Source organism: Janthinobacterium goodfellowi (assembly GCF_051380695.1).
In the GTDB taxonomy this organism is placed as follows: Bacteria; Pseudomonadota; Gammaproteobacteria; order Burkholderiales; family Burkholderiaceae_D; genus Janthinobacterium.
Genome location: NZ_JBNYXN010000002.1, coordinates 668112 through 724130, shown reverse-complemented (window position 1 = coordinate 724130; position 56019 = coordinate 668112). Strand labels below are relative to the sequence as shown.

48 protein-coding genes and 4 pseudogenes (1 of these 52 cut by a window edge) are annotated in these 56019 nt (G+C 61.8%); 19 read left to right on the top strand and 33 right to left on the bottom strand.

The annotated features are described in order from the left end of the window. Positions 1-278: 278 nt before the first annotated feature. From ACQ4WQ_RS11260 to ACQ4WQ_RS11250, 3 genes are read left to right on the top strand one after another with little or no spacing between them, the layout of a single operon-like run. The gene (locus tag ACQ4WQ_RS11260; RefSeq protein ID WP_436497045.1) at positions 279-2303 is read left to right on the top strand and encodes a ferritin-like domain-containing protein; all 2025 of its coding nucleotides are present in this window, start codon (positions 279-281) and stop codon (positions 2301-2303) included. Then, a complete protein-coding gene (gene bufB / locus ACQ4WQ_RS11255) occupies positions 2303-3244 on the top strand; it encodes an MNIO family bufferin maturase (RefSeq protein ID WP_436497043.1) in 942 nt (313 codons plus the stop codon). The genes ACQ4WQ_RS11260 and bufB overlap by 1 nt, the downstream gene beginning before the upstream one ends. Then, complete coding sequence (locus ACQ4WQ_RS11250; RefSeq protein ID WP_436497041.1) at positions 3234-4106, top strand: HvfC/BufC family peptide modification chaperone; 873 nt, start codon at positions 3234-3236, stop codon at positions 4104-4106. Before bufB ends, ACQ4WQ_RS11250 begins: the two co-directional genes overlap by 11 nt. A 63-nt stretch (positions 4107-4169) precedes the next feature. Here the strand turns inward: ACQ4WQ_RS11250 and ACQ4WQ_RS11245 are convergent, their stop codons facing one another. The 11 genes from ACQ4WQ_RS11245 to ACQ4WQ_RS11195 form a co-directional block, all read right to left on the bottom strand. Then, positions 4170-4418 (bottom strand): DUF3297 family protein, encoded by a 249-nt coding sequence (locus tag ACQ4WQ_RS11245; protein ID WP_436497039.1) that lies wholly within the window; start codon positions 4416-4418, stop codon positions 4170-4172. 180 nt (positions 4419-4598) lie between these two features. After that, a complete protein-coding gene (locus ACQ4WQ_RS11240) occupies positions 4599-4943 on the bottom strand; it encodes a hypothetical protein (protein WP_436497037.1) in 345 nt (114 codons plus the stop codon). Between the two features lie 197 nt (positions 4944-5140). Beyond that, entirely contained in the window at positions 5141-5542 is a 402-nt protein-coding gene (locus tag ACQ4WQ_RS11235) for a GFA family protein (RefSeq protein ID WP_436497035.1), read from the bottom strand. A gap of 10 nt (positions 5543-5552) precedes the next feature. Beyond that, the gene (locus ACQ4WQ_RS11230; RefSeq protein ID WP_436497033.1) at positions 5553-7325 is read right to left on the bottom strand and encodes an ABC transporter ATP-binding protein; all 1773 of its coding nucleotides are present in this window, start codon (positions 7323-7325) and stop codon (positions 5553-5555) included. After that, entirely contained in the window at positions 7322-7876 is a 555-nt protein-coding gene (locus tag ACQ4WQ_RS11225; RefSeq protein ID WP_326457373.1) for a thioredoxin domain-containing protein, read from the bottom strand. Before ACQ4WQ_RS11225 ends, ACQ4WQ_RS11230 begins: the two co-directional genes overlap by 4 nt. After that, positions 7876-8385, bottom strand: a complete 510-nt coding sequence (locus ACQ4WQ_RS11220; protein ID WP_436497031.1) for a MauE/DoxX family redox-associated membrane protein — start codon at positions 8383-8385, stop codon at positions 7876-7878. The genes ACQ4WQ_RS11225 and ACQ4WQ_RS11220 overlap by 1 nt, the downstream gene beginning before the upstream one ends. After that, positions 8379-9257, bottom strand: a complete 879-nt coding sequence (locus tag ACQ4WQ_RS11215) for an SDH family Clp fold serine proteinase (RefSeq protein WP_436497029.1) — start codon at positions 9255-9257, stop codon at positions 8379-8381. Before ACQ4WQ_RS11215 ends, ACQ4WQ_RS11220 begins: the two co-directional genes overlap by 7 nt. Beyond that, the gene (locus tag ACQ4WQ_RS11210; protein WP_436497027.1) at positions 9239-10252 is read right to left on the bottom strand and encodes an ATP-grasp domain-containing protein; all 1014 of its coding nucleotides are present in this window, start codon (positions 10250-10252) and stop codon (positions 9239-9241) included. The genes ACQ4WQ_RS11215 and ACQ4WQ_RS11210 overlap by 19 nt, the downstream gene beginning before the upstream one ends. A 67-nt stretch (positions 10253-10319) precedes the next feature. Next, a complete protein-coding gene (locus tag ACQ4WQ_RS11205; protein WP_326457369.1) occupies positions 10320-10511 on the bottom strand; it encodes a hypothetical protein in 192 nt (63 codons plus the stop codon). Between the two features lie 140 nt (positions 10512-10651). Then, a complete protein-coding gene (locus ACQ4WQ_RS11200) occupies positions 10652-10840 on the bottom strand; it encodes a hypothetical protein (RefSeq protein WP_326457368.1) in 189 nt (62 codons plus the stop codon). Positions 10841-11169: 329 nt separating this feature from the next. After that, complete coding sequence (locus tag ACQ4WQ_RS11195) at positions 11170-11364, bottom strand: hypothetical protein (protein ID WP_326457367.1); 195 nt, start codon at positions 11362-11364, stop codon at positions 11170-11172. Positions 11365-11688: 324 nt separating this feature from the next. On the opposite strand from ACQ4WQ_RS11195, the gene ACQ4WQ_RS11190 reads away from it, so the two are divergent. Then, a complete protein-coding gene (locus ACQ4WQ_RS11190; RefSeq protein ID WP_436497024.1) occupies positions 11689-12069 on the top strand; it encodes a hypothetical protein in 381 nt (126 codons plus the stop codon). Between the two features lie 7 nt (positions 12070-12076). Next, complete coding sequence (locus ACQ4WQ_RS11185; protein WP_326457365.1) at positions 12077-12418, top strand: immunity protein Imm33 domain-containing protein; 342 nt, start codon at positions 12077-12079, stop codon at positions 12416-12418. Positions 12419-12442: 24 nt separating this feature from the next. Here the strand turns inward: ACQ4WQ_RS11185 and ACQ4WQ_RS11180 are convergent, their stop codons facing one another. Beyond that, positions 12443-13624 (bottom strand): metallophosphoesterase family protein, encoded by a 1182-nt coding sequence (locus ACQ4WQ_RS11180; protein WP_436497022.1) that lies wholly within the window; start codon positions 13622-13624, stop codon positions 12443-12445. Positions 13625-13826: 202 nt separating this feature from the next. Here ACQ4WQ_RS11180 and ACQ4WQ_RS11175 point away from each other — a divergent pair, with 202 nt between their 5' ends. After that, positions 13827-15305, top strand: a complete 1479-nt coding sequence (locus ACQ4WQ_RS11175) for a serine hydrolase domain-containing protein (RefSeq protein ID WP_436497020.1) — start codon at positions 13827-13829, stop codon at positions 15303-15305. Here the strand turns inward: ACQ4WQ_RS11175 and ACQ4WQ_RS11170 are convergent. Then, positions 15302-15883, bottom strand: a complete 582-nt coding sequence (locus ACQ4WQ_RS11170; RefSeq protein ID WP_436497018.1) for a type 1 glutamine amidotransferase family protein — start codon at positions 15881-15883, stop codon at positions 15302-15304. The two genes, ACQ4WQ_RS11175 and ACQ4WQ_RS11170, sit on opposite strands and share 4 nt — an antisense overlap. 199 nt (positions 15884-16082) lie before the next feature. Here ACQ4WQ_RS11170 and ACQ4WQ_RS11165 point away from each other — a divergent pair, with 199 nt between their 5' ends. Then, the gene (locus tag ACQ4WQ_RS11165; protein ID WP_436497016.1) at positions 16083-17729 is read left to right on the top strand and encodes a phosphoethanolamine transferase; all 1647 of its coding nucleotides are present in this window, start codon (positions 16083-16085) and stop codon (positions 17727-17729) included. A 79-nt stretch (positions 17730-17808) separates the two neighbouring features. Here ACQ4WQ_RS11165 and ACQ4WQ_RS11160 read toward each other — a convergent pair whose 3' ends face one another. From ACQ4WQ_RS11160 to ACQ4WQ_RS11145, 4 genes and pseudogenes are all read right to left on the bottom strand, one after another. Further along, complete coding sequence (locus tag ACQ4WQ_RS11160) at positions 17809-18582, bottom strand: ferredoxin--NADP reductase (protein WP_436497014.1); 774 nt, start codon at positions 18580-18582, stop codon at positions 17809-17811. A gap of 245 nt (positions 18583-18827) precedes the next feature. Next, entirely contained in the window at positions 18828-19931 is a 1104-nt protein-coding gene (locus tag ACQ4WQ_RS11155; protein WP_436497012.1) for a tryptophan 7-halogenase, read from the bottom strand. An 8-nt stretch (positions 19932-19939) separates the two neighbouring features. Further along, positions 19940-21103 (bottom strand): LodA/GoxA family CTQ-dependent oxidase, encoded by a 1164-nt coding sequence (locus ACQ4WQ_RS11150; RefSeq protein WP_436497409.1) that lies wholly within the window; start codon positions 21101-21103, stop codon positions 19940-19942. 237 nt (positions 21104-21340) lie between these two features. Beyond that, positions 21341-22150 (bottom strand): annotated as a pseudogene (locus ACQ4WQ_RS11145) (LodA/GoxA family CTQ-dependent oxidase); the annotation flags it as partial. A gap of 288 nt (positions 22151-22438) precedes the next feature. On the opposite strand from ACQ4WQ_RS11145, the gene ACQ4WQ_RS11140 reads away from it, so the two are divergent. After that, complete coding sequence (locus tag ACQ4WQ_RS11140) at positions 22439-23944, top strand: anion permease (protein ID WP_436497010.1); 1506 nt, start codon at positions 22439-22441, stop codon at positions 23942-23944. 6 nt (positions 23945-23950) lie between these two features. Here ACQ4WQ_RS11140 and ACQ4WQ_RS11135 read toward each other — a convergent pair whose 3' ends face one another. The 8 genes from ACQ4WQ_RS11135 to ACQ4WQ_RS11100 all read right to left on the bottom strand — a co-directional run bounded on the left by ACQ4WQ_RS11135 (position 23951) and on the right by ACQ4WQ_RS11100 (position 34715). Then, positions 23951-24598 carry a hypothetical protein gene (locus tag ACQ4WQ_RS11135; RefSeq protein WP_436497008.1) on the bottom strand — a complete coding sequence of 216 codons (648 nt, stop codon included), beginning with the start codon at positions 24596-24598 and terminating at the stop codon, positions 23951-23953. A gap of 63 nt (positions 24599-24661) precedes the next feature. Beyond that, entirely contained in the window at positions 24662-25036 is a 375-nt protein-coding gene (locus ACQ4WQ_RS11130; RefSeq protein WP_326457356.1) for a hypothetical protein, read from the bottom strand. A 19-nt stretch (positions 25037-25055) separates the two neighbouring features. After that, complete coding sequence (locus tag ACQ4WQ_RS11125; RefSeq protein WP_436497006.1) at positions 25056-27596, bottom strand: EAL domain-containing protein; 2541 nt, start codon at positions 27594-27596, stop codon at positions 25056-25058. Continuing rightward, the gene (locus ACQ4WQ_RS11120; protein ID WP_436497004.1) at positions 27593-30823 is read right to left on the bottom strand and encodes an ATP-binding protein; all 3231 of its coding nucleotides are present in this window, start codon (positions 30821-30823) and stop codon (positions 27593-27595) included. The genes ACQ4WQ_RS11125 and ACQ4WQ_RS11120 overlap by 4 nt, the downstream gene beginning before the upstream one ends. Positions 30824-30860: 37 nt before the next feature. Further along, a complete protein-coding gene (locus tag ACQ4WQ_RS11115; protein WP_436497002.1) occupies positions 30861-32018 on the bottom strand; it encodes an ABC transporter substrate-binding protein in 1158 nt (385 codons plus the stop codon). A gap of 124 nt (positions 32019-32142) precedes the next feature. Further along, on the bottom strand, positions 32143-33150 hold the full coding sequence (locus ACQ4WQ_RS11110) for an NADP-dependent oxidoreductase (protein ID WP_436497000.1): 1008 nt from the start codon (positions 33148-33150) through the stop codon (positions 32143-32145). A gap of 38 nt (positions 33151-33188) precedes the next feature. Then, positions 33189-33998 (bottom strand): oxidoreductase, encoded by an 810-nt coding sequence (locus ACQ4WQ_RS11105; protein ID WP_436496998.1) that lies wholly within the window; start codon positions 33996-33998, stop codon positions 33189-33191. A 90-nt stretch (positions 33999-34088) separates the two neighbouring features. Then, on the bottom strand, positions 34089-34715 hold the full coding sequence (locus tag ACQ4WQ_RS11100; RefSeq protein WP_436496996.1) for a TetR/AcrR family transcriptional regulator: 627 nt from the start codon (positions 34713-34715) through the stop codon (positions 34089-34091). A gap of 84 nt (positions 34716-34799) precedes the next feature. On the opposite strand from ACQ4WQ_RS11100, the gene ACQ4WQ_RS11095 reads away from it, so the two are divergent. Next, entirely contained in the window at positions 34800-35168 is a 369-nt protein-coding gene (locus ACQ4WQ_RS11095; RefSeq protein ID WP_436496994.1) for a gamma-glutamylcyclotransferase family protein, read from the top strand. Positions 35169-35247: 79 nt separating this feature from the next. On the opposite strand, the gene ACQ4WQ_RS11090 is transcribed toward ACQ4WQ_RS11095, so the two are convergent. The 3 genes from ACQ4WQ_RS11090 to ACQ4WQ_RS11080 form a co-directional block, all read right to left on the bottom strand. Then, on the bottom strand, positions 35248-37191 hold the full coding sequence (locus tag ACQ4WQ_RS11090) for an FTR1 family protein (RefSeq protein ID WP_436496992.1): 1944 nt from the start codon (positions 37189-37191) through the stop codon (positions 35248-35250). 160 nt (positions 37192-37351) lie between these two features. Then, positions 37352-38056, bottom strand: a complete 705-nt coding sequence (locus ACQ4WQ_RS11085; protein WP_436496990.1) for a hypothetical protein — start codon at positions 38054-38056, stop codon at positions 37352-37354. A 101-nt stretch (positions 38057-38157) separates the two neighbouring features. Beyond that, positions 38158-39195, bottom strand: coding sequence for a zinc-dependent alcohol dehydrogenase (locus tag ACQ4WQ_RS11080; protein WP_436496988.1), 1038 nt, complete (start codon positions 39193-39195; stop codon positions 38158-38160). A 221-nt stretch (positions 39196-39416) separates the two neighbouring features. Here ACQ4WQ_RS11080 and arsH point away from each other — a divergent pair. Further along, positions 39417-40137: pseudogene (arsH, locus tag ACQ4WQ_RS11075) on the top strand (arsenical resistance protein ArsH). A 72-nt stretch (positions 40138-40209) separates the two neighbouring features. On the opposite strand, the pseudogene ACQ4WQ_RS11070 reads toward arsH, so the two are convergent. After that, positions 40210-40791, bottom strand: a pseudogene (locus ACQ4WQ_RS11070) (oxidoreductase); the annotation flags it as partial. Between ACQ4WQ_RS11070 and ACQ4WQ_RS11065 the strand changes: the two are divergent. Further along, complete coding sequence (locus ACQ4WQ_RS11065) at positions 40729-41280, top strand: MerR family transcriptional regulator (protein WP_436496986.1); 552 nt, start codon at positions 40729-40731, stop codon at positions 41278-41280. The pseudogene ACQ4WQ_RS11070 and the gene ACQ4WQ_RS11065 overlap by 63 nt on opposite strands. A gap of 19 nt (positions 41281-41299) precedes the next feature. Here the strand turns inward: ACQ4WQ_RS11065 and ACQ4WQ_RS11060 are convergent, their stop codons facing one another. Both ACQ4WQ_RS11060 and ACQ4WQ_RS11055 read right to left on the bottom strand, forming a co-directional pair. Next, entirely contained in the window at positions 41300-41794 is a 495-nt protein-coding gene (locus ACQ4WQ_RS11060) for a MarR family winged helix-turn-helix transcriptional regulator (protein ID WP_436496984.1), read from the bottom strand. Continuing rightward, positions 41787-43118 (bottom strand): S41 family peptidase, encoded by a 1332-nt coding sequence (locus ACQ4WQ_RS11055; protein ID WP_436496982.1) that lies wholly within the window; start codon positions 43116-43118, stop codon positions 41787-41789. Before ACQ4WQ_RS11055 ends, ACQ4WQ_RS11060 begins: the two co-directional genes overlap by 8 nt. Positions 43119-43320: 202 nt before the next feature. On the opposite strand from ACQ4WQ_RS11055, the gene ACQ4WQ_RS11050 reads away from it, so the two are divergent. From ACQ4WQ_RS11050 to ACQ4WQ_RS11020, 7 genes are all read left to right on the top strand, one after another. Continuing rightward, positions 43321-43593 carry a hypothetical protein gene (locus ACQ4WQ_RS11050; protein ID WP_436496980.1) on the top strand — a complete coding sequence of 91 codons (273 nt, stop codon included), beginning with the start codon at positions 43321-43323 and terminating at the stop codon, positions 43591-43593. Positions 43594-43633: 40 nt separating this feature from the next. Further along, positions 43634-43915 carry a hypothetical protein gene (locus ACQ4WQ_RS11045; protein ID WP_436496978.1) on the top strand — a complete coding sequence of 94 codons (282 nt, stop codon included), beginning with the start codon at positions 43634-43636 and terminating at the stop codon, positions 43913-43915. Between the two features lie 63 nt (positions 43916-43978). Beyond that, positions 43979-45286, top strand: coding sequence for a hypothetical protein (locus tag ACQ4WQ_RS11040; RefSeq protein ID WP_436496976.1), 1308 nt, complete (start codon positions 43979-43981; stop codon positions 45284-45286). Between the two features lie 507 nt (positions 45287-45793). Then, a complete protein-coding gene (locus ACQ4WQ_RS11035) occupies positions 45794-46330 on the top strand; it encodes a hypothetical protein (protein ID WP_436496974.1) in 537 nt (178 codons plus the stop codon). Then, positions 46327-48300, top strand: a complete 1974-nt coding sequence (locus tag ACQ4WQ_RS11030) for a hypothetical protein (RefSeq protein WP_436496972.1) — start codon at positions 46327-46329, stop codon at positions 48298-48300. The genes ACQ4WQ_RS11035 and ACQ4WQ_RS11030 overlap by 4 nt, the downstream gene beginning before the upstream one ends. Positions 48301-48315: 15 nt before the next feature. After that, complete coding sequence (locus tag ACQ4WQ_RS11025; protein ID WP_436496970.1) at positions 48316-49308, top strand: ATP-binding protein; 993 nt, start codon at positions 48316-48318, stop codon at positions 49306-49308. 3 nt (positions 49309-49311) lie between these two features. Next, positions 49312-52068 (top strand): TniQ family protein, encoded by a 2757-nt coding sequence (locus ACQ4WQ_RS11020; protein ID WP_436496968.1) that lies wholly within the window; start codon positions 49312-49314, stop codon positions 52066-52068. A 532-nt stretch (positions 52069-52600) separates the two neighbouring features. Here the strand turns inward: ACQ4WQ_RS11020 and chrA are convergent. After that, positions 52601-53479 (bottom strand): annotated as a pseudogene (chrA, locus tag ACQ4WQ_RS11015) (chromate efflux transporter); the annotation flags it as partial. Between the two features lie 31 nt (positions 53480-53510). Between chrA and ACQ4WQ_RS11010 the strand changes: the two are divergent. Beyond that, complete coding sequence (locus tag ACQ4WQ_RS11010; protein ID WP_436496966.1) at positions 53511-54599, top strand: DMT family transporter; 1089 nt, start codon at positions 53511-53513, stop codon at positions 54597-54599. A 249-nt stretch (positions 54600-54848) separates the two neighbouring features. Here ACQ4WQ_RS11010 and ACQ4WQ_RS11005 read toward each other — a convergent pair whose 3' ends face one another. After that, on the bottom strand, positions 54849-56019 hold the 3' portion of the coding sequence (locus tag ACQ4WQ_RS11005) for a hypothetical protein (RefSeq protein ID WP_436496964.1). The gene runs 953 nt beyond the window's last position; only the last 1171 of its 2124 coding nucleotides appear in the window; the start codon falls outside the window, past its right edge; it ends in the stop codon at positions 54849-54851.

Here is a 56019-nt window from a genome sequence, read left to right as displayed (position 1 = left end):
TCACCATGCAAGCGACGCGCCGGCGTTGGACGGTGCGGCGCTTATACACGCGCGCGTTTTGCCGATTCTATTCAATTGTCATCGAATGACGGCGTAAAACGCTGATTTGTACGGTGAAAGCCCAGCTGAATTGACGCAGATCAATACCTGGGCCAGCGCACAAATCTTGCCGCAAAAATATCTTTCTTAGGCGTATGATTTCCGTGCCGTGAGCAGCGCACGCAGATGGCGCGGCCCGGCCCGATATCCGAAACGCATCCTTCCTGTGGAGAGACAGAATGAAAATGCCCGTTTTAGGAAGCACCCAGGCCGCCATCACCAACCGTTCGCTCGACATGCTGGCCACCGATACGGCCGCCGTGCGCGCCATCGCCCAGGCGGCCGTCAGCGTGGAACTGTTCACCATTCCCCTGTACATGGCCACCATGTATTCGATCCAGGGCACGCACCAGATCAACTCGAAAGGCATCACCTACTACGAAGGCCGCCAGTGGCCGGGCATGGGTACCACGGCGCGGCCCGAACTGAAGGAGCAGAAGGCTTTCAATATCATCTTCAGCGTCTTCATCCAGGAAATGCTGCACTTGCAGATGGCGGCTAACCTGGCCACGGCCATCGGCACGGCGCCATGCTTTACGGGGTCGGAGCTGCAGTCGCAAGACCACGGCTGGACCTGCTACGGCAAGGATTGCACGGTGATCCCGCACATCGTCGACTTGCAGGACACGGCCGGCTACCGCCATGTGCGCGTCAACCTGGAAGAGCTGAACGACAACCAGTGCGACCTGTTCCTCGCCATCGAGCAGCCGGAACAGCAGGCGCGCGCCCAGCTGGCCGAGTTCGACAAGCACAACCACACCAAATATTTCCCCGAGGTGCCGTTCGTGGGCTGGACGCCGGGCAAGCACGTGCATGATCTGCCCCTGTTCGGCACCATCGGCTATATGTATGAATGCTATGCGCGCTACATCAGCATCGCATACACGGATGGCCAGACCTTGTGGCAAAAACTGTTCGTCAACGGCTCGGTGCAGCAGGACATGTTCAACAGCCAGGTCCCGGGCCACGCCAAGGCGGAGTTTCCCAAGTTCGACACCTGTTTCGGCCCGCAGGACCAGGATGGCGGCCAGACGGGCTCGTTCAACAAGGCCATCGACATGATGGCGGCCATCACGGACCAGGGCGAGGGCAGCGACACGGCCATCCAGCGCTACCGCCGCGACGCGGCGCAGCGCCTGATGGCCGTGCAGCCCGACTACCGCGAAGACCTGGCCGCCCTGAAGTGTGATTACCCGTCGTACGCGAACAATGGCAAGGACGCCGAATCGCGCGATGCGGCGGCGCGCCACGACAGCGCCCCGTTCGACCACTATGAGCGCTTCGGCCAGGTCAAGGCCATGCTGCCCGTCAAGACCTGGGCCGGCTGGCACAAGGAAGGCGGGCGCTGGAGCGAAGCCATGCTGACCAATGAGCGCTACAACCCGGCCACCGCGCCGAAGAACATCCCCGCGCCGGCGGCCGTGGCGGGTGCCCTGAACCGGTTGAAGGACGCCAGCGGCACCCTGCAAATGCTCAGCACGGTGGCTACGGGCGCCATCTATGGCATCACTTCCGTGCTGGACAAGTACTGGCTGAACCAGCAACTGGAATTCCCGTATCCGTCGATGGTGGGCGCGGGCGACCGCATGGCCATTTGCTGGGCCGTGCTGGGCCAGGCGCCGAACCTGGCGACGGGCGTGCCGCTGGCCGAGAAAAGCGTGCTGTACCACGCCTGCCAGGGCATGCACCTGGAGGGCGAGGCCTCGTCCACCTGCGCCGCGCTGGCCGTCTACCATACCTGCCGCGGCTCCAACGGCTGCCACGCCCAGGGCGGCTGCGGCTTCGCCCAGGCCGACACGGGCGGCTCGTCCTGCGGCCACTCGGTCAAGGCTGCCGCGGCGCCTGGCAGCGAGTGCTACGTGCCGCCACCGCCGCCGCAGGACGATAAAGTCTACAGCGCGCCCAGCGACAACAAATGCGCGGGATTCGGCGGCTGCGCCGTGCCGATTTCGGCCTCGCAGCTGTATCCGAACACCACGAAGAAGGACCCGCCCGAACCCGCCACCATGACCCTGTACGATTTCGGTCCCGCACCCGCGCACCGCAGCATTCCGCTGGGCCAGAGCATGAGTTTTGCGCTCGGCGACAATGTCTACGACAAGGCCTGGGAAGCCTACGGCAAGGTAATGGCCGCGCGCGGCACGCCGGTGGGCGCGCCGCCGGCGCCCACCGACCTGCGCCTGGCCTTGCCGCCGTCGACCTGATGCGAGCAATCAAGCCAGCGGTGCTTCCGCGCCTGGGCCTGCCGAATCTGGGCCTGGGCGTGGGGCTGCGTCCGCCCCATTACGCGCACATCCTGGAACACGGTCCGCAGGTGGACTGGTTCGAGATCATCAGCGAGAATTTCATCGACAACCACGGCTATGCGCGCCATGTGCTCGAGCAGGTGGCGGCGCAGGTGCCCATCGTCATGCATGGCGTATCGCTGTCGATCGGCAGCAGCGATCCCCTGAGCCTGGCCTACCTGCGCAAGCTGCGCCAGCTGGCCGCCGAGATCCGCCCCGCGTGGATTTCCGACCATGTGTGCTGGACGGGCGCCGCCTCGCTCAACAGCCACGATTTGCTGCCCTTGCCGCTGGACGAGGCCAGCCTGCGCCACGTGGCGGGCAGAGTGCGGCAAGTGCAGGAATTCCTGGGCCGTCCCCTGGTCCTGGAAAACCCCAGCAGCTACGTGGAGTTTGCCCAGTCCAGCATGCCGGAATGGGAATTCCTGGGCCGCCTGGCCGAGGACACGGGCTGCGGACTCTTGCTCGACGTTAATAATGTCCACGTCAGTGCGCATAACCACGGTTATGACGCGGCCGCCTACATCCGCCAGTTGCCGCACGCGCACATCGTGCAGATCCACCTGGCCGGGCCCACCGTCTGCGGCGCGATGCTGATCGACACGCACGACGCCCCCGTGCCGGCGGCCGTCTGGCGCCTGTACGCGCTGGCGCAGCAGCTGACGGGCGGCGTGTCGGCCCTGCTGGAATGGGATGCGGACATTCCGGCTTACCCGCAGCTGCTGGCCGAGCTCGACAAGGCGCGCGCGGCCGGGCGGGGCGAGTTTGCCGATGCAGTACCAGCCACGGCCACGGCGAGCTTGGCCGCCGCCGTCTCGGCGCCGCTGGGCTTTCACCTGGAGGCGGCCCATGCCCCGTAGCGCCGACGGCGACGCGCGCGCGGACGCACCGCTGGCGCAATTGCAGGCGTGGTTTTTGACGGCCATGACGGCGCCGGGCGGTGCGGTGCGCGGCGCGCAGCTGGCCAGCGAGCGCCACGGCTTGACGCAGGAGCAGGTATTGAAACGGGCGCGGGGCGGGCCGGCGCCGCTGCACATCCATGCGGACGGCTACGTGCAGCGCCTGCTCGAATGCCTGCAAGCCGACTATCCCGTGTTGCGCAAGGTCATGGGCGACGAGCTGTTCGCGTTCTTTGCCCGCGCCTATGTCTGGCGCCACCCGTCCGCTTCCCCGACCTTGTACGACCTGGGCGGCGGCTTTGCCGATTTTCTCGCCGCCAGCCAGGGCGCCGCCGGCGCGCAGGGGGACGTCTTGCGCTTTCCCGTCGAACTGGCGCAGCTGGAGCGGGCGCGCAGCGAGGCGGGCAGGGCGCCGGGCCTGGAAAAACGGGCGCCGTCATTGTTGCCTTCCGGCCTGGACTTGTTGTTGGGAAATGCGCCGGCCTGGTGCCTGGCGCCGTGCACGCGGCTGCTGGCCCTGTCATTTCCCTTGTGTGCATTCTGGCAACAGGTGCAGGCTGCGCCGGACGCCGCCGTGCCGGCCCAGCCGGAGGCCAGTCCCGCCTTTGTGGCCATTTCTCGCATGCATTACCGGCTTGCCATGCACGAGCTGCAGCCCTGGCAGTTCGACTGCCTGCAGGCGCTGGCCGGGGGCGCGCCGCTGGCGCAAGGCGCACGGCAGGCGGCGCAGTCCAGCGGCAGGGCGCCGGACGAGGTGCTGGCCGACGCCATGCTGTGGCTGCCGATGGCGGCCGCGGCCGGGCTGGTCACCAGCGCGGCCTGAATGGGACGGCGGACGCAAAAAAGGCCGATGAAAATCGGCCTCGATGGAAGCGAACAGCTGTGCTTAGCGGTAAAACGCTTCGACTTTGCCCTTCAGCTTGATCTGCAGCGGACGGCCGCGGCGGTCGAGGGACTTGGTGGAAGCGACCTTGATCCAGCGTTCGCTGATGCAATATTCTTCCACGTCAAGACGTTCCTTGTCGTTGAAGCGGATGCCGACGTCGTTCTCGAACACGGCTGCAACGTGGTAAGGGCTGCTCGGGTCGATCGACAGGCGATCGGGCAATGGGGGGAAGGTAGTGGTATCGTTCATGGGAGTAATTATCGCCCAGAATGCCGATCCAGACAACGGCCTTTCGCGCGCCATTTGTGTGGCGGGAGGCAAAATGGCGCGGCGGCCGTAGCACACCCATGGACCGGCACGGCCATGCCGCACCGGTCCATGCTGCTACTAATGACCGGCTGAGTTGCCGGCAATCACACTGCCCGGGAATCAGGATTTGTCGTCATTTTTGTGGCTTTGACGTCCTGCTTCCACGTGCTGCTCATGCGTACCGCCGCGCATGCCGGAGCCGGAGCCCGATTGCTGGCTTCCGCTGCCGCTGCCGCTGCCGCTCTTGCCCGATTGCTGGCCCGACTGCTGAGAACCTTGCGAGCCCGATTGCTTGTCGCCGTCATTCTTGTGGCTTTGGCGGCCCGCTTCCACATGCTGCTCGTGCGTGCCGCCCTGGGTGCCGCCCGACGATTGGCGGCTGCCGGACTGCTTGTCCGACTGCTGGCTGCCCGACTGCTGTTTGCCCGATTGGCTGCCGGTCTTGTCGTTGCTGTTCGAAGTCATGATCATGTCCCCTAAGGTTAGTCTGCGTCATCATCCGGTCCAACATTGGCTCGGATGCTCTTGCCTGAGCTCCGGCGCCGTGCAGCACCGTTGCAGCGATTCTCGCTGCCCGCGTCGGGCTTAACCATAGGGACACTCCTTGTCGCCACGTAGGAAAACTCTGTGGTCGCTGACAACCATTTCTAGATTTGCATTGTTTACAGGTGCCGCGTTTCTTGCGGCGGCGTGTCCCAATCGTCATGCCAGCCATCGACAAAGGTGACGGGTGCCTGGGCCAGTTCGGCCACCGCTGCATCGTCGAGGCAGTTCACGCCGATGCCGATAAACGGGCCGCTGCGGGGCGAATCGCCGCGGCCAAACGGCCGTACGCCGCAGTGGCGGCAAAAATAGTGGCGTTCGCGGCCGGCGCCGAAGCGGTATTCGCGCAAATCCCCTTCACCGGCCAGCAGGCGAAAGGCCGCGGGCGGCACCTGGCTGGCCCAGCAGCGGATCTTCAGGCAATAGGAACAGTTGCAGCGCAGGCTGGGGGCCGCCAGGTCGATCTCGGCCGCGAAGCGCACGGCGCCGCAGTGGCAGCTGCCATGGTAGGTTTTTTTCATCTGGCCCACTTTACAGGGTGGCCGTACTGTCATGCAACTGCTGGAATTGCGACAGCTGCTGCTGCATCAGCCGCGCATACTGGCCGCCCGCGCGCAGCAGTTCGGCATGCGTGCCTTGCTGGCAGATCCTGCCATCCTGCATGACGATGATGCGGTCGGCCTTGACGATGGTGGAAAAGCGGTGGGCGATGATGATGGTGGTACGCCCTTGCATCAAGGTATCGAGCGCCCGCTGCACCAGCTGTTCGCTGGCCGCGTCGAGCGCGCTGGTGGCTTCGTCCAGAATCAGGATTTTCGGCGCGCGCAGAATGGCGCGGGCAATCGCGATGCGCTGCTTTTGTCCGCCGGACAGTTGCACGCCCCGTTCGCCCACCACAGTGTCGTAGCCGTCAGGAAACGCCACAATGAAGTCGTGCGCGTGCGCCAGGCGCGCCGCCGCCAGCATTTCGTCGCGCGTCACCTGGCGGTCCGGCACGGCAAAGGCGATATTGTCCGCGATGCTGCCGGAAAACAGCGCCGGTTCCTGTTCCACCACGGCCATCTGGCGCCGCAGCTGCGCCAGGCCCAGCACGCGCGCATCGATGCCGTCGAACAGCAGGCTGCCGGCCCCGGGCTGGTAATGGCCCAGCACCAGGCTGGCGATGGTGGACTTGCCCGCGCCCGAGGCGCCCACCAGCGCGATCTTTTCCCCGGCCCGGATGGACAGGCTGACGCCGTCGAGGGCTGTCGCCTGCATCCGTTCCGGGTAGGAAAAGCGCACGTCGCGCAGCGCGATATAGCCGGCCAGCGGCGGCTGCGGCGCCGCCTCGGGCATGGGACGGTGGCTGCGCAGGATCTCGAAGATGCGGTCGGTCGAGCCCATGGTGCGCATCCACGTGTTCCAGAATTCGCTGATGGAGCCGGCCGTGTCCGTCACCATGCTGGCATAGATGACGAAGGCCGTCAGCTGGCCCACCGTCAGCTGGCCCTGGCCGATCAGGTGGCCGCCGAAGCACAGGGTGGTCAGCAGGGCAACAAAGGCAAGCAAGCCTTGCGCGCCCTGGAACACGGCCAGCAGCCGCGTGCCGGCCAGCGACACCTCGAGCAGTTGCCGCATGGCTTGCGCATAGCGGGCCATGGCGCCGCCTTGCTGGTTGAAGGCCTGCACCAGGCGCGCATGGGCGAAATATTCCTGCGCCACCTTGCCGCTGGCGGCCAGGCTGGCGGAAATGGCCCGCGCGCGCAGCCGGTAATTGCTGCCAGACAGCTTGCCGAGATACAGGCTGATGGGAATGAACAGGGCCAGCGGCAGGCTCAGCATGGGCGACAGCTGCAGCAGCATGGCGATGCCGCCCAAAAACACGCACAGCGAGCGCAGGGCATTGGCCGCGCCGATGGTCAGGCTTTCATGCAGGGCCGACACGTCGGACGTGAGCCGGCTGTTCAGCTCGCCGCCATGGTGCTTGTCGAAGAAGGCGATGGGCTGGTTGATCACCACATCGAACAGGCGCCGGCGCACGCCCATGACGACCATGTGGCCGCTCGACTGCAGCAGGTAGAAGCGGGCGGCCGAGGCCAGCGCATACAGCACGCTGAAGGCCAGCATGGCGGCCGCCATGCCCGGCGTGATGCCGCGCCGCGTCAGTTCCGCCACGTGGTCGATGAAATACGCGATGGCTTGCGGAAAGGCCAGCTGGGCGCCCACGGTAAGGGCCATGCACAGCAGGCCGGCGGCGATGCGCCAGCGCACGGGGTACAGCAGACGCAGGCGTTCAAAATGCGGGCCGAAGTTGATGTTGCTCATGCGGCGCGCTCCTGCGACGGTTCGGCGTTCAATTGTCCGACGAGGGCCAGCCAGTCTTCGTCGCCGATCAGGCCGGCCGCTTCCACGAGTCCCTGGTCATTGACAAAGACGTAGGATGGCGAGCTCATTAGGGGATTGACGCGCCGGTAGTCGCGCAGCGTCAAGCGTGCCGTGACAGCCCGCAAGGCGTCGCCGGGCAGGAAGGCGCGCAGCCGGCGGGCCGGCTCTTCGCTGAGCAGCCACATGGCCAGGCCCGCGTCCCGCGCCAGCGGCAGCAGCCGTTCGATGCCGGCCAGCTTATCCGCGCATTTCGGGCAGCGGCTGGCGAGGAACAGCAGCACGGCGGCCTGGCCGCCGGTGCCCGGCTGAAAACGCGCGCCGCCCGTCAGCGCGCGCGCTTGCACGGCGGGCAGGGGCTCGCCCGGCGCCAGCGCCGTGGGGGCCAGCCTTTCGCGGCGGCTGGCGCGCAGCACGGCCAGGCTGAGCCAGATATTGCCGGCGATGGCGAACGCCAGCGCCGCCAGCACCAGTTGCAATGTGGTGGCATCCATCAGTCGGCCTTAGCCAGGGTGGCGATGTCGTGCAGGGAAATGATGGCCACGCAGGCGATGGCGGCCAGGCCGGCTGCCAATACGGTGGTGGCGACGGGCAAGGCCGTTTCCTGCGCCAGCGCACAGTAGGCGCCGTTGATGCCGACCGCCAGCACGTTGCGCAGCAGGTCGTACTGCGAAACGGGCCGCGCCGCTTCGCCGAAGCAGTTGCAGCGCACCACGCTGTGCGTGAAGTAGCGCCAGGCCAGCACGGCGGTGAGGGTACTCAACAGCAATAGCGACAGCAGCATCGGCAGATGCGTGCCGCCGGCTAATATCCAGCCCGCCAGCAGCAGTTCGGTCATCACCAGGGCTGGCGCGGCCCAGGCAGCGGCGGCGGGCGGCAGGCCGAACGAGGTGGCCAGGTTGCCGCGGAAGGCAGCATGGCTGCGCAGCTTGCCTACGCCGGCCGCCAGCAGCAGCAAGGCGATGCAGCAGCGCGCGATATCAGACAGCAATGCCGTCAGCATGCTGTCCCCGTTTGCGTGGTCCACAGCGGCGCGAAGCCGCCCGGACGCTGGCGCCGCAGCTGCACGCCGTCGCGCGAGGCCAGCAGCGCATCGTTCCACGGTTCGTCGGGGGCGCTGCGCAAGGCGCCGCCTATGTGCGCCTGCAACTGGGTCGAGATGGCCCAGCCCAGCCGTTCAGCCTGGGCATCGCGCGTCATGTTCAGGCCCAGGCCGGCCAGCTCTTCGCGCGTCAAGGCATAGTTATGCGAGTGATAACCGGTCACCAATTGCGCGACGATGGCGCGCCGCGCCTCTTGTGTGGCATCGGGTAATTGCCAGGCCAGCAATTCTTCGCCGATCTGCGCCAGTTCCAGCGTAGTGCGGTAAAAGGCCGTCAGGGACGGGGGAAAGATGCTGCCGCATAACAGGGACAAGGATTGCTGGCGCGCTTCGCCGGCATCGACGCCGAACCATTGCTGCGCCATGTCGCCGAACACCTTGATGTCCAGGCTGGACATTGAGCCGCCGTCGGCGCCGTCGAGCTGCGGGTCGATGGGCGAGAACAGGGCCAGGTCGCCGGCGATGATTTCGTCGGCGCCCAGGGCCAGCAGGGTGGCGGCCGACTGGCAGTGGAAAGGCACGATAAAGCTCAGGTGGCGCGCATGCTGGCGCAGCAGCAGGGCGATGCGGCGCGCCGCGTTGACGATGCCGCCCCGTCCGTGCAGCACCACGTCGAGGCGCGCCACGGGGCCGATGCCCTGGCACAGTTCGTAGAGGGCGGGCAGCAGTTCCATGTCCAGGTGCGAGGCGGCCAGGACGATGGCGCGGCTGTCGCGCGCCTGCTCCAGTGCGCGCAGCTGCGCCGGCAGCACGGTCAGGTGTGGCTGTGGCATAGCGCTCCTTCGATCAGTTTGTCTGCCACGCTTTCCAGCAGGGGCAGGGCGGGCACCAGTTGTTGCACATATAAAAATTGCCCGACAGGATTGTTTTCCAAGAAAATATATTCCCCCTCGGGCGTGACGATCAGGTCCAGCGCGCCATACTCGAGACCATAGCTGTGCACGAAAGCGAGGCAGCGCTCGTGTATGTCGTCTGGCAAGGTGGCCGCTTCGTAGCGGATGGGCGCCGACATGTCGCGCGAATCGACGGTCGTGCGCGCATCGTCCTGCGAATACAGGCGGGCGGCAAACAGCTTCTGGCCTATCACGGTGATGCGCAGTTCGTATTGCTTGGCGATATATTCCTGGAACTGGCAGCTCAGTTCGCTGACGGCGTCCAGGCTGTCGAGCATGGCGTCGTCGACGACGGTGGTGCCGATGCCGCCGCTGACCCTGTCTGCATCCTCGACCGTTTCGGCCGCCAGGGTGGGCGTGGACATGCTCTTGAAAATGATGGGCCCGCCGACGGCTGCGCGGAAAGCGCGCACGTCATCGGGCACGTTGCTGATCAGGGTGGCGGGTACGCGAAAGCCCATGCGCGCGGCCCGTTCCAGCTGCTCGCCCTTCCATTGCGCGCCGCGCAGGGCGAGAGGATGGCTGAGCCAGTAGCAATCGAGCGTGTACAGCACGCTGAAGATGGCCTGTTCCGTTTCCAGCCGCGCGTAGGTGCGCTCCTGCTGGGTCAGGTCGGCGCTGGCATACGCGTATTCGGCTGCCTTGCGCAGCCAGACGGCGCCTACCTGGCGCAGATCCAGCCAGTCGCCGTCGGGCAGGCGGCGCAGCCGCGCGCTGGCCTGGCCGTCCAGCAGACGCTGGCATAGCTGGTAATCGCGGGGAAAGGCGTCGAGATCGATGCGCCATGGCGCATGGCCGCGGGCGGCGAGGATGGAGGCCACCAGGTCGGCGTGCAGGTCGCCACTATGGCTGACAATTAAAATCTGTTTATGCATTCAGGGCCCTGCGGCGAAAGAAAATAAAAAGCCTTGCCATGGCAAGGCTTTCAGCTGGCCTTTAGTATCAGCAAAACTCTCCGCCGTCACTGGAACCCATACGCGAATAGCGGTATTGCTCGTCGCTGTCGACGGCCGTGCAGCCGGCCACGGCGACGCCGTCGCGTACTTTCCAGGGCGCGGGACGGACAGGTTTTTCCTGTCCCTTCTTTTCCGCCAGCTTGAATGCGAACAGCTTGGTTTCTTTTTGCTTGTGCATGATTCTGTCCTATTGTGATGGGTTATATCCCGCGTATTCATTGCTGGCGCACGGAAGGCCGGGCTGCAATTGGCGCCAATTTGAATATATGGGATGGTATAAAAACTCCGCGCAGCGCTGTATTGATGGCGCGGCGAAGGTCAGCAATAGATGCCGGTATCGTTGGGCGCGAAGCGCGAACTATCACGCAGGTTGTAATCTTCAGGGTCGCCATAATAGGTGCAGCCTGCCGTGGCGATACCGTCGCGCACCTGCCATGGCTGCTTGTCTTCTTTTTTGACTTCTTTTTCCGCCAGTTTGAAAGCGAACAGCTTGGTTTGATTTTGCATCGTACTATCCTCTTGTAATGGTTAAGTACTGCTTTGTCATTTGCCGGTGATTCGGCTTTTAAATATTAAGTTTGAAAAAATAATGCGTCAACCAATGAATGATATATGGCTGAAATAGCCTGATATTAATATGTCGGGCAGGAAAAAGCGGCAGCACCGCTTGTTGGCCAGGCGAGGTGATGTGAATCGTGCGTATTCGCCTGATCGAATGCCACTGCACTCCGCGCAGGCATGCACTGCTGCGCACGCCCGGCAGACGAATCAAAAGGGATCCGGAAGGGAATTCAATATAACCCCGCCTGCGGCAAGGTTATGCCGCGATGCCGCGATCAGCAGTACTGGCCGCCGTCGTTCGGCTGGAAGCGCGAGGAATCGCGGTATTGGTCATGGGTGCCGACGGCCGTGCAGCCGGCCACGGCGACGCCGTCGCGCACTTTCCAGGCGGTGGCGGGCGCCGTTTGTTTTTCTACCTGTTTTTCAGCCAGTTTAAACGCGAACAATTTGGGTTGGTTCTGTTTTTGCATTGTACTATCCTCTTGTGATGGTTAAGTACTGCTTGCGCTGTATGCCATGGTATATGGCCATTCGATATTAGCGCCGGAATAAATAGGCGTCAACTTGAAATTGAATCGTACGGGCGCCGATATTCACGCAATACTCACCAAATATCACGCGGCCGTGTTTATTGTCGCCGCGCCATCGATAATAATGGCGGTGATTTAAATGCGCAGGGGGAGATATTATTGCGCCGCAGTATGGCGGGGCGTATGCGCTTGATATCGGCAAGCCGGACGCGCATGCGGCACATCACGCACTATAATGTCGCCTTTTCGCAAGGGAGGCAGGCCATGGCAGCAGCAGTGAGCGACAGCCAGCGGCGGCAGGCGCATGCGCTGGCCACCGCGTTCGTCGGTATCCTCGATTTACGCGATCCTGTTGCGCTGCAGCGCGAGTGGGCCATGCCGCCGGCGCTGGCCGGGGAAATCTGCGACATGGTGGACAGTTATTTTGCCGCGCAGCAGCGCCTGTCCCTGGCGCCGCTGGCGCAAGCCTTTGTGCCGGGCAAGGGCGGCCGTCCGCCCGTCGACGTGTACGCCACCGACGCCGGCCCGCTGGGTATGGAATGCCTGTTGCTGGCCGACGGCAAGCCGGGCGAAGCGATCCTGCACCTGGAAGTGGCGGGCCACGACGGCGCATTGCGGCTGATTTACAAATACATCGGATCCTGAGGACGCCATGAACGAGCTGATGAACGAACAGATCAACGAAGACCAGCAGCGCATCTGCGATAAATACGGCATGCCCGCGCAGGCGCCGGAAGCCATGGTGGCCCTGGCCATCGGCAGCCTCGAACAATCGCCCATCTACGGCACGCGCATCGCGCTGCCGGAAAACGGCACCATCAGCTGGTTCATCCATTGCGGCGAGCACAGCGACGCCCTGGACTTTTACCAGCCCCTGCATGCGGCGCACCTGCACGAGATGCTGCCGCAAGTGCTCGACTACCTGGCCTTGCCCAGCGGCGCGAAGTTCATCCTCGACCGCGAAGGCTACGAGGACGTGTGGCTGGAAGCCTGAGGCGGCGCGGTTGCCGTCGGGCAATCATGACAGCGTATTGGGCAGATAAGCCTTCTGCCTGAAATCGAAGCGGAAATGGTCGAGCAGGTGGCTGCCCTTGCTGAACGGTTCCTGGGGCCGCGGCACTTCGTAGTATTGGCCCTGCATGACGCCGTCGGAGAGTTCGACGCGCAGGAAGCCGTGATGGTCGTCCGAGTAGTTTTCCAGGGTGACGGCGTCGCCGCCGCTGTCATGGAAGACGGCGGGCGGAATCAGGCGCCGGCCATTGACCTTCATGATCTGGTGCAGATTGTGATAGCCGCCGGCGCCCGTGACGAGGAATAACGTCTTGCCGCCGTCCCCATTGGCCCGCGTCAGGCGCTGGTAGTTGTGGACGTGGCCGGCAAGGATGGCGTCCGGATGGCGGCCCGCTTCGGCGCACGCTTGCGCGACGAGGTCTTTCATGTAGGTGCTGCCGGAATGGTGGTCGTCGGCCGAGTAGATCGGATGGTGCAGGGCCAGCAGCAAGGGCAGGTCGCGCGGCAGGGTGGACAGTTCCGACACCAGCCACTCCTTCTGGGGCGTGCGGATCTCGCCGCCGGCGGGAACATTGCTGTAGAGGCCGACGATATTGGCTTGCGGCGTGAGCAGGGTCCAGTACACATTGGGCTGCACCATGGCCGTGCGGTGGGAATCGCCCGATTCCGGCATCTTGACGGACTGGGGCGCGCAAAAGTTGCGCACGAAGCCGTCGAGGGTCTGGTCCTCCGGCAGGTTTTCGCCGTCGTGGTTGCCGGGCACGGCAAACACGGGCGCCAGGTAGAATTCATAGGGCTGGTAAAACTGCTTGTAGTATTCGCTGACCTGGCCGTTGAAGTAGACGCAGTCGCCTGTGACGTACAGGAAGGCCGGCGGCTCGCTGGCATCGGCCTGGAAATCGTCCTCCATGCCTTTCGCCACCAGTTCCTGCGGCACCGCATATTCGATACCACCCATGTCGCCATTGAGGTGGAAGACGAGCTTCCTGTTCCGGACGATGGCCTCGTAGACAGCGGGCGCCACGACATCCTTCAGGTCGAGGCGGAACGGCGCGCTGCCTGTAGGCGGCGGCAGGTCGCGAAACGCCGTGTTGCGGGGCGGCGCCTGGTGCAGCGACGCCGGTCCCCCCGCATGGGGCCGCGCCAAGCCAAAGACATGGGCATTGCTGCCAGAGACAAGATCGGCCATGACGTGCTCCCGCGTGTGCCAGCTGGACCTTCAGTGTAGTCGCGCATGCGCAAAATCGCGGCCCGCGCGGTCCGGCAATTCGATCTGTATCAATAGGACGTGCGCCGGGATGAACAGATTTCTATCTGGCAATATTCTCGTTGACGTTGGTAAATGGATATGTGATCCTGCACGTCCGCTCCGTCCAGCAGAGAGAGTCATCTTGAATACACATTTCCCGTCGGTCTTGCTCATCCTGGCGCTCGGCGTCGCCCTTGCGCCGGACGCGCTGGCTGCCCCTGCCGTGCCCGCCAGCCGGCAGCAGGCCGGCCGCGCGGAGCGGGACATCGCCGCCTTCGTGCAGGATGAAATGCGCGAACGCCGGATACCGGGCCTGCAAATCGCAGTCATCCGGCATGGCAAGGTCGTGCTGAAGCGCAATTTCGGCCTGGCCAGCCTGCAATACCAGGTGCCCGTGACGGACGCCAGCCTGTTTTCCATCAATTCGGCCACCAAGGCGTTCACGGGCGTGGCCGTGATGCAACTGGTGCAAGAGGGCAAGATCGACCTGGCCGCGCCCATCGGCCAGTACCTGACGGGGCTGCCATCCGCCTGGCAAGCCGTGACGGTGACGCAATTACTCAACCATACCTCCGGCTTGCCCGACGTGCTGGACCAGCGCAGCGGCAAGTTGGTGGGGCCGCAGCCGGACGACGCCGACGCGGCGTGGCAAGCCGTGCAGGCGATGTCCGTGGAAGCGGCGCCAGGCGAGCGTTACCGCTACAACCAGACCAATTACGTGTTGCTGGCGCAATTGATCGAGCGCCAGAGCGGCCAGCCCTTTACCAGCTTCATCCGGCATCGGCAGTTTGACGTGGCGGGCATGCGGCACAGCGGCTTTGGCGATGCGAAGGACGTGGTCGTGGGCAAGGCCAGTTCCTACGTGCTGGACCGGGGCGGCAACGGTTACCGCAACGTGATCGAGGACTTTCCCGTCTTCATGCGCGCCGGGGCCGGCATCAACAGCAATGCGGGCGAACTGGCCAACTGGCTCATCGCGCTGCAGTCGGGACGCTTGCTGGCGCCCGCCACGGTGGCACGGCTGTGGCAGCCGACCAGCTTGAATGACGGCAAGCCGGCGCCGTGGGCGCTGGGCTGGCCCACCATCGGCCGCGATGGCCACCGCGCCGTGGCCGGCATCGGCGGCGGCCGCTCGGCCTTCTATGTGTATCCCGACGATGGCCTGGCCGTCATTATTCTCAGCAACCTGGCCGGCGGTCAGCCGGAACAGCTGATCGATACCGTCGCCGGCTTTTATGTTCCCGGCCTGCGCCAGCAGCGGGGCGGCGCATATGCCGCGCATTTATTGCGCAACAAGGCGGCCAGCACGGGCTTCGAAGGGCTGGAGCAGAAACTGGCAGTCATCCGGCGCCAGCATGGGCTGCCGGAACCCGCCGAAGACGACTTGAATGCCTGGGGCTACCGCCTGCTGGGCCGGCAGCAGCCGAAACAGGCAGTCGCCGTCTTTCAGCTGGGCGTGCAACTGTACCCGCAAGGGGCGAATGGCCACGACAGCCTGGCCGAAGCGTACGAGGCCGATGGCGCCACGGCGCTGGCCGTCACGCATTACCGCCGTTCGCTGGAGCTGAACCCGGGCAACACGCACGCCGTGGCGCGTTTGCGCGTGCTGGCCCCCGATTAGCGCGCCGCGGCGGCATGGCCGTGTTCGGCGCCGTGCATGGCCAGGTAGGCCGTCAAGTTGTCGTCGTGAATGCCCAGGGCGCGCAAGACTTCTGCTGTAAAAGTGACGGGTGCCGTGCCGGGTGCCGTGACGACGCGCTGGTCGGCCACGGCCCACGGCACGTCCTGGTACAGGGCGGCGCCCGCGTAGCCGGTATCGGTCAGGTTGTCCGCGCTGTTGGACGTATGGCGCACGGTGTCGAGCACGCCCGCCTGCGCCAGCACGCGCGTGCCGTCGCAAATGCCTGCCAGCACCACGCCCTTGTCGCGCGCCGCGCGCAGCAGCGGGCTCAGGTCGGGCGCCTTGCCGCTTTGCCAATGGCTGCCGCCGCACACCATCAGCAAGTCGAGTTCCTCGAGCACAATCTCTTCCAGCGCCAGTTGCGGCGTGACCAGCATGCCGCCGGACGAAGTGACGGGCAAGCCGCCCGGCGTGGCGAACTGCGTATAGAAGCCGTAGTACAGGCGCGCCGTGGAATTGAGCAGGGCGGTTTCCCAATCGGCAAAGTTCTCGGTCAGAATGGTGATGGCACGTGTCATGAAAAGTCCTGTCGCAGGTGGAGATATCAATAATACTGGCTAGCTGGCCAGCTGGTGCTGAAATCATAATAAAAAGCACTGACAATTTCTGTCAAGAGCGCACATGAAATGACGGTACAAGTTGCAAGCGACTACGCTACAATCGCTGGCCCGTCCGCGCGGGCTTGTCCTTGTTCAATGCTTACTCTCCATCGCCTCCATGCTGATTCTGTTTTGCCGTGTCCTGTTCAGCATTGCTGGCCTGTTGCTGTTCTTCCTCTTCGATCAGTTAAGCGCGAACGAATGCCTGAAATTGAGCGTCTTGCTGGCCGCCTTCCTGCTGGGTGTGGGCGGCGTGCTGCACGCGTGGCGCGGCAATGCCGGCGCCGGCGCGATCACCGTGCTGGTGCGCGTCGTCGTGCCCGTGTTTTACCTCGATGCCGCCATCAAGGGCTTTTTGCGTGGCTATTTTGGCATGCGGCCCAATCCCAATGCCGTTTTACAGGCCATGTTTGCGACAGATCAAGCGGAAACGGGAGAATTCTTCCTGCACAACAGCATCGCCCTGGCGCAATCGGCCGGCTGGTTCGTGCTCGTGACGGCGGCCGTGCTGCTGGCCGACCGCCAGCTGCTGCGCTGGCAGGGCGCGCGCGCCAGTAGCGCGCCGGGCCTGCCGCACAAAGCCTTTGCCGCCGGCATGGCCGTGTTTCTCGTGCTGCTGCACGTCAACACCACCATGCGGCGTGAAAATCCGGCCCTGTTCTGGCCGCTGCGCTACCAGCAGTACAGCGCGCAGCTGGAGGCGATGAAATCGATGCAGCATGCGCTGACGGCAGCCATGGCCGCGCCGCGCGACTGGAACGTGCGCTATGCGGGCGAGGAGGCGCGCACCGTCATCCTGGTGATCGGCGAGAGCACCAACCGCGCCTCGATGTCGCTGTACGGCTATTCGCGCGCCACCACGCCCCGGCTCGACGCCATGCGGGCTAAGCTGCTGGTATTCAATGACGTGATTTCGCCCGCGTCCAGCACCGTGGAATCGATGATGACCATGCTCACGCCGGCCGATATCGGCAACCCCGATGCGTGGATGGCCAAGCCGAATCTGCTGATGCTGGCCGAGGCTGCCGGCTACAAGACGTTCTGGGTCTCGAACCAGACGCGCAACGATGGCTGGATCGGGCTGCTGGCGGGCGAGGCGGACGAGAGCGACTTCATCAACTACGGCACTGGCCGCGGCGAAAACAATTTCGATGGCAACCTGTTCCAGCCATTCGCCCATGCGCTGCGCGACGCGGCGCCGAAAAAGCTCATCGTCGTGCACCTGCTGGGCGCGCATCCCAGCTATGACATGCGCTATCCCCGCCGCTTCGCCCATTTCGACCGGGCGCATGACGCCGTCAGCGCGCAGATGGCCAGCCAGGGCAGGTCCAGCTGGATACGCAACCAGCGCGACGAATACGACAACGCCATCCGCTATGGCGATTACGTGCTGGGCACCCTGATCGGCATGGCGGAGCAAGCCAAGACCGGCCGCGCCGCCTCCTTGCTGTTCGTTTCCGACCATGGGCAGGAAGTGGGCTACAGCCGCAATCACGCGGGCCATTCCGCCTCGGACAAGAGCGGCTATGAAATTCCCATGCTGATCTGGAATAACCGGCAGGCACCGCAATCGGCGGCCGCGCGCGCCGCGCTGGAAAGCCGGCCGTACCAGACGGACAAGCTCGACTCCACCGTGCTGGGCCTGCTGAAGATCGAAACGCGCTATTACGCGGCGCAGGACGATATCCTCAGCAGCGCCTTTACGCCCGTGCAGCGTTTCATGAACGGTTTGCAGTACCAGCGCGGTCCAGCGCTGGCCAGCTGAGCCGGCAATGAAAAGGCCCGGCGCCGCCGCGGGTAGCGGCGGGGCCGGGCCCCTGGATTTGCTGCGGATGTGCTCTCGATTACTTCTCGGCGAATGCGCGCTCGACAACGAAGTCGCCAGGCGTCGAGGTATTGCCTTCCTTGAAGCCACGCGCTTCCAGCATTTCTTTCAGGTCGCGCAGCATGTCCGAGCTGCCGCAGATCATGACGCGGTCTTCGGCAGGGTTCAGTGCCGGCACGCCCAGATCTTCGGCCAGCTTGCCATTCTCGATCAGTTCCGTGATGCGGCCCATGTTGCGGAAGTCTTCGCGCGTCACGGTCGGGTAGTAGCGCAGCTTGTCGCTGACCATTTCGCCCAGGAACTCATGCTGTGGCAGATGCTCTTCCAGCAGATCGCGGTAAGCCAGTTCGTCGACCTGGCGCACGCCGTGCACGAGGATCAGCTGGTCGAATCGTTCGTAGATGTCCGGATCGCGCACGATGCTGAGGAAAGGCGCCAGGCCCGTGCCCGTCGACAGCATGTACAAGCGCTTGCCTGGCAGCAGGTAGTCGGAGACCAGGGTGCCCGTCGGCTTGCGGCCGACGATGACGGTGTCGCCCACTTGCAAGTGTTGCAAACGCGACGTCAATGGGCCGCCCGGCACCTTGATGCTGAAAAATTCCAGGTGGTCTTCGTAATTGGCGCTGGCGATACTGTAGGCGCGCAGCAATGGCTTGCCATCGACGCGCAGGCCGATCATGGTGAAATGGCCATTCGAGAAACGCAGCGACGGGTCGCGCGTGGTGGTAAAGGAGAACAGGGTATCCGTCCAGTGGTGCACGCTTAAAACGCGCTCTTCATTCATCGAACTCATAGTATTTGTTGGCTGGTCAAAAAAATGGTTAGTTGCTGGCAACTGCTGGCAAAAGTGAAACCCTGTGTAGGCCCAGACGCTATTGTACTGGCCTCCACACGAAATTGTTACCGTCTATCGCCGCCAATGCTGCCGCACGCGGTGCCGACATTATAGTGCGAACGGCAAGGCGGGGCTGAAATTCGCCCGGAAACGGGCGGCGGGCATGCGGTCTCTTGACCTGGCTCAGTTTTTCGCCAGCGGCATCAGGATGCGGCCCGGCGCTGCCAGAATGGCGCCTCCGGCCAGCGCTGTTCGGCGCCGTAGAAGCCGCGCCGCATCTGCAGATAGGTTTCAAACGAGGCGAAGATGCTGCGCCGGTAGCCCGCCGCCATGCCGCGGTCGCCCGCCAGGCAGGCTTCCGCCACCCGCGCCGCATGGATGCCGGACGCCATGGCCTGGCCGATGCCCAGCGAGGAGATCGGGTCGAAGCAGGCGGCCGCGTCGCCCGCCGCCGTCCAGTTCTCGTCCGCCGGCAGCGAGGCTACCCGGCTGTGGATGGCGTAGTGGCGCAGGGCGACCGGCGCGGGCAGGCGCGGCACGATATCGCGCACGTGCTGCGTGCCCATGGCGGCGTCGCGCCAGGGCGTTTGTTCCTTCAGGCGCAGGCGCTTGAGGATGTCAGCATCCGTGATGAAGGCCAGCGCCACGCGGTCGCCGGGCAGGGGCGCGGCGTAATACCAGCCGTGCTGCGTCGTTTCCACCAGGGTGCGGTGCGGCAGGAATTGTGGTTCTTGCAACTGATAATAGGCATACAGCGCCACCAGTGAGTCTTCCGTGTGGATGGGACGCTTGCGCTGGCGCACGATGGCCGCCTGCTTGCCGCTGCAATCGATCAGGTAGCGGGCCGTCAGGTCCACTTCCTGCCCGCCGGCCGCCACGCGCAAACGCCATGGGTCGCCGTGTTCCAGCTGCACCAGTTGCGCGGGACGCAACAGTTCCACGCCGGCCTGGCGCGCCTGCTCCAGCAGGATGGCATCATATTGCCTGCGGTCCAGGTGCAAGCCGTGGCCATGGCTGCTGAAGACGGCGTCGCGCGACATCAGTTCCGCGCTGCCCCACGCGGCTGCATGGGAAAACGCGGGCAACTGGGCGCCGTCCAGCAAGTCGCGGCCCACGCCCAGGAAATCGAGCATCGAAAAGATGGACGACGACACCGTTTCGCCCGCCCGGTAATCGTCGAACAGCTGCTTTTCCAGCAAGGCGGTGCGCAAGCCCGTGTAGCGGGCCAGGGTCAGGGCGGCGGCCGTGCCGGCGGCACCGCCGCCGACGATGACGACATCGTAGTCGCGCGATGACGGCACGCTCATCGGCATGCTCAATGGGAAAACCGGCGCCGGTTGGCCGGCATGATTTTCTTCGGCGTGTCATGCAGCGCCACTTGCGCGCCGCCGCTGGCAAACAGCTGCGAGGCCTTCTCGGGCGCCGTCTGCGGATCCTCGTCCTTGAGGAACCACGCGGGCAGGTAATTGGCATCGTCGCCCGTGATGAAACTGCTGGCATTGCCGACCCCGACGCTGGCAGCCACGAATTTCGCGTGATTGCGCTCTTTTTCCACAAAGTACGGGTACTGGCGGCCCGATTCGGCATCCTCGTTCTGGTTCACGATGAAACCCAGGTAGTGCCAGGAACTGATCATCTGCGAAAAACTGTTCATGCCGCGGCTGTACATCACCTGCATGCCGGCCGGCACGCCGGCGAGCGCCTGTTCTTCCTTGGTGATGGCGCCATTGATGACGTTCCACGGGCTTTGCGGCGGCCACCAGTAGGCGTAGTAGGTGGGCGGCACGGGAATGAGCGAATCGGGATTCTTGACGATGTCCGGATTGTCGAAGTTGATCATCTGTACGGAGCAGTCATAGAAGTCGGCCTGCCATGGAATCGCCATGCGCTTGGTCAGGTCGCCCGGTTCGCAGCCGGTGCCGACCATCGGATCGCTCCAGTCCAGCGGTTCGCACTCGTCGCGGCCCGGCGACAGCCCGTTTTTTGCGTAATCGGCATCCACGCGGTGCAGGATGGCGTACGGTTTTTCATAGATGACGGGATTGCGCACGCTCCACGTCACTTCGATGCCGGGGCACATGGGTTCCCCGACACAATTGCCGATGGTCGCGTGGTCGAGCGGGTCGATGCCCGGCAAGGCCAGGCCCGGCGCGTCGGGCGCGAATTTGCCGGCCGCCCATTGCTGCAAGGCAAAGTATTGTGTATCCGTCAATACCGAAAACTTGCTGATGACGTTGTTGCGCACGGAATTGCTGCCCGAATTCAATGGCACGAGGGGAATGCCGGCGCCGGGATTGTCCGTGGTGGCCGCGCTGAACAATTGTCCGCCCTGGCCGCCGGTAAAACCCGGCACCTGTTCCGCCGTGCCTGGCCGGATGGCCGAGGGCTTGCGGAAGTAGCTGAGGAACTTTTCCCGCTGGGGCCGGTTCGCTTCCGAGGCGTCGGCCACGTCGAAGGCGGGGCGGATGAAGGCCGTCATCGACGGCACCGTCGCCACCCACTGGTAATCGCCTATCCTGGCGAGGAATGGCTGGATATCCTGCGCGTAATTAACGACATAGTCGGGGTTCCAGCCATCGCTGGCGCTCCAGCGGGCCGCGTCGTAGGCTTCGGGCAGCGCGTTCTTGTATTTGATGGCCATGTCGGCCACGACATCATCCCAGGTGGAAATATTCACCAGCTCGGGCGCGAACTTCGGCGAACCGATGACCACCCATGCTTTGAGCACGACGGGCGTGCTGCCGTCCTTGAAATGGATGGTCGCGCTGACGGGACCGTCGCCCACGTCGTCATTCCACGTATCGCCGCCGCCAAAGCCCGTGATGCTTTCAGAGCCGCCGGCGCGGCCATAGGCGCCGATCACCAGCAGGTTGCCGCGTGTATCCGTGCGCATTTAGCCCAGGGTGCGCACCGGATAGCCTTGCGTGATGCCCTGCGGATCGGGGAAGGACACGTGCTTGTACGCGCCGGCGCCATCCTTGTCGAAATGGGCCTTGCCCAGCGGCGCGTCGAGCGTGCGCGGTCCCGGATCGACGATCAGTTTTTGCCGTGCCGCCGGGTCCGTGACGTCGCCGTTACGCAGATTGGTCCAGGACGTGGGCGTCAGCTTCCAGTCGGGCGGCGTATTTTCCCAGGTTTCATAGCTGTTGTACGGGCCAAACATCAGGTCGCCCAGCAGGGGAATGAAGTTCCACCAGGCCGCCTTCTTGTTGGCCACGTGCACTGTCCACTCGATCTTGGCAATGCTCGGGTCTTGCAAGTCGACGAGGACTTTTTCCCCGGGACGTCCCGCCACCGATTTGTAGATGCGGAAGCTGGCTGCCTGGCGCCGCACGCGGCCGGCCGCATCCTTGAACTGGGAAACATGCACGGGCTTGCCGCCGGACAGCAGCGGATCGTTATTGCCGTCCGCTTCGATCGGCAGCCCGCCGATGGTTTCCGGCGCCAGGTAAAACGAATCATGGCTGTTGCCCACGCGGGCAATGCCGATGGATGGGTGGATCGAATACTGTTCCGTGCTATTCATCAAGTTTTCCCCTGAAAGGTTGGCAATCCTGGTGGCATATCTGGCGGCAGCTAGCGGAAAAGATACAGAGAAAAATTGCCAAAAAAGTCACCCATTGTCACTTGCCGGCAATATTTTCTCCTCCCGTGATAGCGCTCAAGTCAACGATTCGGCAATTTCCTGGCATTGCAGGCGCAATGGAGCGGGGCACTTGCTTATGAGCTTGTATGATGTTTCTAAAAAGAATTATCACAATCCGCGCGGGCGCCACTGCCCGCCAGGATGCCTGCCCCAGTAAAGGAAATCATCATGTATAAAACAGTGCGAGAGCTGTTCCTGCATTTCAAGGAAGCCGTCCCATTCCGCCTCGTCCCCGCCCTGATCTGCACCGCCTTGCTGGTCGGCATGCTGTTGCTGCCGGCGCCCGAAGGCTTGACGCCCAAGGCCTGGAGCCTGGTGGCGATTTTCCTCACCACGATTCTGGCGATCATATTAAAAGTCATGCCGATCGGCGTGATGGCCATGATGGCCATCGTCATCGTTTCCTTGTCGCAAGTGACGTCGACTTCGTCCAAGGGCGCCATCACGGATGCGCTCAGCAGTTTCTCGAATCCCCTGATCTGGCTGATCGTCGTGGCGATTTTGATATCGCGGGGCCTGAAAAAGACGGGACTGGGCAGCCGCATCGGCCTGCTGTTCATCTCGCTGCTGGGCAAGCGCACCATGGGCATCGGCTATGGCCTGGCCATCTGCGAACTGGTGCTGGCGCCATTTACGCCCAGTAACACGGCGCGCGGCGGCGGCATCGTCCACCCCGTCATGAAATCGATCGCCAACGCCTTCGATTCGGACCCGGCCAAGGGCACAGAAGGCAAGGTGGGCACGTATCTGGCCCTCGTCAACTACCACGCCAACCCGATCACGTCGGCCATGTTCCTGACGGCCACGGCGCCGAACCCGCTGGTGGTCGATTTCGTCGCCAAGGCCAGCGGCCAGAGTTTCCACCTGACGTGGACCACCTGGGCCCTGTGCATGCTGCTGCCGGGCCTGGTCTGCCTGCTGGTGATGCCCCTGATTATCTATTGGCTGTCGCCGCCGGAACTGAAGGCCACGCCGGACGCCGTCACCTACGCCAAGGCGGAATTGAAAAGCATGGGCCCGCTGTCGCCGTCGGAAAAAGTCATGCTGGGCACTTTCGCCTTGCTGCTGTTGCTGTGGGCGAACGTGCCCGCCATGCTGTTCGGTCCCGCGTTTTCGCTCGATGCGACGGTGGTCGCCTTTGTCGGCCTGTTCGTGCTGATTATTACCGGCACCATCGACTGGGATGACGTGCTGTCGGAAAAGAGCGCCTGGGATACCTTGGTGTGGTTCGGCGCGCTCGTCATGATGGCCGAGCAGCTGAACAAGACGGGCGTGATCGCCTGGTTTTCGGCCGGCATGAAGGCGGCCATCGTCGCCAGCGGCATGGACTGGCTGCCGATCGCCGGCGTCCTCGTGCTGGTATTCGTCTTCTCGCATTACTTCTTTGCCAGCACGACGGCCCACATCAGCGCCATGCTGCTGGCCTTCCTGACGGTGGGCCTGCACCTGATCCCGGCCGAGTACCACGTGCCGTTCATGCTGATGATGACGGCCGGCTCGGCCATCATGATGACCCTGACCCACTACGCGACGGGTACCTCGCCCATCATCTTCGGCAGCGGCTTCGTGACGATGGGCAACTGGTGGCGGGTCGGCTTCATCATGTGCGTGGTGGAACTGCTGATCTTTGCCGTCGTCGGCACCACCTGGTGGAAAGTGCTCGGCTACTGGTAAAGCAAGCTATAGCTGGCGCGCCAGTTGCCGCACCGTCGCCAGGCAGTGCGCCAGCTCGCCGCCGACGGCGCGTTTCCACAGGACGGCCGCCTGCGACCACGCTTGTTGCGCCAGCAATTCCCTGAGCTGCGTCTGCAGATCGCCCGGCAAGCCGCCGAACTGGCGCAGTTCCAGCGAGCGGGGCTGGCCGTGGCGGCCCGCCGGGTCCAGTTCTTCCAGCGCGTCGTGCAGGCTGCCGTAGCGGTGCTGGGCACCGGCTTCGTCGACGGCCGCCAGCGCCAGGTCGGGCGTTTCCGCCAGATCGTAGCCAAGGTCGCGGCAAGGCTCGTCGATCAACTGGGCAATATTGTAGATAGTTAATACCTGCGCGGCACGCACGACGTCCGTCAGGTCGTGCACATCGACACCGGCGTCCAGCAGGCGCTGCAGGGCAGGGGAGTTAATGAAGGGAAAGCCCGATTCGCCCAGCTCGCGCCAGCGCGCGAGCCACTGCGGCTGCGGCATGCCTTCATCGACGACGTCGGCCCACAGGCCGCGCAGCAGCAACTGCTGCAGCAGGGGACCATATTTCTTCTGTTGGATATCCTGCGCCAGGGCCTCGGCCTGTCCGGCATCGACGCCGGCTTCCTGTAATCGTTGTGTGAGCGTGCTCATGGTCCGCCGCCAGCCTTTTCCTGTCAGTGTGTACAGGCGGCATCATATACGCAAGCAGCCCCGTCACGGCAGCTCGCCGCGCACGACTTGCAGCAGATAGTCGCGCGCCGCGGCCCGTTCCATGCCTTTTTCCTGCAGCAGCGGCAGCAGGCGCTCAAACAGCTGGCGCCGCTGCAGCGATGGTTCGGACCTGTCGCGGCGGTCCGAAAAGAAATCCATCAGGGTCGAACCGCACAGGCAATTGCGGTAGACCTCGACGATGGCGACGTTGTTGTCATCGAAACTTTGTTTCAGCCCCGAGACATCCTTGCGCATCGCTTGCGTCTGCAAAATGAACTCGTCCGCCGTGGCGAAGACGCGCCCGCAGCAGGCGCAATGCTTGGGAAAGGCGGCTTCGGCCAGGGCGCGCAAGCCTTCGAAGAATAGCTGCTCCTGCATGATGGCTCCTGGCGGTGCGTTAGGCGGCGCGGTTGCTGATCTCGATGCCGTGGGGACCCCGCGGCGGCCGCTGCACGCCCGATTCGAAGCGCTGGAAGGCTTCCAGCAAGTGGTCCTTCAGCAGGGTTTCGTCCCAGGGCTTGGTGATGAATTTGTACACCGAGCCTTCGTTGATGGCCGCCGTGACCGAATGGAGCTCAGGGTAGCCGGACAGCATCACGCGCACGATCTCGGGATAGACGCCCTTGATGCGGCGCAATAGTTCGTTGCCCGACATGCCAGGCATGCGCGCATCCGTGAGGATCACGCCCACCGCGTGGGAGGCGACCAGTTCCAGCGCTTCCTGCGGATTGGTGGTGCTGAGGATCTGGTAGCCTTCCTTGCGCAGCGAGCGGCGCAGGGCGGACAGGATATGCTCCTCGTCGTCGACCAGCAGCAGCACGCGCTGGGGCGCCACGGCATGGCAGCTCTCGGGCGGCAAATGGGTGCCTGCATGCAACATCAGATCCATCTCGGCGCCGGGCAGCGGGCGGCTGAAGTAATAGCCTTGCATGGCGTCGCAGTGGTTGGTGTTGAGAAATCCCAATTGTCCCTCCGTTTCCACGCCCTCGGCCACCGTGGTCATGTGCAGCGACTTGGCCATGGCGATGATGGAGCGGGTCAGCGACGCGCCATCGACGCTGTCGGTCACGTCGCGGATGAACGATTGGTCGATCTTGACCACGTCGATGGGGAATTGCTTGAGGTAGGACAGGCTGGAATAGCCGGTGCCGAAGTCATCCAGCGACAGGGTGACGCCGATTTCCTTCAATTGTTCCAGCGCCTGCACCACGAGGTCGCGGTTCTGCATCAGCACGCTCTCCGTCAGCTCCAGTTCCAGGCAGTGGGCCGGTACGGCGCTGTCGGCCAGCACTTCGCGTACCAGCTGCGGCATGTCGGCCTGGCGGAACTGGCGCGCCGACACGTTGACCGCCATCGTCAGGTGCGTAAAGCCGTAGGCATGCCAGACGCCCAGTTGCGCGCACGCCGTGCGCAGCACCCATTCGCCGATGGGCACGATCATGCCCGTTTCCTCGGCCAGGGGAATGAAGCGGTCGGGCGGCACCAGCCCGATGCCGTCGCGGCGCCAGCGCAGCAGCGCTTCCATGCCGTAAATCTTGCCGCTGGTGAGGTCGACCTTGGGCTGGTAATGCAATTCCAGTTCGCCCAGCGCCAGCGCCTGGTGCAAGGCGTGTTCGATCTCAGCCCGCTCTTCCACCAGCACGCCCATCTTGTGGTTGTAGAACTGGTAGCCGTTGCGGCCCTTGTCCTTGGCGCTGTAGAGCGCGGCATCGGCCGTTTTCAGCAGCATGTCGGCGCTGTCGCCGTCGGAGGGAAAGATGCTGGCGCCGATACTTGTGCTGACGTGCAAGGTATGTTCGCCCAATACGACAGGATCGGCGAACAGATCGAGTACTTTTTTCACGATCTCTTCGGCCGTCCCGATGTCGGGCAGGTCCGTCAGCAGGACGACGAATTCGTCGCCGCCCTGGCGGGCCACGGTGTCGCCTTCGCGCACGGCCAGCTTGAGCCGGCGGGCCACTTCCTGCAGCAGCGCATCGCCGACCGGGTGGCCATAGCTGTCGTTGACGAACTTGAAGCGGTCGAGGTCCAGCATCAGGGTCGCCAGGTGCATGCGGGTGCGGCGGGCATGGGCGATGGCCTGGCCGATGCGGTCGTTCAGCAGTTGGCGGTTGGGCAAGTCCGTCAGCGCATCGTGGTTGGCCAGGTATTCGATGCGCCTTTGCTGCAGCTTGCGTTCCGTGATGTCCTGCACCGTACCGCGCATCAGCTGCACTTCGCCTCCTTCGCGCACGGCCTCGGCCTGGTGAAAGACGATGCACTCGCCGCCGTCCGGCTGCAGCACCTTGTGCTCGAGGCTGTAGCTGGTGCCGTTGGCATGCAGTTCCATGAAGGCTTCGAGCAGCAGGGGCCGCTGGTCTTCGGGCAGGCATTGCAGCAAACGGTCGAAGCTGGTGGCGCCGGCATCGGCGTCCAGGCCCAGGATGCGCAACAGTTCCGGCGACCAGTAGCCGTCGCCGCCGGTGCCCCGGTATTCCCAGTTGCCGAGGCGGGCCAGCGCCTGCGCGTGGCTGAGGCTTTCCTGGATGCGGCTCAACTCGGTGAGCGCGCTGCTGGCCCGCAGCAGGTAGCGCAAGCGGTGCGCCAGCAGCCGCCATTGCATGGGCTTGGCAATGAAATCGCTGGCGCCCGCTTCCAGCGCCTGCTTGATGGAATCATCGTCGTCGTTGCCTGTCAGCACGACGATGGGCACGTGCGCGCCGCCGGGCAGCCGGCGCAGCTGTGCGCAGCATTCGAAGCCGCTCATGCCGGGCATGGCGACGTCGAGCAGGATCAGGTCGGGCACGCCGCGCTGGAAGGCGGCCAGCGCTTCCAGGCCGCTGGCCGCTTCCTCGATGCGGAAGCCTTCCGGCTCCAGCGCTTCCGTCACCAGGATGCGCGTCATGGTGTCGTCATCGACCACCAGAACCAGTGCTTGCGGGGCATGTGCGGTATTCATATGGCTTCCTTCTCAATGGCCAGGGCGGCGAGGACACGGTCGAGTTCTTGCTGGATGCTGCGGATATGCTGCAGCGCGCTGCCGACGTCGTTGCCGCGCGCGTATTGTTCGATTTCACGGCAGGTGGCCGACAGGCCCAGCGCGCCCACGTTGGCGCAGCTGGACTTGAGCGTGTGCGCGGCCAACTGCAGGGCCGCGGCGTCGCTGGCCTCGGCGGCCACTTCCAGCTGGCCCAGCAGGCGCGGGGCGTCGCTGTAGAACAGGTCGATGATGCGCCCCAGCACGTCGGGACGGCCGGGACGCCGCATGGCGCGCAGGTTTTGCAGGGCGGCGGCGTCGAGGATGGAGCCTGTTTCAGCCGGCGCCGCCGGGGCGGGCTGCGCCGGAGCGGCTTCCGCCGCCGTCTCCGCTGCCGCCGGCGGGCGCCAGCGGGCCAGCACGGCCAGCAGGGCGGCGCGCGTGTACGGCTTGGCCAGGTAGTCGTCCATGCCCGCGTCCAGGCACAGTTCGCGGTCGCCCAGGATGGCGTTGGCCGTCAGGGCAATGATGGGCGTGCGGCTGCGGCCTTGCTCGGCTTCCATGCGGCGCAGGCGCCGGGTCGCTTCGAAGCCGTCCATTTCCGGCATCTGGCAATCCATCAGGATCACATCGAACGGCTGGCGCTCCCACAGGGCCAGCGCGCGCCGCCCGTTGTCGGCCGGCGTGGCTGCGTAGTCCGTGTCTTCCAGCATGGCCAGGGCGATTTCCTGGTTGATCGCATTGTCTTCCACCAGCAGCATGCGCAGCGGTGCGTGCTCCGTCCCAGCGCGGTCCGGCGGGACGGGCAGGGCAGGCAGGACCGGCGCCGGCGGCGCGTCCCCGGGCGCCACGCTGCCCACGGCGACGGTAACGGCGAAGCTGGAACCCTGGCCCGCCACCGTCTTGAGCACAATGTTGCCGCCCATCATTTCCGCCAGCTGCTTGATGATGGCCAGGCCCAGTCCCGTGCCGCCGTATTTGCGCGAGGTGGTGCTGTCGGCCTGGCGGAACGGCTGGAAGATGGCCGCCGCCGCTTCCGGCGCCATGCCGATGCCCGTGTCGCGCACTTCCAGGCGCAGCTGGCCGGGGGCGGGGCAGCCGACATCGACGGAAATTTCTCCCCGTTCGGTGAACTTGGTGGCGTTATTGAGCAGGTTGGTGAGGATCTGGCGCAGGCGCACGGGGTCGCCGCGTACGTGCTGCGGCACGTCGGGGGCGATGCGGCAGGTGAATGCGATGGACTTGCGCTCGATGCCGTTGGCAAACAGCGCCACCACGTCGTCGATCACCTGGCGCAAGTCGAAGGGGATGTGTTCGAGCACCAGCTTGCCCGCCTCGATCTTGGAAAAGTCGAGGATGTCGTCGATGATGCTCAGCAAGCTTTCGCCCGAACGGTGCACCGTGTGCACGAAACGCTGCTGCTTGGGACTCAGTTCCGTGCGTTGCAGCAATTCCGTCATGCCCAGCACGCCATTCATCGGCGTACGGATCTCGTGGCTCATCTTGGCCAGGAATTCCGATTTGGCGCGGTTGGCGGCATCGGCCTCGGCCTTGGCCTGCTTGAGCGCCAGGTCGCGCTGTTCGACGTGTTCGAGCATGCCGTTGAAGCCCGTGATCAGCTGCCCCAGCTCATCGCTGCCGTGCTGTGCCACGCGCACCGACAGCGCCTTGCCGTCGCGGATATGCGCGATGGCGTAGGACAAACGCGCCAGCGGCCTGGCGATCGATGCGCTGATCAGGCCCGTGATGGCCACGCAGGCCAGCAGCAGGACCAGCGCGATGCCGAGGATCAGCACGAAGGCATGGCGCACGCCGTCGCGCACCTTGGCTACCGCATCCTGCTGCTGCCCCGTGATGCGCGCCACTTGTTGCGCGGAATAGGCGGCCTGTTCGCGCTCGAAGGCGCGCACATGGTCGATGACCTCGTCGAGCGCCGTCTGGCTGTCCAGCACGCTGCCCTTGGCCTGCACCAGCCGCCGTCCCGAGCGCTCCACGGCGTCCAGGTAAGTGTTGACGACCCTCGTTTCGGCCAGCAAGCCCAGCTGCCCTATGCTTTGCTGTAAGGCCTGCATGGTGGCCATATCGCGGTGCAGGGCGCTGATGCGCCGGGCGATATCCTGGCCCAGGCGCGTGACGTCGGCGGCGGCCGTGGCCAGCATGACTTCGCCCACGTCGATGCTGATGGCGTCGACGGCCAGGTTGATTTCACCGCTGGCATCCTCGATGCGGGCCGAGGTGCGCATGTAGCGGCCGGCCTCGGCCATCCGGTCGCGTCCGATGGCCAGCTGCAGTTCGATGGGGTCGAGCTCCTCGGCCAGGCGCAGGTGGGCAGCGGCCAGGGCGGCGCTGGTCTGTTCCTTGAGCGCCGCATATTGCGCCTGCTGCGCCGCACTTGCGCCGCCCTCGGCCAGCAGGCCGGCGCGCAGGGCCAGCAAGCCGGCGGCGGGATCGAGCATCTTGCGCGCCGTGGCCAGCAGGGTCGTCCGCAGCGTCTGCTGGGCCGGGCTGATGTCGCGCTCGCTGGTTCCCGCCAGGTGCGCGACGGCCGCCGTCAGCCGCTCGCGCAGGGGAGCGATGCGGAAACGGTTCTTCACGGCTTCCGTTTCGGCCAGCGCGATCTGCATGTCGTGGATGCTCTTGCGCAGGTCGGTCAGGTAGCGGGCATTCTCGTTCAGGCGCTGGCTTTGCAGCTGCACTTCGGCGGCCGTGGCCTGGGCCTGGCTGTCGACGACGCGGATCTTGCTGCGCGCACCTTTGGCGGCGGCCTTGATCTGCGCCAGCACTTGCCGCATCTCCGTCGCCTGCTCCTTGTAATAGGCCTCGTTTTCCAGGCGCTTGCGCACGGCGACGCGCATGCGCTGGAATTCCCGTTCGAAGGCCGCGTGATAGCGGGGTGCCTGCGATTCGCCATGGCGCCGCAGATCGTCGCTGATGCTCTCGGCGGCCTGGATATTGTCGCCGATCTTGTTCGACACCTGCTCCAGCTGCGCCATGTCTTGCGCCTTGCCCAGCTCGAAAAAGTCCGAAGCCATGTCCTGCACGGTATAGCGCAGGCGCAATACGTCCGTGTACAGCGGCACCGTCTCGTCGGTCAAGCCGTGGACATGGGTTTCGATGCCTTTCACCAGCAGCAGGCTCGCTGCCGCCATGGCCGCCACGCCCGCGAGCAGGACGGTGGTACTGATGATCAGCTTGGTCCTGATTTTCATGCCAGGCTCCAGGGCGGGCCGCAAAAATGGGCGCGCATCACTTCGCGCCAGGCGCCGGGTCCGCCGGAACGATTTTGCCGTCGGCGATGCGGGTCAGGAAAACAGCCGTCGACGCCTGGTGGTCGCCTGGCCGCAACGTCACCCGCAAGCCGCCGAGATCGAGCCGGTCGAACGTTTCGAAACTCTGGATCAGGCGCTCGCGCGTGAGATCGGCGCCCGTGCGGCGCAGCGCCGCCACCATCAGGGTGGCCGAGATGCAGCCTTCGAAACTGACGAAAGACAGCCTGGCCGCCGGCACGTGCCGGGCCAGCAGCGCGGCGCAGTCGGCGGCGATCGGCAACTGGCGGTCTTCGGGCAGGGGCACCACTTGCGAAATGACGATGTTGTTGCCTTCCGTTCCCAGCAGCTGCAGCAGGCTGTCGGTGCCGACGAAGGACACCGTGGCCAGCGCCGCCTTCAGCCCGGCCTGGCTTGCCTCGCGCACGAATGCGGCCACCGGGGTGTAGGGGCCGGCCATGATCACCGCTTGCAGGTCGTGGCCGATCAGGGCCGCCAGGCCCGCCTTGACGGCTGTCGTGCCGCGCTGGAACGAGCCCTTGGCGACGAGTTCCATGCCGCGCCGCTGCAGCGCGCGCACGGTGCCGTCGAGCACGGCATTGCCGAAGCCGTCGTCCTGGTACAGCACGCCAAAGCGCTTGATGCCCCGGCTGGCGAAGTACTGCACCAGGGCATCGGACTCATCGTCGTAACTGGCGCGAAAGTTGATGATTTCATGCACCACGGGACGTCGCAAGGTCATCGCGCCCGTAAATGCGCCCACCAGCGGCACCTTCATTTCCTGCACGATCGGTATGACGGCGTTGGTGGTGGGCGTGCCCACGTTGCCGAACAGGGCGAATACCTGTTTATCCTCGACCAGCCTGAGCGTTTCGCTGATGGCGCGGTCCGGATCGTAGCCATCGTCGGCCACCACCAGCTCGATGCTGCGGCCGTGGATGCCGCCGCTGCGGTTCGCTTCCTGGAACACGGCCGTTGCGCCGTCGAGCATGGCCTGCCCCAGCCCCGAGGCCGCGCCCGTTTGCGCATTGACCATGCCCAGCCGGATGTGCGTATCGGTGACGCCCGGTTCGGCGGCATGGACTACGCCGGCCGCGAGGGTGAGAGCGAGCCAGCAGCATTCCGGGAAAAAGCGCATGAGCTACCTTTATTGAGATTGACCGGTATCAATAGGCATGGGGTTGACAACGAGTATGGAGGAAATTGCCAACAAAAAACTCACACATAGTCACGGCGCCCGACGCCGTTGCGGCGCAGCTCGTTCAAGGCACGGTCAGCTGCACCACCACCTTGCCGCGCGCGCGGCCCTGCGCCAGGTAGGCAAGCGCCTGTTTTGCTTGAAGAAAAGGAAATACCTGGTCGATGACGGGGCGGATGGTGCCCGCTTCGAGCAGGGCGGCGATCTGCGCCAGCTGGCCGCCGTCGGGACGCACGAAGTGGAAGGCGTAGCTGGCGCCGCGCCGCCGTGCCAGGCCGATGATCTTGCGGCTGAGTAAGCCGAACACCAGTTTCAGCACCACGTTCATGCCGCGCGCGCGGGCGAAAGCGGCGTCCGGCGGGCCGATCAGCGAGACGACGCGGCTGCCAGGCTTGACGATGCGCAAAGCCTTTTCCAGCCCGTCGCCGCGCACCGTGCCCAGCACGGCGTCGTAATCGCGCAGCACGTCCTCGAACGGCTGCTGTTTGTAGTCGACCACCTCATCGGCGCCCAGGCTGCGCACGAGTGCCACGTTCGCCGTGCTGGTGGTCGTGCCCACGCGGGCGCCCAGGTGCCTGGCCAGCTGGATGGCGAACGTGCCGATGCCGCCGGAACCGGCCGGGATGAACACTTTCTGGCCCGGCCGCAGCTGCATGCGCTCGTGCATCGCTTGCCACGCCGTCAAGCCCACCATGGGTATCGACGCCGCTTGCACGAAATCGAGGTTGGCCGGTTTCAGGGCGGCCGCCTGTTCGGGCACGACGGCATAGTCGGCCAGGCTGCCATGTGGCGTGTCGAAAATGCTCGCATACACGGCGTCGCCGACCTTGAAGCGCGTGACGCCGCTGCCGACTTCCACCACCACGCCGGCCAGGTCGCTGCCCAGGGTGACTGGCAAGCGCATTTTCAAGATCGGCTTGAAGTCGCCCCTGGGGATCAGGTAGTCGATGGGATTGAGTCCCACGGCGCGCACCCGCACCAGCAATTCGCCGGGGCCGGGAGTGGGGCGGGGCAGTTCGGCAAACGCCACGTGATCGAGGCCGCCGTATTTTTTAAGTTGCAAGGCTTGCATGATGTTCTCTCTGAGTGAGTGCTGAAAAAGCGTGGCGTTCAGGCCAGGCGCAGGTCCTTGCGCAAACCGGCGTCCATCAGCGCGGCGGGCAGGAAGCGGCGCATCAGGCGCAAGCGCGCCGCCAGCGGCCCGGCCGTGTAGCGCAATTTCGGCCGGCTTGCCCGGGCCGCCGCTACAACAGTATCGGCCACGACGCCAGGATCATCGGCGCCGGCCATCAGCGTTTGCAACCGGCTTGTCACGGCCGCGCTCACTTGCCGATAGGCGGACAGCGGCGCATCGGGCGCCAGCAAATTGGCTTCGAACGTGGTTTTCGTGTAGGCCGGTTCGATGACGCTGGCGCGGATGCCCCAGCCGCGCACTTCATGGTCGAGCGATTCCGTGTAGCCCTCGATCGCGTGCTTGGTGGCGGAATACAGCGCGCCGTAGGGCATGGGCAAAAAGCCCAGGACGGAACCGATGTTGAGGATGCGCCCGCCGCCCTGGGCCCGCATGTGCGGCAGCACGGCCAGGGTCATGCGCAGCACGCCATAGAAATTCGTGTCGAAGATGGCTTGCGCCTGCGCCATGCTGCTTTCCTCGGCGCCCGCCGGGGCCACGCCGAAGCCGGCGTTATTCACCAGCAGGTCGATGCGGCCTTCGCGCCGCATCAGCTCGGCCACGGCGGCAGCGACCGAAGCATCGCTGGTGACGTCGAGCGCCAGCATCGTGTAGCCGACCGCATCGGCTTGCGCGCCGCGGCGGCTGGTGCCGTACACCGTGTAGCCCGCCTGCGCCAGGCGTTGGGCCGTGGCCGCGCCGATGCCGGACGAGGCGCCGGTGACCAGGGCAATCTTGTTATCGTTCATGGCAGTCCTTCAGTGGTTGATAGTGTTGAATATGATGATCGTCATATTGTTGTTTGAAAAAAAGCCCGGAACGGACCCGGGCCATGGGCGTTACGGCTGGTTTGTCTCTTGAAACTGCGCCAGGGTGGCCGCGCACAGGGCGTCCGACAGGGCCGGTTCGTCGACGGCGCGCGCCAGGATGGTGGTGCCGATCATGGCGCACACCGTCGCCATGGCTTGCGCGTGCGCTTCGGGCTGGCCCCAGTTCGGCAGCTGGCGCGCGAACAGGTCGATCATTTCCTTGATGTGGATGGTGGCGGCGCGCCGCACCTCGGGCGCCTGGCGCGGCATTTCAGAACCCAGCGCCGAGACGGGGCAACCCACCTCGATGGCGGCGATGTGTTCGGGCGACAGGTAGGCGGTCAGCATCGCCTGCAGCGCCTGGCCGGGCGGGGCGGCGGCGGCCACCCTGGCCGCCAGCGCCACCGATTCGGCGCCCGCGCGGTCGCCCGCTTCGGCCAGCAGGGCGTCGCGCGAGGCGAAGTGCGCATAGAATCCGCCGTGCGTCAGGCCCGCTTCCTTCATGATATCGGCCACGCCCGTGCCCGCATAGCCGCTGCGGCGGATGGCGCGCGTGGCCACCTCGACGATGCGGTCGTGGGTGGCTTCCTTGCGGCTTTGCGCCGCAGGTTTCTGGTCAGATGATTTGTTGGATGAGTTCTGCATGATGGTCATCATATCGCAGTTTTCAAAATCGTGCAGGGCCTGTGCCGGCAAAAGGCGTTACGATGCACGCTATCGACATGCAACCAGGAGAGACAGATGGCAACTATTCCAGCGGCAACGACAGAACAGCTGTTTTCCTACGGCACCTTGCAGCAGCCCGAGGTGCAACTGGCCACCTTCGGGCGCCTGCTCGACAGCCGGCCCGACCGCTTGCCCGGCTATCGTCTGGCGTTGCTGGCCATCGATGACGCGCAGGTGGTGGCGACCAGCGGCAAGACGCATCATCCGATCGCCTCGCGCGGCGAACCGACGGATGGCGTGCCGGGCGCCGTGCTGGCCGTCTCGCCCGGGGAATTACGGCAGGCGGACGGCTACGAGGTGGCCGCCTACCGGCGCGAGCGCGTCACCCTGGCGTCGGGCCTGCAAGCCTGGGCCTACGTGGATGCGCGCCATGCCGCTCCTTGAGCGGCATGGCAACAGGTGAATGGGGGAAAAGTGCGGAAGTGCCGGCACGGGCGGCTTGCCCATGCCGGCTATTGCAAGGTCAGGCCAGCTTGCGCTTGCCTGCCGAAACGCGGTTCCAGCCATAGCCGGCGATGATGATGGCCACGATGGCCGCCTGCGCCAGCAGGGTTTCCGCCGTCGGCAGGATGCCCAGCAAGTCGATGCGCATGAAGTCGACGGGGGTGACGCCGACCCAGCCCGCTTCCTGCAGCGCGGCCACGCCTTTGCCCATCAAAATCACGGCCAGCACGGCCACGAAGGCGGACGTCCACGAGAAGAACTTGCCGATCGGCATGCGGGCGCTGGTGCGCAGCAAGGCCCAGGCGATGACGACCAGCAGCACGATGGCCACGAGGAAGCCGCCCAGCAGGGCGCCGCCATTGCCGTCCGCCGCCAGGGCGGAATAGAACAGCACGGTTTCAAAGACTTCGCGGTAGACGGCGATGAAGGCCAGGGCGAACAGGCCCCAGGCGGAACGCCGGGACATGGCTGCCGTGAGTTTCTCGTGCAAATATTCCTGCCAGCGTCCGGCGCTGCTCTTCTGGTGCATCCACAGACCCACGCTGAGCAGGACCAGGGCCGCGAACACGGAACCGAGACCTTCGCTCACTTCCCGGCTGGCGCCGCTGATGGTCACCAGGTACGTCGCCGCCACCCACGTCAGGCCGCCCGCCACCAGCGCGCTGGCCCAGCCCGCATGCACATAGGGCAGCACGTCGTTGCGCTTGGCCTTGCGCAGGAAGGCGATGATGCCGATCACGATCAGCAGCGCTTCCACGCCTTCGCGCAACAGGATCGTCAGCGCGCCGACAAAGGTCGTCATCGGATCGGCCTTGGCGTCGCCCAGTTCCGCTTCCACGTGGGTAAACAGTTGCTGCAGCGTTTCGCCGGCCGCCTCGGCGTCGGCCACCGTGCCCTTGGCAACGGCGGAACGGTAAGCGAGCATGGCGTTTTCCACGGCCAGCAGCAGGGATTTGTTGCGCGCGCCGACCATCGGCTCGATCGGCTCGAAGCCGTCCAGATAGGCGGACAGGCCCAGGCGCGTGGCGGCCGCGCGGTCGCCCGCATGTACGGCGGCAAGGCTTTCGGCCAGGCGCAAGCGCGACAGGGCCAGGCCGGCCGGCTTGTGCGCCTCGGCCTTGTCAGGATGGCTGCGCAGGTATGCCGTCAAGGCTTGCGCCTCGTCCGCGCCCAGCTTGGCGGCCGCCGCTTCCTGCGTCAGGGTCGTCACGGCGGCCAGGTCCGCGTACAGTTTTTTGCTGCGCGGATCGTCCTGCCACAGCTTTTCGCCGTGCGTGCTTGCCGCCGCGTCGTGCGCCATGCCGCCAATATAGAAGGCCAGGTCCCAGCGCTCGTTGTCGGACAACTGGCCGAAACTGGCCATCGAGGTGCCCGCCACGCCCTGCGAGATGACCTGGTACAGCGCCATCAGGCTGCGCGACTGCGCCCGTTCGCCATCCGTGAAGGCGATCGGTTTCGGTTCCAGGCTGGCCGCCAGCGGACCATCGCCGCCGCCGGCCACGCCGTGGCAAGAAGCGCACTGGGCCGCATACAGGGCCGCGCCGCGCGCCAGGTTGGGCAGCGTTTTCGGTGCCACGGGGATCGGGTAGGCGGCGATCAGCAAGCCGTTCGCATGGTGCGCCAGGCGCTTGACCTCCGCGCCGTCCGCCTTGGCGACGACGGCTTTGCGCAGCTCGGCGATGGCGGCGGCGATGGCCGGCTGCGACGCGTGGGCGGGCAGGGCGGCGATCTGCGTCGTCGCGTTGTCGGTAAAGTCGAGCATCTCCGCGTATTCCGCCTCGCTGACCACTTTGCCGTGCTCGACGGCGCCGCTGTAATCGACGGCAACATAATCAATCAGTTGCCACAATTGTTTGGCACCGGCGCCAGGATCGGCCGCCTGCGCCTGCGCGCCTCCGGCCAGCAACATGCTGGCGGCCACGAGCGGATAGCAGACCAGCCATTTCTTGATAGAACTGAACATGATTCTCATTCTCATTTGTCGTTAACCCGGCGACTATAGGACAGACGGTGCAGGGTGTCAACGGCGCACGGGCGCGCGCGCGCGTAAAACAGCGCTGCCCTGGCCGATATTGCTGGCCAGTTGCAAGGTGTTTGCGCAATGGAACGAGATTAATTGAGGGCTACTGCTTCGATGCCGGTTTGGCGTACAAGCCCCTGGACAGGCCATTGTCCGCATCGTCGACTTTCAGGCCGCCGTCGACGACGCGCAAGGCCAGCTTCTGGAATGCCTGGCCCCGCAGCCACTGGCGGTCGGTGACGGCGAACGCGGCGATGCGTTCCTGCGCGCGCGCGGGCGGCACGGTCAGCCATTGATAGTCGGCCTTCGCGCCTTGGCGGCGCAGGCCGGCGCGCACCCAGCGTTCCGACGCCGGCATGCGGACGATGGCGTCGCCGTTCGCCACGCTGACGGCCGTGGCCGTCTTGCCGCTCTGCGCTTCGAATTTCACCTCCACGCCGGCCATCGGCCCGACTTTAGGGAAGCCGACGATGGCCACCCACAGGCCCGCTTCGGCAGGTTTCTGGATGCGCATTTCCGCTTCCTCGAACACGCGGAACTGCGGCTCCTTGCCGCCGTTGCCCGTCACCAGGGTCACCGTGTCGCCGGCAACGCGCCACTCGCCGCTGGCTTGCTGGTCGGTATTGCCGTAGCTGAGCATCCATTCGAAGGTGCCGTCCTTTTTCAGCAACAGCTCGGAACCCGTTTCCATCACGCCTTGCAGGTAATAGTGCCCGGGCAGCGTTGACGGGGCCTGGTCGGCCGCGCCGGCGGCAAGCGGCCAGGCGAGGGCGGCGCAGGCCAGCAGGCCGGAAAGGGTTTTTTTCATCGCGGTGTCCTTGTTGTGTCTTTTATGAAATGCCATGATAGCAACGGCAATTGCTTGCCGTCGCACCATAGGACACACCGGCCGCGCGCCGGGCGTTGCGCTCAGCTGCCGCTGAAATCGAGCACCACGCGCGAGGCAACCTTGCCATGTTCCAGGCGGCTGAAGATGTCATTGATGGCCGACAGCGGCTGCAATTCGATGCCGGCCTTGACCTTGCCGGTGGCGGCGAACGCCAGCGCCTCGGCCATGTCCTGGCGCGTGCCGACGAAAGAGCCGCGTATCGTCACGCAATTGGCGACCACATCGAACAGCGGCGTCGGGAAGTCGCCCGGCGGCAAGCCGACCAGCACGCAGGTGCCGCGCTTGCGCGTCATCGCCACGCCTTGCTGGAAGGCATCGATCGACGGCGCCGTGATCAGCACGCCGTGGGCGCCGCCGTCCGTCGCTTCGCGCAAGGCCGCGACGGGGTCGCCCTGGCGTGCATTGATGGTCACTTCGGCGCCGAGGGCGCGCGCGTGCTCGAGCTTGCCTTCATCGATGTCGACTGCCGCCACGCGCAAGCCCATCGCCACCGCATATTCGATGGCCAGGTGGCCCAGTCCGCCGATGCCGGACACGGCCAGCCACTGGCCCGGCCGCGCGCCGGTTTCCTTGATGCCCTTGTAGCTCGTTACGCCGGCGCAGATGATGGGCGCCGCTTGCACGGCAGAAAGACCGGCCGGAATATGCGCGACGTAACGCGGGTCGGCCAGGATGTATTCGGCGAAGCCGCCATTCTTCGTGTAGCCGCCGAACTGCGCCTCGGCGCACACGGTTTCCCAGGCTGCCAGGCAATGTTCGCAATGGCCGCAAGCGGAATAGAGCCAGGGCACGCCGACCCGGTCGCCCAGCCGCACCTCGGTCACGCCAGCGCCCAACTCCACCACCACGCCGATGCCTTCGTGGCCGGGAATGAATGGCGGCGTCGGCTTGACGGGCCAGTCGCCGCGTGCCGCATGCAAGTCCGTGTGGCAGACGCCGCACGCTTCCGTCCTGACGAGGATCTGGCCGGGGCCGGGCACCGGCACGGGTACGTCGCGCAGCACCAGCGGCTGGCCCAGTTGCTCGACGACGGCGGCTTTCATGGTAGTGGGGATCATGGTATTCCTTATGAAGTGGGTACGTGTAGTGCGGGGCGCAGGCGCGGACCATCGCTATTGGATAGCGGCTTGCGCATGATCATATTCTGCTGCACACAATTCAAAAATTGATTGATCTACATCAACATATGCCGGGAGGGAGGCATTTACTCAGGTGCAAAACAGGCTTCCATCAATTCCATAATTCGACTATTATGGAATAATTGAACAAGGAAACCGCCATGCATGACTTGCCCAACATCAGCGCAGCCCACCTCGACACGCCGACCCTCGATAAACTGGCGCCGCCGACGGTGGCCACGCATCCGCCACGCATCCTCCTGCTGTACGGTTCGCTGCGTGAACGTTCATTCAGCCGCTTGCTGACCCTGGAGGCTGCAGCATTTCGGCGCCGAGACACGCGTCTTCGACCCGCATGGCTTGCCCATGGTCGATAGCGTCAGCCCCGACCATCCCAAGGTGCAGGAATTGCGCGCCTTGTCGCTGTGGTCGGAAGGCCAGGTCTGGTGCAGTCCCGAACGCCATGGTGCCGTGACGGGCGTGTTCAAGTCGCAGATCGACTGGCTGCCGCTGGAAATGGGCAGCGTGCGTCCCACGCAAGGGCGCACCCTGGCGGTGATGCAGGTGTCGGGCGGCTCGCAATCGTTCAACGCCGTCAACGGCTTGCGCGTGCTGGGCCGCTGGATGCGCATGGTGACGATCCCGAACCAGTCGTCCGTCGCCAAGGCTTACCAGGAGTTCGACGACAACGACCGCATGAAGCCGTCGCCGTACTACGACCGCCTGGTCGACGTCATGGAAGAATTGTACAAATTCACCCTGGTCGTGCGCGACCGCTCGGATTACCTGACCAGTCGCTACAGCGAGCGCAAGGAATCCATGCCGCTCGATACGCGCGCCCTTGCCGCAGCGGCCATGGCGCACGAGACGCCAGGCAAGTAGCCTGTCAATGGTTTATTGGCAATGGTTTCGGCGCATACAGCGCATTTTGGAATTCCGGCACATATTCATATGGCTGGCCGATTGATCGGCACGCCATGCTTTCGGCAAGTGCGGGTCGATGGCCAGCGCCGTTCCCATGCCTGCCATGGCGATGCCGCTGCCCAGCACTTGCTCGACCACCGGGTAGCGGCGTATGCCGCCCGTCACCATGATGGGCATCGTGGCCACGGTGGCGATGTCCTTGGCAAACTCCAGGAAATACGCTTCGCGGGCCAAGGTGCGGCCGTCGCGGGTCTGGCCATGCATGGCAGGGGCTTCATAACTGCCGCCGGACAATTCGATCAGGTCCACGCCCAGGCTGTTGAGCATGGAAACCACCTGCCTGGCGTCCTCCGAGCTGAAGCCGCCTTTCTGGAAATCCGCCGAGTTGAGCTTCACGGCGACGGCAAAGCCTTTGTCCACGGCTTGCCGCACCTCGTTGACGACGTCCACCAGCAGCGGCGCCCGGTTCTCGAGCGAGCCGCCCCAGCGGTCCGTGCGCTTGTTCGTGATAGGAGAGAGGAACTGGCTGAGCAGGTAGCCGTGCGCGGCATGGATTTGCACGCCCGTAAAGCCGAACTGTTCCGCCAGCTTGGCGGTATCGACGAAGCGCTTCGAGCAAGGAAGTGGCGCAAGCGCTGCTCGCGGCCCTGCGGAATAACACACCACAATAAGGGAGCAGGAAAAAAGATGAAAATCGGCGAATTGGCCAAGCGCAGCGGCCTGGCGGCGTCAACGATACGTTTCTACGAAGCCAAGGGCTTGCTGAAAGCCGTGGACCGGCAATCGAACGGCTACCGCGACTATCCGCTGGAAGCGGTGGCGGTACTGTCCATCATCACCGACGCCCAGCAGGCGGGCTTTTCCCTGGACGAAATCAGGCAAGTCTTGCCTGAGGATATTTCATCATGGAAACATGATGAGCTGATGGTGGCGCTCAAGAAGAAGATCGCCGATATCGAATCCCTGGAGGTGCAGCTGGCGCAGAACAAGGCGCATCTGCTGTCGCTGCTTCAGATGATCGAGGCAAAACCCGATGAGCTGGACTGCAAGGATAATACAGCCAGGATCATGGAAAGCATGGGGATAGCCGGTAAAAACTGAATACAAAACTGCTTGTGCATCAGGTCAAACGCGCCGGGGAATGGATGCGCTTGTCCAGCGGCTTCTCGTTGAGCGCATCGGCGGCCCGGTCCACGAATTGCCTGACGTCCCCCACCTCGGCAAACAGGCCGGCATAGGCTGCCCGGATCAGCACCGTGCACTGCTGGAATTTCGCAAGCTGCGACAAGCCTTCCTCCGTGGGCACCAATAGTCGTCGGCGGGCATCATTGTCATCGTTCCGATACCGTACGAGGCCCAGGCGGAGCAGCTTTGGTATCTTTTGCATGACCAGCTGGTGCGAATGTCCGAGTTCGCGCGCCAGATCCGCAGCGGAGGCCGTGCCGAGCGTTGCCAGGACAGTCATCAGCGAACACGAACGAACCGGGATGACGATCCCCATCGTATCGAAGACAGTCTTGGATTGCTCGGCGATCAGGACGCTCAGCCGTTCGACAGCGCGGCCAAGAAACACGGCGTCATCGATTGCGGCCGGGTGAGGTGTCTTTTTAGTCAAGGCGCTTGTACCTCTGGATGCTGCCATCCTTGTTCACGCGTTCCAGCTCCGTCACTTTTCCGCGCAAGGTATTCAGGCGGTATCGAAAATCCGACACGCCTTCCACCGCGAACAGGTTGGGACCGATCGGCTCAAGCGCGACCCGGAACCGTTCGCGCCAGAGATAGTAAAGCGTGCCATTGTCCAGGATAATCTGGCGGCCTTCATATTTTCCGGCGGCTTTTGTCAACACCGCGGCATCGACGTGCGGGCGCTCGATCGCTGCCGTCAGGCTCGGGAGCAGCCAGGCAAGTTCGGTTCGCCTGGCGTCATCGGTCTTCGCCAGATGTTCAAGCGCCAGCTTGTGCGCCAGAGGAAGCGCGCGAATAGAGGGGCCAGGGACATCAGGTTGCACGCCGACACCTTCGAAATCGCCATGGTCCACGGGATCCTGGATCTGGCCGATCGGCACTTGCACGAAAAAATCGTCGTTCAGCGGCTTGCGCGCAACCGGATGCGCACCGCCAGCGGTCCGCTCCCCGATCAGCGTCGCCCGCCCGAGCTTTTTCATCGCATAGGAAAACCATTCTGCGGAGGAAAACGACGTGGAGCCGGTCAGGATATAGACGGGCTTGTCCACCATGCGCTTGCCCGGCAGGCCCGGCAGCACCCATTGCCCGCGCTGGATACGCTTGCCATCCTCATTGTAATAATAGTCGAAGAGCAACTGGTCTTTCTCGCTGGAGAAGAAATAGCTGGCCAGGAATTGCGCCATTTCCAGATGTCCGCCATTGTTATAGCGCAAATCGATGATGACGGCATCCGTATTGCCGACGAAGCGCATAACGGATGCGGCCGTATCATAGGCAAGCTCGGGATCGGCAAAATAGCTGAACCGTATATAACCGATATTGCCCTTCAGGCGAGCGACCTCGTCGAAACCGAAATTGCTCTCTTCCAGCCTGCTCAATTCTTCTTTTCGTATCTTGGGCTTGAGCGCCGGGTTGGCCTTCGCCTTGAATTCCGCGATCCATTGGGAGTCGGCACCCACGAGGAAATGCAGGTCGCCGCTGACTTTGATGAGATCGTCGGTCAGCTTGCTCGCAAACTCCGCCTTCGTCGCCGCCGAGTCATAATCTCCCTTTTTCAGACGCTCCTGAAGCACGGGCGCAATTTTTCGCGCGATGTCCGGAAACGCGTAGTTCGTATTCAAGGTGCTGTCGAGGGAGGCGATGATCGCGCCTTTTTCGTCTCGCGAAATGCCCGGCACCTCGGCAAAAGCGCCCGATGCGCTAATGATGGACAGCGCCGACAGCGCTTGAAGCAGACATGAGTGATAGCGCATTCTGATGTTTCTCCTCGATGAAACTCAAGAATACAATATATTGCGCAATATGTTGTATAAAAAATTGAACAACATCGGGCGGGCGGCTTCCAGCCGGTGCTGATCGCATGGCCACAGTCCACAGTCACCTACAGGGAAAACATACAGGGCCACGAACTTGACGGCCGCATGAAAATGCAAAGCGCCAAGAACCTGTTCTTCAATGACCGCGACAAAGTACTGCGGCAAGGAAATGCAGTGCAGGGCGCTTGACCAGAAACGCTACTTCCGCTCCAGGGGCATCGTGGTGCCGGAAGTCGTTGTATGGCGGGTGCCGTTTTGTACAAACATGCTGCGTGCGGCACAGGTCGCATTCCAGGCGCTTTCCGGCCATTGCATGGACGGCTTGCAGACCTGGTGCGACAACAATCTCGGCGTCGTGTACCTGGCGACTGCACCGGGATTGCCACAAGTGGTGGACGATTGTCCGTTCTGACAGTTACTCCACCTTGATTGACGGGGAGGAGCCACGTGATATGGCAAATTTTGATGCTAATTCACTGCGGATACTTGAGCAAATCGAGGATGAGTTCCGCAATCAGTACTGGATCATTCGCAACTCTAGGCGGACCAATTGGCGGGCAGTCAACCGCACCAGAATGCTCGGTGATTTCATGTATATGCTTGGGGTACCAAAATGGGCGGTTCAGCAAGCTCGATATTGTCTGCGTTTAAAGGTCTGTGAGCGGTGCTTCAAAGATGAAATTCGTTGTCACGGGATTTGCGGACGTGCCAGACGCGGTGATTTTGATACATAATGCTGTTACCCAAGTACCGTCAGCACGGGAAATTATTTTTGTTTTATTATTAGGGATTAAAAAATGTCTGAATCAATGGCGCTAATATTGAATGAACAAATAAATGCCTTATCGCAAGAATTGACGGACTTATGCAAGGAAAGTCAAGATTTAATTTTCTCTAGGCGAGAATTTAATTTACTTTCTGCTCTGGAATGTCGAGATGATGATATTAGATATTCTGCTATTTTAAAGATGGATGAGATGGGGAAGAAATTAAATGAAATTGTTGCTCGGGATCATCGTTTCCCAGGTGAGGAAACTAGAATGGTTCGCACAGGAAATGGAGCTACTGGTTTTTATCCATCTTACATTGGTACATCGCTTCTAAAGATAGCGCTAGAATATAAATCAGCAGAGGCAGCCATAGAATGGGCATTGAAGGTACTTGGAACTAAAGCTGCAACCGGAAAATTCATATGTGCCATTTGGGGCGTTCCTGTTGATAGACAAATTCAACTTACAGCGGAAGTGAAAATTGTACCGATTGAGGATATTCCAGATAGTGAGCAAAAGAAATTTATAATGGGAAATTTCAATACTAGTACAGTTACAAGTATGCTGGATTTTATCCCGCCGCAATCTGCACTGGTTTTTGAAAAATTAATCGATCCCTATATCTATGATCCTAAACAATCAGATGCTTTGGAAAATGATGATTTTTTAAAAAATCACGAATTGTTCAATGAGATAATCACTGTGCTAACGGTTGTTGGGCCAAGAATATCAATGTCCTCGGCATATTGGTTTACATTTGATGATCCAGATTTAGAGCGGGCTAGTTTAGGTGGCGGACGGGGTGGACACATGCATGAGATTTTGCCTAGTTCTTTAGGGGATTTCAGCATTTTAAATGAGCACGATGCGCAAAAAATAGTTCAAGCATATCTTTCCCTTTCTGAGCCTATGCGCGCTCCTGTCCGGGTTGCTCTCCAACGGCTCAATCAAGCTCAACGCCGTCGTAGCGTTGGTGATTGCGCGGTTGAGGTTGCGACGGCGTTTGAAGCACTGCTCGGGGATAAAGCTAACAATGAAATGATGCATAAAATTACCGTCAGGTCAGTTCGGTTGATCGGTGGAACAGTTGATGTTCGCAAAAGAAATGCCGCTTTATTAAAGAAGTCCTACGAGGTCCGCAGCAAACTTGTTCATACGGGGCAGGCCAACCCCTCCGAAATGATATCTGTTTGCGGTCAAAGGATAACCACCGCTGCATTAATGAAGGAAGTTATCGTTCTTTGTGTGCAAGTGATCAGGGTCATAATTTTGCGTAGATCGATCCCCGACTGGTCAATTTTTGATATTACTGAGCACAATGAGATAGGTGACTAGTTCTGTGGGCGTCCCAACAACCTTGGGCGCCAAGCAGTGAGTACGCCGACAGCATTCTAGGTACTCAAAATTTCCACTTCTTCCTCTAAGCTCCCAGCAATGTGACCTAACTTACTGTCGCGATTCTTCGACAGCAATTTGATCTTTTTCGTGCCCGCGACATAAAGTTGATCTTTTTCGACCTACAAGGCAAGCGACACAAATTTGATTCTTCTCGACCCACGGCAGACGATAGCAAGTTGACTTTAATCACAATGTTACCCAGTAAGCCACGCCTCACCTTGCAAATCCGATTTCACAGCCTATGCTGAGTTGGTATTGTTTTCGGAGTGATCAATGGCGACGTCGCGATCAGCTGGTTCAAGGCTTGGAACCCGGTTTCGTGGGAAATTGGCTGCTTCCTACGGGCAGCGGGGCAGCGCCTTAAATAGCCTCTGGTACGTATATAGCCCGCATACCAAGCGCGACTGGGTTTTGCGAAGTGACCTAGAATGGGATCACTTCTTCATGACCGAATTTGATACCGAGATTGCACAGTGCGATTACGCTCCTGTGAAACGCTCGGTGTCGTTAGGGGAGGGCGGGATAGCGCTTCCGGTGACGGCCGTCGTAACTTATAAAAGTGGTGAGGTCGGCTATCGGCACGTTCGTTATTCCCAAGATCGAGGGAAGGCGAACCACGATCCGACGGAAGCGACACGTTTAATCGAAGCCGCCGCCGCCGTCATGATTCGCTACGAGTCATGGACCGAGATCGAAATTCGCAGTAACCCGGTGCAGCTCGCCAACTGGCGGCGTATATTGGCCTGGCTTTCTGCTGCAAGAGAGCACTCCCTGGCATGGTACAGCGACGAGGTCGCAGATATGTTTCGGTCACACCAGTCGTTCACACTTGCCGACGTAGAAAGAATTTGGGGCGAGGCAGCCTTTCCTTTATATGTGGCTGCGGTGTTTCAGAATGTGCTTCTGGGCACTTACAAATCGAATATTGGTACAGAAAACCTCTCGCCGGAAACTATCATCAGCATAGAGAGTGGTCCATGAAACTGTGGACCTTCAGCACGTTGCCAGCAGAACTATCAGACACGTCGTCTTGGCGCTCGGTTGATATCGACGCACTGGACGAAGGGGAACGTGAACGTTTTGCAAAGTACCAAACTGCGCTTGAAGCCTATCTTCGTACTGGACGCTTAAAGACATCCGTTAAATCGGTCGGAATCTCTCGCACAGATCTCCTCCGACAGTTAACTCGCTGCGTGTCACCTGCCGCAGATGGCAAACCTTACGGATGGACAGCATTAATCCGAAATTTCCGAACGAAAGACTACCGTCGGATTGCAGACCTTCCTTCTGAAAAGGGAACCAAAGCGATTTCAACAGGTGCTTTCGAAATGTTCATGGAAATGCATCCAGAGATTAAAGCGAAGATCGACGGCCTGATACTCAAACGCCCGGAGAAGGGCCATATTCATGAGGCCAGAATTTCACTGAAAGATCTGCACGCGGCCTTTGTTTATAGCTGTGAGCAGGCCGGCATACTGGGAAACGCCTATCCTCTCAACAGTAAATCCAGAGGCCGACGATCGGTCGAACGCTACGCTAAAAAGCTAATGCTCAGCCAAATTGAAGCGGCAGCTTCCGCTAGGTTTGGTAAAACCGCCAAATCGCATTTATCAGTTGGTAAAGGACGGCCCTCAAGCAAGATATCGCATGCGCCGTACGATGTCGTTGGCATTGATCCGCACAAGATTGATTGCGTTGGCACCGTTCGGATCGCTGGGCCTAAAGGCCCACAACGCGTTGCGATCGAACGACTTTGGCTCGTTCCTGTCGTCGATGATTTCTCGCGCGCGATACTTGGATATAGCGTCGGCATCCGCACTGAATGCTCGGCAGTCACAATCGAGCAAGCAATCATTTCCGCGATGTCGACTTGGGAGCCGCGTAAGCTCGTCGTGCCGGACATGACCTACGCACCCGATGCAGGCCTACCGTCAGGTGTTATCCCCGAGTTCTCCGGTCGTGCCTGGGCCGCCATGATGGTTGACAACGCTGCAGTTCACTATTCCAACGCGATCGCTGAACGCGCCAGGCGTAGGCTTGGGTGCTGTGTCAATTACGGCCCGATCGGACATTGGGAGCATCGTAGCCCACTTGAGCGCGTATTTAAGAAGTTGGAGACATACGGTTTTCAACGTTTGCCATCGACGACGGGATCTAGCCCGTCAGATCCGAAGAAAGGCGACCCAGCTAGAAGCGCAGTCGAACTGGGAATTGGCTTGGAGGAACTCCTTGATTTGATGGATGTGACGATCACAGACTACAACACAGGGCCAAACGAGGGGCTGGGAAATCGCTCTCCACTTAGCATACTACGAGACTATGCATCGATAAAGTCTTTGGGTTTGCTGCCTCGTCGGCTTCCTCCCCCGACCGCAACACTTCCCGATCTCGGCATTGAAGTCGAAATCAAGACAGTTCGTGGAGATCCTGAAAACGGACGGCGGCCATATGTTGAGATTGATCGAGTTCGTTACACTAGTCCCATTTTGAGCAACGCATTCGCACTTGTTGGGAGAAAACTGCGCGTACATATCCGCGCAACCGATATGTGCACAGTGCGCGCTTTTCACGAGTCGGGAGATGAGTTGGGGATACTCACGGCGCAAGGGGCGTGGGGCCAAACCAGACATACGCGTGAGATGCGAAAAGAGATTAATGCCCTACGCGATTCTGGACAGCTGAACGTCAGATACAACGACAATCCGATTGTTGCGCTATTGCGTCACCTACAATCGGAGACCGTCAAGGACGCCACTAAAAAGCCGCGAAAAATTTCCCGCTCAGCGACCCGTCTGGCGAGGGCAAGTGCGGAGACAGGTATTCCCACTGAGAATGCTGCACCTGCCGAGTCGTTGCCAAAGTTCGAACCCGTCACGCCGCCCGTTGAACCACCACGCCAACCGTTGACAAGTTTGGTACCGACACCTACGTGGAAAACGATCTTGCGCTAACCAGAAGGAGTCTTCATGAATCTCACGACAAAGCCCAATGTGGAATGCGCGCCGACTCCTGAACAACTTGCCAGTCATCCAGTATTGCGCAGCAAAATTCGCCTGCCAACGCCATCGATTCGTACGGCCTATGAGGTGCTTGCCAATACAGCGTTCCAGCGCGCACCAGGCTGTTGTTTTTACGCGCACCCGCGCTTTGGTAAGACAGAAGGGATTACTGTCCTTGCTGACCAATTGACACAGTCGTTTCCCGATATGCCGATATTCTCTGTCAGCGCGGCTTGGCATCCCCGCTTTTCAGAACTCACCTTCATGGGTGAATTGCTGACCGCTTGTACACACGTGATGGCATCGCTTGGGAAAGTGGAGCAGCGCAGAGCGAGGCTGCGAAACTTTATGTGGACGCAAGCAAAGACACGCAATAGCGACCTCATCATGTTGTTTGTCGATGAGGCCCAGAACTGGCATGAGCCAGAATTGACCACATTGCGTGACCTTGCCAACGAACTTGCGATGGAGCATAAAGTGCAACTCATCGCCGTACTCTTTGGGACGCCTGAACTAACTTCGCTGCGGACAGCCTTGATTCAATCGGGGCGCATTGATTTGATTGGGCGCTTCATGATTCAGCAGTATGAATTCCGTGGCGTGCTAACGCCCGAGGATCTTGCCATCATCATGTCGTTCTACGACGACGCGGAGGTATCGGAGTACCCAGCAGGGAGCGGATATAGCTACAGCCAGTTTCTTATGAGGCAAGCATACGCAAGTGGTTGGCGATTACAGAGCGAAATTGAGACGTTATGGGGCCAGTACAAGCTTGCGGCACAAGCCAGCGGCGGCCTGAATCAGGTCGGAATGCTGTGGGTGGCCGACAGCATTCGCCGGTTTTTCATGGCGAGTCTCGAATATGATCATCCAGGATTTCATGGCAGCGTCGATGACTGGAAGACGGCTGTTGCCCAATCGGGATTTAAGGACTCTCTGGGCATCACTTACATAACCTAGCACATGCACAATGTCACCCCAATACACGGCGAGCTGGCAGGGATAGCCTGGCTGCGCGAGTGGCAGCTGCCATACGAGGGCGCTTACACGTTACTGCTGAAGTTTGCAGTTGCCAACGGAATCGGTGCTGGCGAACTGTGCGGGGCGGTTTTTGGCCAGAAACTAAACCAAGCACCAACATACGGTCAACTACATGCCCGCTCATTGCTTGACAGCCATTGGATAGACCAAACCGGAGAAAACGGCATAGCGGCTATCCGACGCCTGACAATTGAATCAACTCTGAGCGCGAGGGCAGGGAGGTGGACGTCATTGATAGCTACGGATAAATCGCTTAGATATTGCCCAGATTGCCTGCGACATGGCTACCAGAGCTTTCTTTACCAGATTGAGGCGATAGCAAGGTGCCCAATTCATGGTGTTCCTATTCTGGCGAACTGCACGGCATGCGGTCTATCTACGCCCCCCTATGCGCTCGCGGAAGCTGGGTTCGGTATCCCATTTCACTGTCCGTCTTGCCTGACGCCGTACGCCGAGCAAAGTGATATCTCGCAATGGGGTAACCATCGGCTGTATGCGGATGCGGCGCGTCTCTTGTCGCCGCTGGTCAAGTGGGTACAGTCGCTGAATGCAAGCACATTGAACTGGCGTGATTGGCATACTTGGCATTTGCCTGTTAGTAGCCTGACCGCTCATGAAACCAAGCGCCGCGCCACACTCCAGGTGCTGACCAGCGCCATTCCACCGAATTTTGATCTCGCCTGTCTGGATCTTGGCACGTTAACATTTAACGTCTACAAAGGTTGCTATGAAAATATTTTTTGCGCTGTTACATTAAAACAGATGAATCAAGAAAGCAGTCCGGAGATGTACTCCGAACGCATTCAGTTGTACAAGGCCGTGAGGCGGCGGCTGGCGCGCGTCACCCAGGGCTATTACTGTGGTGCGCGTGCTTCCATGAACCGGCAGATTAAAGTTCATCCTGGTGACGGCGCAATGGTTTTATCCACCGAGAGTTGCCCTCGCATTCAAGTCTTTATGCTTTGGCGCTATCACTTCGAGGAGATGTTGGCCAACCGGCCCGTTCTTGAATTGCGAACCTCCTTGCTGCAATGGCCGTTGGATAAAGTGCTGGATGCAAAGGCATGGGTCGGCTATCTACTGGCAAGCTTTCACGCTGCGGAGCATGCGTTCAGCTCGTGGCATGAGGCAGCGACCAAGCTGACAGATGCCAGCGTCACAGGCGATGACCGCGTTCGGGCACGCGAGCTTCATGCCACATTCGCTTCTATCGTGACGCCCTTACGGCAGCCAAACTTTCCGGCAGTATCATTTCTCACTTACGTCAGCGAAAAAGGTGCACCAGTTATCCTGCTCGCAAGCCCAAGAACACTTGGTCGGCTGGCATGCGCTGATGCACGCGGGCTTATCTCTACCTACCAGGACTCTGATCAACAACATCGAAAACTATCACCGCAGGAGCCAGCTAGCTTATCAATAGAGGTAATTGGCACTAAGAAAATGCCGGAGCGCCCACTTGTGCGCAAAGAGTATTTCCAGCCACTTGACATGATCCGGTTATCGCCGAGCCTTGATGGCTCTGATTTGCAGGCCAAACTGCGTGCTTTGAGTCCGACTGTAATCAATGCAAAAAACGATCTTGAGGCGATTCAATTGTGGCTTGAGTACTATACCTCTGAGAAGACACGAAAAAACTATATTATTCAAATACAGAAAGTTTTGCTATGGTGCGTGGCCCAGCGAAACATCGCACTATCGGCGATGACCACTGTAGATGTCGATGCTTTCACAGAATTCTTGGCAGACCCGAAGCCGAGAGACATTTGGCTGCCAACCAAGCTTTACGGCAAGGCGCGACCTTGGAGTCCAATGCGAGCAGTGCATTCAGCCGTGACGCAAGAACATGTGCTTACGGTAATTTCGGTGTTGTTTAAACGTTGGAGCGCCTGGGGCTATATCAGAGGTAACCCTTTCGATCACAGCAAATTTTCACAGCGCCAGGCGCAGAAACTATTACTGGAGGGTGCAGGCGTTTGGCAACCGACAGAAAGATTTCTCTCCGCCGCAGAATGGCGCTATCTCGCCACTGCCGTTCCAGAACATTCTGTCATTCCTCTGCCTGCTGTGAGATTCATCCTTTTCATGGCTTATTATGGTGCCCTCAAACCATCCGAAATTGGCTGCATCAAGCTAGGTGACCTTCATCTGTATAAGGGCGGCGGCAGCGCTCACGATATTTGGAGTGTCAGGATCAACTCCCGGAAACCAGCTCAGCAAGAGGTATTTTTGCTTGAACCGGTAGCCCATATGATCTCGAGTGCCATTCCTGTGACGCGTTCGCTGTTGGACAGGTATCTCGTAACGAATCGAGACAATTGGCTGCGTCATTTGTTCGGCATAGAGTATGCCGGGATCTCTGCAGATGATCCGGCGATTATGGCGAATCGTCTTGGCGTTGCACTCAAACCGGTTTTCCAAGCTGCCGCTGAACTAGCTACGGCAAATGGCGACCAAAAGGCAGCTCAGCGGTTGCGCCAGGCTACGTTGATATGGGTCACATCTTCCCTTTGGCATCACGTTCCGGATAGTTTTGTCACGGGCCCTGTTTTATGGAAGGTACTAGGTACAAAGACACACATGCGTCCCGAAAATCGGGCCTATGTGCTGTCAAGGACTCCGTTCCATCACACGCTGGTGCACGAGCAAATGGCTACTCTCCAGAAGGCCATAGGCTATTGAATAGTGCTAGATTGGCCTGCACAAGGTAAAACGCAGGGCGAATCCTAAGGCATCTAAACGTCTGGAAGCGTCTGCACAGCAGTAATTTCGCGGTCTAGGCCAGTCATCGCTGGGCTCTACCTGACTCGATTCACGCCCACTATACACATTCTAAAACCAATTGATCGTCCTGACGAGTGCCGTCTAAGCGTCAGGTGAAGGTCTTGTTTGATACTCCTAGTGAGAGACATGCACCCTGACAACATCCAATTTCTAATTAGCGGTGCGACACTAGATTGGTAATATGACCAGTTGACATGCTTCCAGGAAGTGCAGTTTGTGCATTTCCAGTAAATGCACTTTCTCACTTTCTGAGATTCAATTTCGGGACTCATTATCATCTAAACCCTGACGACAGGCTGCTGTCGAGCTTCGGAACGAAATACTTCGATCCAGTCGAGATCCAGAAACGTATGCGAATTAAATACAGTTGCTATTGCCGAAAGCACTGCAAACGCATCCAAATGCCAGAAAGATGTGTATCTCACATATTTCAATGGCGCAACAAAGGAAAGACGATCAAACCCAGGACCGCAGCCGCTGCCACAACGACGGGCTCCGGCAACTTTTTGAACTTCCACAACAGCACCATGGCGGCCACGGCGATCAAGCTCGTCGGGATGTCAATGATCGAGCGCTTGGCGATGACGATCACCGAGCCGGTGATGGAGCTGATGGCTGCGGCAGTGATGCCGTCCACGAAGGCCAGCACGCCCGGCAGCTTGCCGTATTTTTTAAAGTAGGGTGCCGGAATCACGGTAAACAGGTAGCAGGGAATGAAGGTGGCCAGGGCCGCCACGGCAGCGCCCGGGAAACCGGCGATCAGGTAGGCTATAAAGCCGACTGTGATGACGACGGGCCCCGGGGTGATCATGGCCACGGCGACGGCGTCCACAAATTGCCTGTCGGTCAGCCAATGGTGCTCGGTGACGACGCCGCCATACAGGAACGGCACAATGGCCAGGCCTGAACCGAACACAAAGGCGCCCGCTTTGGCAAAGAAGATGCCGATTTGCGTAAACTGCGACACGTCCACCACGCCCCAAATGCTAGGCACCGCTGGCAGCTGCGCCATGCCGATCGCCTGCAAGCCACCGCCTTTCACGAGCCCCTTTGGCGGGGCGCGCACCAGCCACACGAGTACGCCGGCCTCGATAAACAGCCAGGCCACCTCGGATTCAGTGACGATGGTCACGCCGACGAGCAGCAGGTAGATGGCCGCCGGCACCCGAGCCCAGGCTAGCATCACCTTCGCGGACAAGAACACGGTCAAGGCCGAGCTGGTCGCCAAGTAAGCCACCATGCGGCCCTTCACCGGGCCGCAATGAGGGAGGCGCTGCCAGCGTGTGCCGGATCGTGCATACTGGCAGCCAGGGTAAAAAAACACACCACGAAAGCATTGCATGGCATCTTCATCATCTTCACCCGAGCAGGGTGCGCATCAGGGCGTCGTGTACGCCTTGCTGGCGGCAGCCCTATTTGGCGCCAGCACGCCCTTTGCCAAAACGTTGGTAGGGCAGGTCGCCCCGGTGACCCTGGCCGGTATCCTGTACCTGGGCAGCGGGCTGGGCCTGCTGGCCTGCTTCCTGGTGCGTGCGGTGCTCACCCGCAACAATCAGGACAAACCCGCCACACTCACGGGCGCGGATTTGCCCTGGCTCGCGGGGGCGATCGCCTTTGGCGGGATTGCGGGGCCGGTCTTGCTGATGTTCGGCCTGACGCTCACGCCCGCCTCATCGGCATCGCTGCTGCTCAATATCGAGGGCGTGCTCACGGCGATGTTGGCCTGGTTCGTCTTCAAGGAAAATTTCGACCATCGTATTTTCATCGGCATGCTGCTGATCGTCGCCGCCGGTATCCTGCTGTCGTGGGAACAAGTACCCAAGCTTGGCGTGCCCTGGGGTGCGATCGCCATCGTCGGCGCCTGCCTGTGCTGGGGTATCGACAACAACCTGACGCGCAAGGTGTCTGCCAGCGATGCCTTGCAAATTGCCGCCTTGAAGGGCCTGGTGGCCGGTTCAGTCAACCTGGCTATTGCCCTGGCCCTCGGTTATTCCCTACCCAGCGTCAGCATTTCCCTGAGCGCCGGACTGGTCGGTTTTTGCGGCTATGGCTTGAGCCTAGTGATGTTCGTGCTGGCGTTGCGCCACCTGGGAACTGCCCGTACGGGCGCTTATTTTTCGGCGGCACCGTTTGTCGGGGCCGTCATCTCGCTGTTCATGCTGGGCGAGATACCCGGACTGCTGTTCTGGCTAGCCGCGGCGCTGATGGCCGCGGGCATCTGGCTGCATTTGACGGAAAAACATGAGCACGATCACGAACACGAGCCGTTGTTCCATACACACGCGCACAGCCATGACGCCCACCACCAGCACGCACACGAGGACGGCTGGGACGGCAAGGAGCCACATGTGCACGCGCATCAGCATGTGCCGCTGCGCCATGCGCACCCTCATTATCCTGACATTCATCATCGGCATGATCATTCATGAAACCATCAACAGTGCCCCTAACAAGCAAGGGCCGCGGACCTTACCAAGGGGCAAAGCAATGATACGAAGTGTATTCGCATCAGGTATACATTTACTTGGTAGTACGGGATTACTACTTTTCGAGTATCGGGGAAGAACAATGTCCCAGGCATATGCAAAATGGGCTCGTTTATTTTTAGAACGAGGCCTCATTCCTGGCTGAAATCTAACAGTGCATTTGATACTGAAAACCAAATCGGTTCAGAATGCTCAGTCAATCGCAGCCGCTGCCCAGAGCTCCCGAGCCGCAGCCTCCTTCATTGCCTTGAAACGGGCATGCTCGTAGTAGAAGTTCAAGGTGCCCATATGGATTCCGCGGGTACTGCGCAGAGTCTCCCAAAACGACTGGGCGTCGCTGGTTTCGTCCAACAGGATCAAGAGCTGCGGCACGCTAAGGAACCAGCAGTGATGGAAGGGTGCGATCGACTCAGGCTGCATCGCGTATAGCTGGCTTTCCACCTCTTTGAATTTGACCAGGAGCTTCGCGAATTTCTTGAACTCGTCCTCGTATTGGGAGGCGCTGACTGAATATTCCGCCTCCATTTGGCTGTGCAAAAAACCCATCAGGACTTGGCGGTCTTGGAAGCTTCCGAAGTCGGGGAGGCTGACCGCCACCCGCTCCACATCCCGTCCCGCCAAGCTCAGCTCGTGCGTTGTCCCGTCCGCCTCCGTCAACTTCAATATCTCGCCTCGTCTTAGCCGAAGTTCGTGCTGCGCCGCTTGGGTTTGGGCTCGCAAGACGCTTTTGGCCAAGTCGAGTATGACCGACACGTCGAAACCTGCGCGCGCAGTCGCAGTCAGGGCCTTTGTCTTGACCTCGAAGAGAATGACCTTTTCGGCGGTCTCCACGATCAGATCGCAGTCAAAGGTTTCTCTTCCAACGAAGTATTTTCCAGCCTTCGTTGTGACTCCACGCGCCTCGAAGCTGCGCCTCAACATCTTTTCGACGCCGACTCCGGCATGCTTGCTACGGAAATCCGCGATCAAACTCTCCGCGGGAGCCAGCAGGGCATTGATGAAAGCGGGGCCGCACATTGAGCGGTCGAGCAGTTCAAAGCGGCTTCCTCCAAGGTTTAAAAGCGGACGGTCAAAGAAGTCGATACCGGGACCACTTAGCTCATCGGCTAGCTCCGCAGAAGTGGGATTGAGCAAGCCTTGGTTGGCTCCGGCCTCGGAATGACTGAGAGCATCGCACAGCGTCTGGAAGATGGTTTCTTGGGACATTCCTGGACAGCGGCGCGCGATGTCGGCCAAATCGATCGATTGCGGCCCCCTCGTGCCAGTCGAGCTCTCGACAATGGCGCGCGCGACCGTGAAAGCGTCGGCCATCGTCCAACCAGAGCCCAAAGGGACAGGTACGTGGACGCCATCCAAAATACCT

Coding starts and splice junctions, on each gene's coding strand:
- ACQ4WQ_RS11180 (WP_436497022.1), bottom strand. CDS start 13,624: ATGGCCGATCTTGTCTCTGGCAGCAATGCCCATGTCTTTGGCTTGGCG.
- ACQ4WQ_RS11055 (WP_436496982.1), bottom strand. CDS start 43,118: ATGCGCTATCACTCATGTCTGCTTCAAGCGCTGTCGGCGCTGTCCATC.
- ACQ4WQ_RS11160 (WP_436497014.1), bottom strand. CDS start 18,582: ATGAGTTCGATGAATGAAGAGCGCGTTTTAAGCGTGCACCACTGGACG.
- ACQ4WQ_RS11115 (WP_436497002.1), bottom strand. CDS start 32,018: ATGCGCTTTTTCCCGGAATGCTGCTGGCTCGCTCTCACCCTCGCGGCC.
- ACQ4WQ_RS11155 (WP_436497012.1), bottom strand. CDS start 19,931: ATGAGCGTGCCGTCATCGCGCGACTACGATGTCGTCATCGTCGGCGGC.
- ACQ4WQ_RS11100 (WP_436496996.1), bottom strand. CDS start 34,715: ATGATGACCATCATGCAGAACTCATCCAACAAATCATCTGACCAGAAA.
- ACQ4WQ_RS11245 (WP_436497039.1), bottom strand. CDS start 4,418: ATGAACGATACCACTACCTTCCCCCCATTGCCCGATCGCCTGTCGATC.
- ACQ4WQ_RS11205 (WP_326457369.1), bottom strand. CDS start 10,511: ATGCACAAGCAAAAAGAAACCAAGCTGTTCGCATTCAAGCTGGCGGAA.
- ACQ4WQ_RS11050 (WP_436496980.1), top strand. CDS start 43,321: ATGACCGCGACAAAGTACTGCGGCAAGGAAATGCAGTGCAGGGCGCTT.
- ACQ4WQ_RS11210 (WP_436497027.1), bottom strand. CDS start 10,252: ATGCATAAACAGATTTTAATTGTCAGCCATAGTGGCGACCTGCACGCC.
- ACQ4WQ_RS11215 (WP_436497029.1), bottom strand. CDS start 9,257: ATGCCACAGCCACACCTGACCGTGCTGCCGGCGCAGCTGCGCGCACTG.
- ACQ4WQ_RS11030 (WP_436496972.1), top strand. CDS start 46,327: ATGAAACTGTGGACCTTCAGCACGTTGCCAGCAGAACTATCAGACACG.
- ACQ4WQ_RS11125 (WP_436497006.1), bottom strand. CDS start 27,596: ATGAATACCGCACATGCCCCGCAAGCACTGGTTCTGGTGGTCGATGAC.
- ACQ4WQ_RS11140 (WP_436497010.1), top strand. CDS start 22,439: ATGTATAAAACAGTGCGAGAGCTGTTCCTGCATTTCAAGGAAGCCGTC.
- ACQ4WQ_RS11095 (WP_436496994.1), top strand. CDS start 34,800: ATGGCAACTATTCCAGCGGCAACGACAGAACAGCTGTTTTCCTACGGC.
- ACQ4WQ_RS11150 (WP_436497409.1), bottom strand. CDS start 21,103: ATGACGGCCTTCATCCGCCCCGCCTTCGACGTGGCCGACGCCTCGGAA.
- ACQ4WQ_RS11260 (WP_436497045.1), top strand. CDS start 279: ATGAAAATGCCCGTTTTAGGAAGCACCCAGGCCGCCATCACCAACCGT.
- ACQ4WQ_RS11230 (WP_436497033.1), bottom strand. CDS start 7,325: ATGAGCAACATCAACTTCGGCCCGCATTTTGAACGCCTGCGTCTGCTG.
- ACQ4WQ_RS11040 (WP_436496976.1), top strand. CDS start 43,979: ATGTCTGAATCAATGGCGCTAATATTGAATGAACAAATAAATGCCTTA.
- bufB (WP_436497043.1), top strand. CDS start 2,303: ATGCGAGCAATCAAGCCAGCGGTGCTTCCGCGCCTGGGCCTGCCGAAT.
- ACQ4WQ_RS11170 (WP_436497018.1), bottom strand. CDS start 15,883: ATGACACGTGCCATCACCATTCTGACCGAGAACTTTGCCGATTGGGAA.
- ACQ4WQ_RS11035 (WP_436496974.1), top strand. CDS start 45,794: ATGACCGAATTTGATACCGAGATTGCACAGTGCGATTACGCTCCTGTG.
- ACQ4WQ_RS11085 (WP_436496990.1), bottom strand. CDS start 38,056: ATGAAAAAAACCCTTTCCGGCCTGCTGGCCTGCGCCGCCCTCGCCTGG.
- ACQ4WQ_RS11080 (WP_436496988.1), bottom strand. CDS start 39,195: ATGATCCCCACTACCATGAAAGCCGCCGTCGTCGAGCAACTGGGCCAG.
- ACQ4WQ_RS11185 (WP_326457365.1), top strand. CDS start 12,077: ATGAACGAGCTGATGAACGAACAGATCAACGAAGACCAGCAGCGCATC.
- ACQ4WQ_RS11120 (WP_436497004.1), bottom strand. CDS start 30,823: ATGAAAATCAGGACCAAGCTGATCATCAGTACCACCGTCCTGCTCGCG.
- ACQ4WQ_RS11200 (WP_326457368.1), bottom strand. CDS start 10,840: ATGCAAAATCAAACCAAGCTGTTCGCTTTCAAACTGGCGGAAAAAGAA.
- ACQ4WQ_RS11250 (WP_436497041.1), top strand. CDS start 3,234: ATGCCCCGTAGCGCCGACGGCGACGCGCGCGCGGACGCACCGCTGGCG.
- ACQ4WQ_RS11240 (WP_436497037.1), bottom strand. CDS start 4,943: ATGACTTCGAACAGCAACGACAAGACCGGCAGCCAATCGGGCAAACAG.
- ACQ4WQ_RS11190 (WP_436497024.1), top strand. CDS start 11,689: ATGGCAGCAGCAGTGAGCGACAGCCAGCGGCGGCAGGCGCATGCGCTG.
- ACQ4WQ_RS11225 (WP_326457373.1), bottom strand. CDS start 7,876: ATGGATGCCACCACATTGCAACTGGTGCTGGCGGCGCTGGCGTTCGCC.
- ACQ4WQ_RS11025 (WP_436496970.1), top strand. CDS start 48,316: ATGAATCTCACGACAAAGCCCAATGTGGAATGCGCGCCGACTCCTGAA.
- ACQ4WQ_RS11220 (WP_436497031.1), bottom strand. CDS start 8,385: ATGCTGACGGCATTGCTGTCTGATATCGCGCGCTGCTGCATCGCCTTG.
- ACQ4WQ_RS11020 (WP_436496968.1), top strand. CDS start 49,312: ATGCACAATGTCACCCCAATACACGGCGAGCTGGCAGGGATAGCCTGG.
- ACQ4WQ_RS11105 (WP_436496998.1), bottom strand. CDS start 33,998: ATGAACGATAACAAGATTGCCCTGGTCACCGGCGCCTCGTCCGGCATC.
- ACQ4WQ_RS11235 (WP_436497035.1), bottom strand. CDS start 5,542: ATGAAAAAAACCTACCATGGCAGCTGCCACTGCGGCGCCGTGCGCTTC.
- ACQ4WQ_RS11130 (WP_326457356.1), bottom strand. CDS start 25,036: ATGCAGGAGCAGCTATTCTTCGAAGGCTTGCGCGCCCTGGCCGAAGCC.
- ACQ4WQ_RS11010 (WP_436496966.1), top strand. CDS start 53,511: ATGGCATCTTCATCATCTTCACCCGAGCAGGGTGCGCATCAGGGCGTC.
- ACQ4WQ_RS11110 (WP_436497000.1), bottom strand. CDS start 33,150: ATGCAAGCCTTGCAACTTAAAAAATACGGCGGCCTCGATCACGTGGCG.
- ACQ4WQ_RS11135 (WP_436497008.1), bottom strand. CDS start 24,598: ATGAGCACGCTCACACAACGATTACAGGAAGCCGGCGTCGATGCCGGA.
- ACQ4WQ_RS11065 (WP_436496986.1), top strand. CDS start 40,729: ATGGATTTGCACGCCCGTAAAGCCGAACTGTTCCGCCAGCTTGGCGGT.
- ACQ4WQ_RS11090 (WP_436496992.1), bottom strand. CDS start 37,191: ATGTTCAGTTCTATCAAGAAATGGCTGGTCTGCTATCCGCTCGTGGCC.
- ACQ4WQ_RS11165 (WP_436497016.1), top strand. CDS start 16,083: ATGCTGATTCTGTTTTGCCGTGTCCTGTTCAGCATTGCTGGCCTGTTG.
- ACQ4WQ_RS11045 (WP_436496978.1), top strand. CDS start 43,634: ATGGCAAATTTTGATGCTAATTCACTGCGGATACTTGAGCAAATCGAG.
- ACQ4WQ_RS11195 (WP_326457367.1), bottom strand. CDS start 11,364: ATGCAAAAACAGAACCAACCCAAATTGTTCGCGTTTAAACTGGCTGAA.